This is a genomic window from Sulfitobacter sp. (assembly GCF_036960155.1).
Taxonomy (GTDB): Bacteria; Pseudomonadota; Alphaproteobacteria; order Rhodobacterales; family Rhodobacteraceae; genus Sulfitobacter.
In genome coordinates, this window is the sequence record NZ_JBALWB010000020.1 from 1 (window position 1) to 57,111 (window position 57,111).

The window sequence follows — 57,111 nt, forward strand, 5'->3', positions numbered from 1 at the left end:
GCGCGGTTGTCATCACGGTCGAGGCACTCGATTGGAATTGCCCGCAGCACATCCCTCAGCGGATGACGGTGGAGGAGCTGGAACCGCAGCTTGAACCCTTACGTGCAGAACTGTCCCGCCTGACTTCTGAGAACGAAAAGTTGAAATCGATGCTTGGTTAAAACGTCTGATCCTAGCGCCATTTTCAACCCACAAATTTACTTCATTTCTACAAAAATAAGGAAAAAGTCCAAATGTCCTATGCCATTAAATCAGCCCTCAGTGCGAGCCTGCTAGCGCTCACCATCACATCACCTATCTTGATGTCCTCTCCAGCTATCGCAGCAGATACTACCGATGCCGCGCAAACTTCATTTCGTTCAGAAGTCATAGACGGACTCAAGGTTGCTTATCGCGAGGCGGGTGATCCGTCCAAACCAACGATCCTATTGCTACATGGGTTCCCAACATCGTCGCATATGTTTCGAAATCTAATCCCAAAGTTGGCCGAAACTTATCATGTTATCGCCCCCGATTTCCCGGGCTACGGTGCATCTGACATGCCTGATGCCGCAAACTATGAGTACTCATTCTCCAATACGGCGGCGATTATTACCCAATTGCTGGACCAAAAGCAGGTCGATGACTACGCCGTCTACCTGATGGATTATGGCGCGCCCGTGGGATTTCGCATGTTTGCAGAACATCCAGAAAGGGTCTCTGGGTTCATCATCCAAAATGGAAACGCATATGAAGAAGGCCTAGGTGAATTCTGGGATCCACTCAAAGCTTACTGGGCCGATCCTTCTGTTGCAAATGGCGACCAACTGCGTGGTTTTTTGAAGATGGATGCGACCAAGTGGCAGTTCACGCACGGAACGCAAAACCCAGAAGCGATCAATCCTGACAACTTTTGGCATGTCCAATACCTGCTAGATCGCCCCGGGAACCAAGAAGTGCAGCTTGAGATGTTCTTGGATTATGGAACCAACATCGCTGAGTACCCGAAATGGCAGGCCTTGTTTCGTGAACATCAGACGCCAACGTTGCTGATGTGGGGCAAGAACGATCACATATTTCCGGCCGATGGTGCACATCCTTACAAGCGTGACCTAGAGAATTTAGAGTTTCATCTGCTCGACACTGGTCACTTCGCGCTTGAAGAGTATGGAAACGAGATTGCGGATCACATGATCGATTTTCTCGATCGTAACACTAAGTCCTAAGTGTCCAACGGGAAATGAAGCGGCGGATGTTGAACACGTGAAGCAACATCCGCTGAGACCCTGTCACAACTGAACGCCACCATTTGCCTCAAGCGTGATTTTTACCATTCTGAGCAATACCGATACCCAGCAAGGTAACCGACAATGTCAAAGAAACTCACATTATATTCTGCGTGGTATTGCCCCTTTGCTCAACGTACTTGGGCAACTTTGGAGCACTTGGAAATCCCGTACGAATACCGCGAAACAGACCCCTACAATAAATCCCCAGAATGGATGGATATCTCACGCGGAACTGGTCAGGTGCCAGTCCTTGAAATTTCAGCGCAGAAGGGTGCACCGCTTCGTATTCCTGATTCATTGCGATCAATGGAATATCTGGATGATTTCGTTAATGAGAACGTCGAGGGATACGCCAGTGGAGCGTCAAATCGCGCTGAGGCTCGCTATTGGTTGGATGTTCAGAAGTCGGACATCATACCCTACTTTTATCGGTTTTTGAAAGCCGACAGCTACGGTTCGGAGGCTGATCAAGCGAAAGAAAAGATGCTGATGGGGCTGCAATTATTTGCAGAATCCATGCCTTTAGAAAGGCCGTATTTCACAGGGAGTACGCCAAATGTTGTCGATTTTGCGCTGGCACCATTTGCACTGCGCATCGAGCTTCTTCTGAAGCACTACAAAGGTTTCACTTTGCCCACATCCGGCGAAACATGGGCGCGCTATGCGATTTGGTGGACGGCCATGAAAACCCATCCTGCGTTCCTAAACACGATGCCGGAACCCGAAACATACGAGGAGCGCCTGATCGAATTTTACCTGCCGTATAGCCAAAGCGGAGGTCAGGAAGACGTCACAAATCTGGCCTAATCATCTGAAATTATTCTATCAAATTGGAGTACATACTATGGATACCGTCGCAATATTTGGCGTTCAATTCATCCTGAGCGTGATCGTTTTCGCCCTAATTTTTAAATGGCACGTAACGCCGTGGCTATCTGGAAAACCAAAAAAAATTGCTTTGGGGATTTTGATCCTTCCACATGCCTTTCGTCACATCGGTTTAACCTTTTTGACCCCAGCGGTGGTTAGCGAGGCTATGCCAAGCGCCTTTGCAACTGCCGCAGGTTATGGCGATTTCATTAGCGGCCTTCTCGCTATTGTGGCGCTGCTTGCTTTGCAAAAGAACTGGACGTCAGCCATCGGAATAGTTTGGGTTTTCAATATTGTTGGATCAGTGGACCTTTTGAATGCGTTGCGCCAGGTCGAAGCCGTGCCGCACTTTGGTGCCGCTTGGTACATCCCAACTTTCCCTGTGCCATTGCTGATCGTTACGCATGTGATGGTTTTTGTCCGACTCGTTAAACGCAATCAGACTAACCTTCATGCACCTCAATCCCATCCATCTACATCGCCTTGTTAGGTCGAGGCCGTATTATAGATCACTGGCATCTTACCCCGCCACATTTTCCAAGTGCTGTCGCTTTCGCTCAGTTGGGCCATGAAGTGGGCGACATTAATGCGGCTCGTCGAACCGGCGTCGAATATGGCACTTCGCGTCGGTGATGTGTTAATGTCATATTCTGTAACTTTTACTTCGTCGGTTAAGCTGTCAGGGCGGACGGCAGTCCATTCGATCATTGGATCAGTCTGGCCAATATTTTTACGCAAATAATCCGCTGCTTTTTCGTTGTCCACGTGCGGAGGAAGCAACAAGCGAATAAGAACCATCACGCATTTCTGGCTAAACGATATCCGCTCATCCAGATCGCGATTGCTGTTGCCAGTCGTGTTCATAAGTACAAATTTGACGGGCTCTGCTGGCTCATTTACCCGAATTGCATCGCATAAACGGCGGGTAGCATCGGTGACCAGCCTGCGTGGCCCGCCAAACATCCCTCTGAGGGTCAGGTTATGCCCTAAACATGAGATCACTGCGCTGCACCCGTGAGTGTGCTTGATCATCTCGGCATCACTGAGATCCAGAATACTCGCCTTTATCACAGACAAATTGGCATGGTTTTTGATGGTCTCAGGAAGGCTATCAAGTGATCGAACAATGATCTTTACGCTTTGGCCGCGTGCTAATAATTCTTCTACAAGCAGACGCCCTGTTGCTCCGCTCGCTCCGATAATAAGGGTTGTCATATTGGTTCCTATTTATTTGGGTTGTCTGCGGTTTAGCGTAGCGATTGAATTATGCGAATTGACCAATTCTTGTAGTTTGATATGCATATATGCATGGATTGGCGTTCGGTAAAATTTGACTGGAACAAAGCGCGGGCCTTTTTGGTCACGGCCGAGGAAGGCTCGCTGTCAGCCGCTGCGCGTGCTTTGGGCATGGCGCAACCGACACTAGGCCGTCAAGTTGACGGACTCGAGCAAGAACTAGGGGTCGTTTTGTTTGAGCGTGTCGGTCGCGGTTTAACCCTCACGCCAAGCGGCCTTGAATTGTTGGATCATGTCCGTGCTATGGGAGAGGCCGCAGGCCGTGTCTCTTTGACAGCGCTTGGTCAGTCGCAAGCCTTAGAGGGATCGATCTGCATCTCGGCTAGCGAAACTTACGCGGCTGTGTTGTTACCCCCGATCATTGCAAAATTACGCATCATGGAGCCGGGCATTCAGGTCGAGATTGTCGTTGCAAACCATGCAAGCGATCTACGTCGCCGTGAGGCCGACATCGCGATCCGTAACTTCCGGCCCACTGAGCCTGATCTGATCGCTAAAAAGATCGGTGATGCTGGTGCGGTCCTATATGCAACGCCTGACTACATCGCGAAGATCGGTAATCCAACGAAACCCGAGGATCTGTGTTATGCGGATTTCGTGAACATAGATCATGGTGGAATGATGCTTAAAGGGCTCAACACGCTAGGGCTTGGTCTGACGGAAGCAAACTTCCCACTGTTGACCGAAAGCTATCTGGTGATGTGGGAACTTGTGCGCCAAGGCGCTGCCATCGGTGTTTTGGATGCTCATATCGGCGACGAGGACCCGTCTGTCCGCCGGGTTCTCCCGAACCTTGAACCGCTCACCTTTCCGATCTGGTTGGTCGCGCACCGGGAACTCGTAACAAGCCGTCGCATACGAATGGTATATGACTTCATGGCGCAGGAATTACGCCGAGGTTAAATTCAGGACGCGGTATTGAACGGCGGGAGTAAGCCTGTGAGCCATCTATCGGTCATGGTAGATTTTTATCTGCGTCCTCTGCATGAAACTGATAGTTGTCATTCTTTCAAAGTCGGCAGATTAGGACCACGACCTCCCAGCACCATGAAATTGAGGTGACCTTCGTCTCAGTCCGAAGCATCAAGATTAATACGTGCCATGTCGATGATGCTAAGAACGCGTTCAGCATCATCCAGTTCGTTCGAAAGCAATAAGGCAAGCTTCGCGAGAAACAGCTCAGACTTTTCCGCACCGACAATATCAAGGGTTTCTGCAAGGGCATCATACACACGTTCTACATCAGTCGGTATCATAGTTTTTTCCTGCAAGTGCATGTTTCAATCCAAGCTTGATAGCGGCAGGCGTAGCCTTGAACCAGCGAGCAGCGATGTGCAGATCGGGACGAATGAGGTAAGCGCTTAAGGCTCCTGCACACAGCAGGTTCCCAACGTCTGACCCGACTTCGACAACAATAATTTTGACGCCGGGAATGTCTATTCTTTGCGCAAGGGCATCCCCGAAGATGATGAACGAAAAACCGTCCCCCAATAAGTCTGACAGGTATCCGTCGCCCATACGCGCTTCTGGCAATGCGACACCCGCGGGCGGCCCGCCAGTAAACATCGTATCGTCTGCACTAATGACGGGACTGTCGGCATAGGTGTAGGGTGTCATCTGTCGCGGATTGGCGAGTTGTCCGGCAAACGGATGGCTTAGCGCGAGGTTCAAGGCCGCATCGCGCATCAGTGCCCAACCGCGTGTGGGCGGCGTCATAAAGCGTGCGGATTTTGTGGCGTTGGCAAAGACATCCAGCGTGGCACCGCGCCGCTCTGGCGTGTAACTATCAAGCAGCGCAGGACTTGCTTTGCCTTGCATCACCCAAGCCAGCTTCCACGCGATATTATGTGCATCGGCCAAGCCATTGTTCAATCCGCGCACGCCGAAAATGGGCACGATATGGGCGCTATCACCGACAAAGAAAACCTGCCCGTCGCGGTAGTCATCTAGGGCAAGGGTGTTGGCGGAATAGGTGCTCCACCACTCCAACTCCCAATCTCCTTCATACCCGATCTCGTTTAAAACAGCGCTGACAGAGGCACGCACAGTGCTCTCTTTCATGGCATCCGTTTCGTCATCTGTGTCGGCCAATTGATAGTCGATCCGCCAGATATTATCTGGTTGTTTGTGGATCAGAATTGTCGCGCCGCGCCTGCAATCTGGATCAAACAATGCACGGCGGATTGTTGGGTAGTCATGTGGCATTTGCACGTCTGCAATCACATAGCGCCCCTCGTAGTTATCGCCCTTAAGGCGCAGGCCGCGCATCTTGCGCATTTGGCTCCGTGCGCCATCCGCGGCCAACACGTAATCGGCCTCAATCGAATAGACACCATGCGGATCCTCCACTTCAAGCTGCACGCCGTTTGGAGTATCTTCAACGCCGATGACCTTGCTCTGCCAACGCGTCTCGATCAGGGGTTCCTTTTCAACGGCATTCCACAAAAACTGCTCAATATATTGCTGTTGCAGGTTATACATCGGGCGGTATTTTTCTTGATCACTATCGGGCATTTTGAATTCAAGGATCTGCTTTCCCCGGTAAAAGCTGCGCCCTGTTGTCCATCCTAACGACTTCTCCAAAAACGGAGCGACCGCGCCAATGCGTTCAAAAATGTTCAGGCTTGAGCGGGCCACGCAAATTGCACGGCTGCCGTCATTGAAGGTAGATTTTGTATCGAAGACAACCGAGGCTACTCCTTCGCGCGCAAGGCCAAGGGCCGCCGTCATGCCAATTGGGCCAGCGCCCACAATAGCAACGGAAGCGGGCTCTGATAGGCTGTCGCGACCCAAAGGTGCATCAAAGTGCGGGTAAGTAAAATAAAGAGATTCTGTCTCGTTGCGTCCCTTAGGCCTCATGGCATCCTCCAAGTATTCCCTGCAAGATAAGAGGCTAGGTGTGTAACGTCTGTCCCCTTTTGTGGGGGACATGGTATGACACTGGCATGATAGCCAGCACAGATCACATCAATCATTGCCTTGCGCATCTAGGGACAGACGCCTTTGCGCAAGTGTTTTGCGATTTTGTTGAAACACTTGGCGTAGACCAGATCATGGTGTTTTCCATCGGCGAAAACCAAGCATCCTGCCTGTTGTCGCGCCATTTCAGTCAAACCGCTTTGGCGGGAAAACTGGCAGCGCTGTATCTGGATGGATTGTACAAACACGACCCACTTTTGCCTGAGCTGTTGGCGACCCATTCGGGCAAGGTAACGTTGCGCCGTCTCAGTGAGATATCTGCGGAAATGGATATTGATTACCGCCAGAAGTTTTTTTGTGCGCCTGGCCTTTTAGACAAAACGACCTTGCTGTGTGTCTGTGGCGACTTGAGGCTATTTGTGAGCCTTTATCAAACAGGAGCCCCCACAGCACAGCCCGATTCAGCTTTGGCCATTTTGGCGGGACGCCTTGCTTTGCTACATTTTGAACGCCAAGCTCAATCTGACACGCCTGCCGTTTTGGATGTTCTAAGTCATCGAGAACGTACAGTTTGTTTGGGCATTTTGGCAGGCCAGAAGGCTGAGCTGATCGCCGCTGAGATCGGGGTCGCGCCATCTACTGTCGTGACCTACCGCAAACGTGCCTACAGCAAACTGGGCATAAGTTCGCGGGCCAGCTTGTTTGCGATTTGCCGCACCTAGCAGATTTCATTGAAAATCACAGCGAACGGCAGCTTCGAGTCCACAGTGTTAGATATTGCAGAGCGTCTAGACGGCGACAAAGTGCGTATTTTCGCTGCAGGTGCGCATTAACAGTCGTTTTTCTCCGTAGTCGCATTTTAGATTGAATGATTAGAGAGCAATGCGTGCGAAAGCACTAATTTTGTTGATCAGAGCCTTATGGCTCATCTGGGACAGGTCCGGGAGGCAACTTGTTTGCTATTGCGTCATGCGCTGCGGCGCTGACAGCTTTTCGTTGTTCGTCTGTCAAATTCTCGTCCCCCGCAATCTCCACCTTCACGTTGCGCTCCGCCATCCGGATGCCATTTGCATTGAACACGTCTCGCACTCCTTGGTAGGCATCGCGGCGCACGACCCATTGCTCGCCCGGGCGTGTCATGAATTTAACACCTACCACCATGTTGAATTCTTCCATGCGGCGCACGCCTTGCGATTTTAACGTCTCCAAAATGCTATCGCCATATTCGGGGTTCTCTTTTAGCTGTGCTCCAACCTGCTTAATCAACTTCTTTACAAGCTTTAGGTCAGTGTCGAAGGGTACACGGAACTCGAGTTTCATGATCACCCAGTCACGCGAATAATTCGTCATGGATTTCAATTCGCCAAAGGGCAACGTATGGACCGCGCCGCGGTGGTGGCGGATTTGCAGGGATCTGATCGAGATCCTCTCGACGGTGCCGCGGAGCTGGTCAATCTCGACGTATTCACCAACTCGGAAGGCATCATCGATCAAAAAGAAGATACCCGATACAACGTCTTTGACCAATGACTGCGCCCCAAATCCGATTGCGATCCCCAAGACGCTGGCACCCGCAAGGATCGGCGCGATGTTCACGCCCATTGAGGACAGTATCGACATCGCTACCATCATCAGCAGTGTAACCATGAGAACAACACGCAAGAGCGGCAAGAGTGTCGCCATTCGCGCCTCAGGTCCGGGGGCAGATCCGTCGGTAGGGGGGCTGTAGGCATTTAGCCTGCGATCTATGGCGGTACGTGCCCATGTCCAAAGCAAATCAGCAATCAACAGCGCGGCCGCACTATCGAGCAAGACTGAAAAGACGCGTTGTGTAACTGTGGGATTCTCGGTGCGTTCGAATATCCCGAGGTTCCAGATCAACGACAGGATAAAGCCAACCGTGATGATCAACGCAAATCGCACGACCCGTTGTGCAATAGGGCGGTAGGTCTCATAGGGATCGCTGACCTCGATCTCTTCTTCATTTTCTTCTTCTTCTACGGTGTCGTCTTCGGATGGCTCGACAACAGGCGCAGGCGGAAGTTTCGCCATATAATCTGCAATTGCATTATCAAATGTGTGACTAACCCAAGACCGCAGCAGTTTCAGGGATACGATCAGGAAGCCAAGACACAACGTGCTCCACATGATCAGGCGAAGGTCCAGTGTCCACATCCCCAGCAGCAGTACGATCAAAAGGCTCACAAAGCTGCGCCATTTGCGGGCTTGCTTGGATCCAGCGGTAGGGCTGATACGACCAGCGAGGTAGAAACCGATGTGAAGGCTAACCAGTGCAGCGAGTGTGACAATCACAGCCAGTATGATGGAAATGGCGAGGATGGTGTTTTCGCTCCCCAGAGGTCTAAAGACTTCGATAACACTTTGGAAAACATCGTTAATTGCAATGGCGAGGATCAATACGCCTGAGAAGCTAAGCGCCGTGCGTGAAATGAGACGAGCCATCCCCGTGCTGATGGGTACCAACCGAAGGCGCGGTACGTAAGGTGCCAGAAATAGCAGAAGGGTCGTGCTAACCACACGGATTGCAACGATTGCCATGAGCAGATTAAGGATCAACGCAAAGAGTATCGGTGGCCAATCAAACGCCGAAAACGCCCCAATGCTGCCAATCGCGAAGGCAAGTAACCCAGACAATGCAAGACCGGCACGTGTGATCGCTGCGGTGATGCGTTTGGTATGGGTTTTGAACTCAGTAATCTCGAGGCGTCGGCGCATTGGGTTCGAGTACTGCCGGAAAAGCCATTCCAAGCCTGCCCCGAGGAACAAGAAAATCAAAACAAACGTCAGGCTTTGGACGCGGCGGTCATCGGTGACTTGCTCTTTCCATCGCCCTTGCATCATCTCAGGGGCTTGCCCCAAACCCTCCCACGTACGGATAAGTGCGCCAATCCGATCTTTGGTTTGCAAGACCAATGCATCAAGCTGGTCGCGCATTCCCAGTGTCTCAGGGACGTCAGCATTCTCGGCTTCAACAGCTTGTTGGTTGAGCCATTCTTGAATGCGTTCATCTGCCAGAAGGCGGGTGAATTCGTGTAGATCATTGGTAGAGGGAGCTGCAACCAAGGTATCTGTCTGTGCTGATGCGGGCTGCGAAAGCATGAGGGTGAAAACGCAGAATAGGGCGATAGCGGCATTGCGCACGGCGATCACGCTGGAACCTCGGATGGTGTAGCGGTTTCCGTTGGTCTGGCGTCCTCGAATGTATAGTCGGCGGGATAAATAGCCTGTACTTCTACCTTGCCACCAGCGGGGGTGAGTTGACACGCAAGCCTTGCGCCTTCGGGGGCTCCGACCTTGTATAAAGTGCGTTGTTCAAGCTCTGAGGCGAGTGGCAGCGGGAATTCTGACCGGATCACACGGACCGCGCAGGTGCCGCATCTGCCGCGCCCCGCACAAAGGTTGGCATGCAATTGATCGTTGTGTTGGAAACCACTCAACATGCTGAGTGCCGAGGTCGAGATCATTTCTTGGCCGCCATTACGCACAAGGATCACCTCTTGTGTTTTTTGTAGGATTAGTCGGATGAACCGTGCCACCAATGTGAAGACAACCAAAATGATCGAGCCATAAATAATTGCCCTGGTTACTTGTTTGATTTGCGCGAAGGGCACGACAACGTCTTCTGGTATTGCAGGGTTACTGGCCAAGTTTGCACCAGCTTGCCCCGCAATCAGCATTTCGCGTCCTGCTTCAGCGTATCCAAGAAGTGCAAAGACAGGAACAATGACCGCCAGAAGGTAGAGCCAATTCAGCAATCGCCCCGCGTTCTCTTTTGACCGCAGCCACGTAAACAGGCCGGCACTGCCATGCACCCAAACCACTGAAAGCATCACAACCTGCATGAGGCCAAGAGCCGGCGCCTGAAGCCAAAACAAGCGGATCGTGTCAGCGTATCCGAAATCTACGCCTGCATCTGCCAACATTGAGATTCCAATTGCATGCGTTGCCAAGAGCGGCACAACAATCATACCAGTCAGCATTTGAACGATGTCTTGCGTATTTGTCCGCAAGGTTGGGCGGACATAGAGAGCCCAAAGCCCCAGAACGAAATGGCTGATCAGGGATGCCGATAATAAGAACCCAGTTATTGGACCTGACCAAAAACCTGAGAGGTAGGGGCGTGCGCGGTCCATAGTCTCAATTGTGATCAAGCCGAGACTGAGGTTGATGAGGTGGCTGGTCACAAAGGCCAATAGAAAGAGCCCTGACCAAATGCGGATGGAGCGCAGGACAATGGGAGCTGTCCTTCTGAAGGATGGATTGGTCATTGCACTGTTCCTTGTCCGCGGTACCAAGTTGAATAGGTGTGTTTTAAACCGCTATTCGTGTCAGCCAACATATTAATTACCTGTCTGTTGTCACCTTGGCGCGTTCTGATGGAGGTTTGCAATATGAAGGGCGTCGAGGATTAACTATTTGCCCCTTACAGTGACAATCAAGTGGTTGCGGATTCTAAATCGTTAAGCTCAGTCTATGTGGAACAAGGTAGGGTCACGCTGCACTGTCACCTTGCTGGTCCAAAGTGCGTAATTTAACTGATCGCTTCCATGAGTTTTCAGAACGGTCTGGGGTAAAAACAGGGTGTTACTGATGGAATTCCACATTTCCGTTCAGACTTGGCCAAAACGGTTGGGTTTGTTGCGGCAAATACACAGAATGAAACACGTCCAAAGAGGCGGGACTACTTGAACCAGTAATCCCAACCGTCTTGGTAATAATTCACCAATTTGTGGGTCTTGATCGAATTGGGCTCTACGTCTGTCCGGTCGACATCCGCCGCAAAAACCTGTGCGCTTTCCCAGACATTTTCTGTCATGAACTTTAGCTGTAGGGGAAACTTTATGCTTCGATCAATTCGTCCCTGTGGCAGAACCAAGCCGAACCCCCAATCGCCAAAACTGGGGACATAAACATGGTAGGGTATGACAATTAAGGGGGTTTGGAAATCCGACGGGTTTCGGGTCATCTCTAACGTTTCGACAACTGACCAGAACGCATCGCGCGCAAAAAGCGGCGAACCGGATTGCGTGACCAAAGCCCCATATGGGCTAAGCCGCTCCATCAGAAATGCGTAGAATTCGGATGAATACAGCTTTGATAGCGCAATCGATTTAGGGTCGGGTAGATCGATAATAATGGCGTCGTAAACTGCTGTATCCGCTTCGATGAACCGCCAAGCATCTTCAGCGATGATTTCAACACGTGGATCATTCAATGATCCCGAATTCAAAACTTTGAGCTGCGGGTGTTCGCGGAAAAGTTCGGTAATCCGTGGGTCTAGATCCACCAAAGTTATCTTTTCTACATCGGTGTGCTTCAAGACTTCCCGCGCTGCCATTCCATCGCCGCCGCCCAAAATCAAAATATTGCGTGCGCGTGGAATTATGCTCATCGCAGGATGCACAAGGGTTTCATGATAGCGATGTTCGTCCAACGTATCGAACTGAATGGAATGATCTAAAAACAGCCGCGTACGATCCCTGAACTGGGTCACATTTATTTTCTGGTAAGGCGTTGTTTCATTGAGAATAACGTCGTCTTCAAACATTGCTGCATCAACGACGGATACCATACGTTCGGTTGTCGCCAATCCCAACAATGAGGCGGCAAAGGCGGCTGCCCAAACTACCCGCAGGACAAGGTCAATCTTGTCTCTAAAAATCCAAATCGAAAGGCCAGCAACGGCAAGGTTTAGGCACCCAAATGCAAGCCCCGCAGACATCAAGCCAAGATGGGGGATGATCAGCAATGGGAATGCTAAAGAAGCAACTAAGGCCCCGACATAATCAACACTCAGCACATTTTCAAAACGGAACTCAGCAGCACCAATTTCCTTTAGGAGCCGTGCAATAAGCGGAATTTCCATGCCGGAAAGAACGCCAATTGTCCCTAAAATACCATAAAGAAGGATGCCGATATCGCCCATAAACGCGTAAACGAAATAGAGCAGGGGGGCTAACATGCCCCCGATCACGCCAATGCCGACCTGAACCCAGACAAACCCGCGCGTTGCATCGCCAACAAACCGTGAAAGCCACGCGCCAACGCCCATGCTGGATAAAAACACGCCAATAACAAAGCTGAACTGCCGAACTGAATCGCCCAGAAGATAGCTTGATAATGTTGCTGCGATCAGCTCGTAAATTAGGCTAGAGACCGCGACCAGAAACGTGGCAATCAAAAGCCAGATTGCCTTTGTATCCCCCTCAGGGAGGCGCGTCATGACAGGATGACAGCGGCGATAATTATTGAGAGTGAAACGAACACTGAAGCGATCAAAATTGCGAGCGCAATGTTTTGATCATGCTCAATCTCTTTGATGATTGGAAACGGTGCAAAAGTGCGAATAACCCACCAGCACGCCGCAAGAATGATTACACCAAGAAAGGAATACACCAAGGTTGAGACGATCTCAGCCAATGAAATTGCAGAAAAAATATCCATCTAGTCGTTGTTCCTTTTCACTTAATACGCCCACCGGAAAAACCACCGGGGCCACCTATACGCACAGACCGATCCAGATCACGGCTGTCCGCCCAAACCCCATTGTATGACAGGTAGTAAAAGCCGCCCAACAGCGCCACACAAATCAAGACAAAGGACACTCGTACAATCATGTTTTAATCATCCGTCCAGTCAGACCCCCACCACCGTCGTTTTTGGTGAATGTACACTCTGGCGTGCTGAAAGCCGCTGAACAAAAAGAATGCAAGCGCCAAAAGCCCCATCCATAATGGCGCGGCTACGCCTTGCGACACCGAGACCTTAATATTTGATACGGGTGATCCGGTGCGCGACCATGTCTCGGCCCCATCAAGAGAAAGTTCAAGCGTGTATTCACCTGCAATTTTCGGGGTGAAACGCACAATACCTTTGCCGTTTCCCTCAGACCATGCGCCCTCGCTGTCACGGCCGTGATAACGCTCAACCGTTCGTCCTGTTTCAAAGACAGGGACGCCTTCTGGGTCCGTTACATACATCCCAAGATAGGCCCAGCTGTTGTTCACATCTGCCGATACGTTGATCATGGCCAGACGGTCAATTTCGGTAATTTCAAACGGGATTTCTAGAGGGAGCGCCGCGACATTTTGAGTTGCCGATATCAGTGTTTTCCCACCAGATTCCTCGCCTAAAACGAACATCAAGATGACCGCCACACAGCAAAACCCAGTACTGATCCATTTCAGGAAATTTTCATGTCGCCCCGCATGATACGGCAATAATGCATGCATTCCGATCGGGCCTGAAAGATCGTCTATACCGAATGATCTGCACGTTTCGGCAAACGGCAAATAGACCGTTTTTGCAACTTCTTCTTCGCCGCCATATTGTTCAAAGCCAAGCATGGCGGAACCAGACATCGCAGTGATGGTTGTGCTGCGGCGTCCCATTTCGGGCTGCCAGTTAAACTCCCCTTCCACAAAGGTGATTTCAGAGGTGCTTGTGTCAAAATATGTGTACTGGGCACCTTCACTTATGACCGTTGGCGGAGTTTCCGCTGTCTCGACGCTTTGCTCACTCATCCAGGCGGGCCGTGTTGAGTGGCGCAAACGGCGCGTAAACGTAAAATGACCTTCCTCAACAGACAGATAGGCATATCCGTGTGTCGGCGAAAACAGCTGATGGTCCGTCCAATGCCTAACCCGACCAGCGTACCGTTCTTCCATCCCTAATGTACCTATAACGGTAAAAGAGACACCTTCGATGTTGCCCTGCATCCCAATCTTAAATGGGCTGTCGGGGCGTACAAGATCACCAAACTCTTTCAGAACTTTATAATTATGCTGCGCATCCAGTTCAGCGCCGCAATAGCCGCACACATGGACCTGCACACGCCCACCGCCCAGAACATCAAGACCTGCGCCACAGGAGGTACAATTGATTGAATTGATGGATGAGGCAGCGGTCATTTTTGGACATCCACCGTGAGTTCAAAAGGATCAAGCCATGCACCAAAATACCAATCAGGAGCACCTTCAGAGAACTCGCCAGAAAGCAAAAGACCATGCTTGCCAGCACAATTAACATATTGGTGAACTGATCCCACAATCAGGATTTCAGGGAATACACCCCGCACCGCGATACAGGTTGCTGTGCCAGTCTCAGTAACTCGGTAGCTGCGATAATTTGCGATGACGTGCTCACCCAACTTGGGTGGTTTAACATTCTCGGGATGATCCGCCTTACGAAGCGCCCGTTGCAAAACAACATCGCCCTCATCAACCGAAATCCAAGTGTCACCTTCTGATCCTTGCACCCAAAATTCATCCCACCATCCACGACCGTAATCAAACCGTGCATGACCCAGGATTCGATATTCAACGCCCTTAGCGCGAATGGACTGTCCTAACTTGAAAAGCGCTGGGGCATCATGCATTTCACCGCTGGATCCAGCGTTTTGAACATGCGGGCCGTCAATGATCAAAGTCGTCTTGCACGACGGACATGTGGCCATCTTTGCCGCAAGGAAACTCACGGGCAGGCTGTCACCACAATTAGGGCAGTTGTTTGTTTCCATTGAAGTACTTTGTATGATGCGCCTGATGGTGTCCAAAAAGCCCGAGGGTTAATTGTTTTGACCATCATCATGCATAAGGTGCGAATTTATCATAGAAGGCAACGCCCTGAGGATGGGGCGAACGACCCTTGGCGGAAATTCTTTCTAGAAGCTGTAAAAGGCGATATTTGACCCATTCAAGTGGTATGCAGCAGGCCGAAAGCCGCGCATTCACAGGATGCGAGGCTTAGTATTAGGTATTCCAACTCGCATTAGGCACGCCGTCTGTCCTAGCTCTTGAAATGGCGAGACCAGATTTCCGTTCTTTTTGCGTCGCGTACCTCATATTCGAGTATGGCTTGAGAAAGATCGCCGACCTCATTCGTTTCTTTGTCAGCACCTATCTCCGTTAGCCGCATCGTATACCACGCCGTGATCCCGCCTTCTGGCGCATCCGAAAACCTCGGAAATACTGGCTCTGGCATCTCGCTTGCCATCCAGAGATTAGGCAGGCTCGGTTCAAGAGCTAGCGCACGGGCGAGGCCAATAACATCGACGACACCACTCGCCACGGCGTCTTCCGCTTGGGCTCGTGTTTTGAAACCGCCTGTCAGCATCAAGGGCTTGGAGGTTTTGGTTCTTGCGCGCTTAGCAAATTCGATAAAATATGGCCCGCGTCCAGCACCATCTGATGCAGCTTTCGCACCCGGAAAATATGTTCCACCGCTGATGTCGATTAGGTCTACGGATGAGGCGTCCAAAGCCGCGACAACCTCAAGGGCGTCATCCTCAGCTAGTCCGCCAATCAGCTGATCTGAGGAGTTGAGCTTCACTGCAATAGGAAAGTCAGGGCCAACGGCCTCTCGCGTTGCCTCAATGGACTGTAGCAAAAGTTTCATACGGTTGGCGATTGTTCCGCCATAATCATCACTGCGCTTGTTGAAGAGCGGCGACAGAAATTGACTTAGGAGAAATCCATGTGCCGCATGGATCTGCACACCGCCAAACCCTGCTTTCTTGGCCAGCTTTGCTGTTTTGGCAAAATCTGTGGGGGTTTGGTGGATTTCATCTAGGGACATCGCTTCACACCGTAGGTCTCGCAAATCAAGCGCGCTTGGCCCCTTTGGGTCGCTGATTGGCGCGTATGCAAGTGCGCCCGCATGTCCAAGTTGGAGCCATAATTGCGCCCCGTTTTTACGGCCGAGTTCTGCAAGCGCCTGAAATTTCGACAAATCGGAGTTCCCGTTCAGCACAAGATTTCCTGGTTTTTCGGCGTAACGGGGTGAGGGTTGCACCTCGCCAATAATTGACAAAGCAACCCCACCGTCGGCCCACCGCTGGTAGAGATGATTTTGTTGAGCCGTCGGGTGGCCTGTGCCGTCGCCTAGTGAGTCGGACATTGCAGATTTGGCGATACGGTTTTTCAGAATCACGCCGCAGGGCAACTCCAGTGTTTCAAATAGAACCTCATGTTGTTGCATCCGAACCGTCCCATCCAAATTTTGCTGCTCCCAATACATCTATGAAAACCAATGCCACGGCAACTCTTGGCCAGTTTCAGCCTTAAACAGGCACGATGTATCTACGGCACTGAGACACTGCTTGCCACTTAGCTTCACCTTTTTTGGGTGCGATCAGCGATCATAAGGTTGTGCATATGGCAAGGTCACGGTAGCGCCTTGGAGATGGCGTAAGACTTCAGGTGAATAACAGCGCGTTGATGCTGATTCTGACAGCGCCAGACGCCACGCTGGTGTTCATAAGATGCAAACCCTACCAAAGAGGGGGAATAACGATGGTGTTACATGGAAAACTGCTAACCAATATCTGTTCATCAATTCTCTGAGACGAAAGTACGCTGAAAATCCCTAAATCATCAAAGGATGCATCCATGACAAACCCAGACAAAAATGCGCCAAAGGTTCACTATATTTGTCAGACATATGTGCAGAAGAAAGCTGGGCCAGGTGTGCAAGCTGGTTTGGAAATCGGTAAGCAATTCCAATATACCAGCGCCTCGGAAGCACAAAACCGTGCTGAACGCGAAGCTGCATCTGACGAATGCGCTGGCGCTGACGCTTACATGATTACCGAGGACCCCAGTTCTGGTGAGGTCAGCGCTCCAGAATTCCTTGTCAGGCTTGGAGACGTCCCTGAATTTGATGAATTTTGAACTGAATTCAATTTATCGAAATGCAGGGCCATGCGCCCAGACAGTCATTGAGTGACGTGTGCCACTTTTGACGGGGGTCACTTGATGAAGTGCAAAGCTGGGGAATACAGTGACAGACCCCTGCATTCGGCTGGCGACCATGACATGCGACCCCGGCATGACTTCCAAATTGCCACCTTCATATGCGCCAGCTTCGCTCAACTGTAGGACCAGTGTGAGTTTGCGTTTTGCGGCCAATGGGCCATCCCCAATATCAGAGTGCCACGCGAAATGGCCTGCTGAAGAGGCCTTGTAACTTGCAACCTGCGGGCTTTCTGCAAACTCGCGTAGATCGAAATCGAACTGGTTGAGATTGGATCTTCGAACGAGCTCGATCAGCCGCTCCATCACCCAACCCATGCCCGCAAGGTCATCCATCCAAACCAGTTCGGAGTTACGAAGGTTGTGGTCGCGGTTCTGACCCACAAGAAATGCATCTCGGCTTGGCACAGCAGTGATTGCCGCGGTAATACGTCCACATTCCCCAGCGGTAAATGCACCGGGTATTGCATCAATTGCGATCATGTGGACTGCGCCAAAACTCTACGCACAAAGAGGTTCTAGATGTGCTTGAGATTGTGCCAAAACCATCTTCTTGATTTTCGTCGATGACGTTCTAGGGTTGTAACGCACCTGAGCAATCTCTTTGCCCATTTCCCTTAAATAAGCATCCACATCAAGATTGTGAGGTTTTGTCCCCCAATCTTCACCGATGACAAAAATATCCGCGTTCACTGCTTTGCAGCCTGAAACATATTCCAGCGCGTGATAGGGGCGGACAATGTCGACACAGCTAAGGGCTTGCAACATTTCCACACGCTGCTCCAATGGAACAACAGGGACGTTTGGTTTGTAAAGGTTAACAACCTCATCGGACGCAACACCAACAGCGAGAATATCCCCTAGGGACTTGCAATGGTTCAACAATGCAAGATGCCCGACATGAAGGAGGTCGAAAGTGCCAACTGTATAGACGATCATTTTTCACTTAGTCCTTTTACATGCACATGAACGGTGCTAGCTGATCGTGGAATGAAACCACGACCGCACAATATTTATTCATTAGTTTCAATTATTTAAATAGATTTACCTCCAAACTTTTAAAAGTCTGGAGTTGGTTTGTGTTCTGAAATCACAGGTTTCAAAATCACGCAGAATGGGGAGTAAAGTTCGCCAGTCTGACATCGACTAAGCGTCTGTTTAACTAACTCAAAGGACTGTCCATGACAACCGAAAACGCCGCGACGCCAACAAGGTCCATTCTGTCATATATTAAGGACCTCCCCAATATCTGTTCGCTTGCAGGGTTGGGATGCACAGTATTGGCGATCTATTTTCTGATCATTGGTATCTATCCCGCGGCGATGATCGGGATGGTCTGGGCGGTTGGGTTCGACTGGGCTGATGGGCTCATTGCCAGAAGAATGAAGGGCCGAACTGGTGATGACAGTAAATTTGGTGGTCAGCTTGATCTGCTTATCGACATTGTAAGCTACGGTGTTACGCCCGCAATTTTGATCCTGAGCTACGCTGACTTTAACCCAGCCTTCCTGCCAATAGCATTCATAATGCTGGTGTTTGGCGCGATCCGCCTAAGTTATTTCAGCACGTTTGGTCTGTCAGGGGGTGCGAAATACACGGGGCTTGCCATCGATAATAATAGTCTCATTCTCGTTTTTGTATTTATGTTTGCGGATTACTTTGATCGTCCCATGTTTGCTATCGTTTTGGCTGCATGTGGTCTTGGTCTGGCAATCTTAAACGTCTCTCAGATTAAGACGCCAAAGCTGTCTGGTAATCCGATCAATGTTGTCATTCTTGCACTCTATACGCTTGCCGTTACGGCCATTTATGGATGGGCACTATTGTAAGCGTAACGTGAAATGAATGACCAGATTTTGGCCTAATTATGAATGTCAGGTCTACTGACTTGCAGAGAAAACAATGAAATCCCCCCGTTCCGGAAGGTTAGCTTTCGTGGGGGGGGCTGCGCCAACTGACTAAATACCCCGAATAAATGAAACAAAAAAACCGTAGGGACTGCACAAGTCGAACTCGCTTGAAGTGTTTGAGATCAAAGAGGTCGCTCAAGCTTTCTGTCAAGCGCACCCAGTAGCGTGGGTTGAAGGGTTGTTTTGTCCCGCGTCTCGGTTGTTGATCAGCAACAGCCGCACTGATGCACATCCGGTTTGTCCGCACAGCGGGCATTTAACCGTCCAAGTCGTCTTACATGAGCCGTGCAGTTGTATTGAATGGTGGCAACGGACCCAGTCTGCCGAAGTTCAGTCTTGCAGCGAGCTGCTGCTTTTCGATATCATCCGTTATTATGGAAAACACCGACGCAATATTATCTTTACTGCCAACCCGCCTGAAGGACGCACGCCGTGCCAAGGGGTTATCGCTTGATGCTGTGGCTAAACTATCTGGTGTGTCGCGCAGTATGGTCAGTCAGATCGAACGCGGGGAATCGTCGCCCACGATTTCGACGCTGTGGAATCTGACCAAGGCGCTTCAGGTGGATTTTGCGGGGCTACTTGAGGATGATCAGGAAAGCCGTGTTGAAGTTTTGCGCAGTGGTGATGTCCCAGCGATAGATAATCACGGCACAGGGTGTTCGATCCGCATCCTGTCACCGCCCGAGCAAGCCGGACGGCATGAAGTCTATGATCTTCGGTTTAACCAAGATGGTGTGTTGGATAGCCTGCCACATGCGCAAGGCGCCCGTGAGCACCTGACCGTGATTGAAGGACGTCTAACTGTCACAAGCGGTGATGCTATTGAACAATTATTTGAGGGCGACACGGCACGTTATGCGGCGGATGTTCCACATAAGATCCATTCTGATGGCTCAGCTCGCGCCTTTTTAGTGGTGCATGGGGCTTAGGGTCATCCGACTTCACGGATTTTTGTCCGTCTTGACGTAATTCCTGTATTGCGGAAAAATATCCGTTATGCGATCCTCTTGGAAACGGAGGACGCTATGACAACTGCATTTTTGAATCACATGACCGAAACGCTGGCACAGATAGATGCTGAGCAGATGACAAAGCACGAGCGCTTGATCTCGTCCCCACAAGCTGGGCGGATCACGGCAAATGGTAAGTCTGTGATCAACCTGTGTGCCAATAATTATCTTGGGTTGGCTGATCACCCTGATCTAATTGAAGCCGCGAAAGGTGCAATGGATACCAAAGGCTTTGGCATGGCGTCGGTCCGGTTTATTTGCGGTACCCAAGACCTGCATCGCGAGTTGGAAACACGGTTGGCAGGTTTCTTGGGTAAGGACGATTCCATCCTATTCGCAGCCTGTTTTGACGCCAACGGCGGGTTGTTTGAGCCCCTGCTGGGGCCAGCGGACGCGATCATTTCTGACGCGTTGAACCACGCGTCGATCATCGACGGCATCCGCTTGTGTAAGGCGAAACGCTATCGCTATGCCAATTCCGACATGGCGGATCTTGAGGCGCAATTGCTGGCCGCAAAGGCGGATGGTGCTCGGTTCATTATGATTGCCACTGACGGCGTGTTCAGCATGGATGGGTACCTTGCCAACCTTCCGGAGATCACCAAGCTGGCAGAAGCCTACGGTGCGCTTGTAATGGTGGATGATTGTCACTCGACGGGCTTCATGGGGCCAAAGGGCGAAGGTACACCTGCGCATTTTGGCGTCGATGTGGACATCATGACAGGTACGCTTGGCAAGGCGCTGGGCGGGGCAATCGGCGGATACATTGCTGGCCCTCAGCCCGTGATTGATCTGCTGCGCCAGCGCGCGCGGCCCTATCTGTTCTCAAATTCATTGCCACCCTCCATTGTTGCGGCAGGAATTGAAGCTATTCGACTGGTCGAAGAGGGCGGTACCCTGCGTGCAAAACTATTTGAAAATGCAGCCCACTGGCGGGCAGGGCTAACGCGTTTGGGGTTCGATTTGCTGCCTGGCGAGCACCCTATCATTCCCGTCATGTTGGGCGAAGCGCATTTGGCACAAGACATGGCAGCGCGCCTGTTTGATGAAAGCGTCTATGTCAGCGGTTTCTTCTTTCCTGTTGTACCCCGTGGCCAAGCCCGCATTCGCACGCAGATGAACGCATCGCTAACAAAGGATGATTTGGATCGCGCATTGGCTGCATTCGAGATCGCAGGAAAAGCCGTTGGAGTGTTAAAATGAGCAATGAGATGAAAGCGCTGGTCAAGGCACACGCCCGCGAAGGTCTGTGGTTGCAAACCGCTCCTGTGCCTGACGTTGGACCAGATGATGTGCTGATCCGTATCCACAAGACTGGCATTTGTGGCACAGATATTCACATCTGGAACTGGGACGAATGGGCCCAGAAGACTGTCCCCGTGCCTTTGATCACAGGTCACGAATTTGCAGGTGAAATCGTTGAGCTTGGGCGTAACGTAGACGGGCTGAAATTGGGCCAAAGATGCAGCGGTGAAGGTCATCTTATAGGTAAACAGTCTCGCCAAAGCCGGGCGGGGAAATTCCACCTGGACCCTGAAACACGCGGCATCGGAGTGAACGAAGATGGCGCGTTTGCCGAGTATCTGCGCTTGCCAGCGTTTAACGTGGTGCCTTTGCCGGACGATATTAGCGATGACATTGGCGCGATCCTCGATCCTTTGGGCAACGCCGTTCACACGGCCCTGTCGTTTGATCTGGTGGGTGAGGATGTGTTGATCACAGGTGCTGGTCCGATCGGCATTATGGCTGCTGCTGTTGCGCGACACGCGGGAGCGCGCAATGTGGTGATTACGGATATCAACCAAGATCGTCTCGATCTAGCGGCTAAAGTCGCGGACGTGACGCCCGTGAACGTAACCAAAACTGATCTGGCCGACGTTCAGGTCCAGTTGAAGATAAGGCAAGGTTTTGATGTTGGCTTGGAAATGTCGGGCAATCAAATCGCACTCGATCAAATGGTCGAGGCAATGGTGATGGGCGGGCGTATCGCGCTGCTTGGTATCCCACCAGGCAAAAGCCCTGTTGATTGGAGCCGGATTGTCTTTAAGGCCATCACTTTGAAAGGTATCTATGGACGCGAGATATTTGAGACGTGGTACAAGATGATCGCCATGCTACAGAACGGATTGGACGTATCGGGTGTTATTACACACCGCTTTGCGGTCAAGAATTTCTCGGACGGTTTCGCGGTAATGAAATCAGGGCAATCAGGAAAAGTCGTGCTGGATTGGCAGCACGCTTAAACTTGTTTCTGCTACTATGCTAGTTTGGTTGCATGAGGCGACGCACCCAATAAGAAACATTGAAGCTGATTTGAAAAACGACAGCTAGGCCTGCACTGCGAGACTCTATGGATAATGCAGTGAATTTCTGCGTTTCCGTCCCTTGTTCCAAGATGGGTGACGCGTTCGAGCAATAGATATGTTTGGCGCCTATATGACTTATCCTCCGATCTGTCATACCCTCTCAAAGTGATACCCGGACGTTGTCGAGGCGGGATATCACGAGCGGTGCAGAAACCGCTGATCGCAGTTTTCGTTCACGGGTATGGGAACACGATCCAATACTCCGCTAGTTTGGGCACAGCATGTAGACCGTCGGCATGCGTTGTCGAACAATCAAATCAGGTGTTTGGTGCAACGCAAGAATAGCTTACTGGTCCTGCGTCTTGATCCCGATGAACCGTTCTCTCGGTGAATGCTGGCATTCACCTGCCAGCAACGATTTTGGTCGCGTCACAACCTGACGCATGGCCTCCTCATCGGCTGCAGTAGTTTAACCACGCTTGACGTACGGCTTCACATCAATAGGCGGGACTAGCTAAACGTCTTGACCAAGTTTGATCAGCTCACCTGCCCAATGGTGGGCGCGTGCCTAAGGCTTCAATTCCAACAAGACAAGGCTACCGAAGAGGGCGGGAGCCCCAACCCTTCCGTATAGTGAATATCCGCGCATTTGAAAAAGAGATGCATCAGGCTGCTGAGTATTCGCCCATGCAGCAGATGTCAGCCTTGAGCCCAAAGTTCCAAAAACCTGCGATGCGGTGAATAGTTACTTCGGGGGAACGTTCCAAATTGTTCACCCGACATGTGGGGATGTCATTCCAACTTTTCGTCAAATATCTTTCGTGCTGTACGAAAACATTCCAATCCCTGAGGTACGCCGCAGTAAATGGCGATCACATGAATGATGGCTCTGATCTCTTCTTTTGAAACACCATTGTTGATCGCTCCGCGACAGTGCAACTCCCACTCAGTCATCTTTCCCAAAGCACCGATCATCGACAGGTTCATCATAGACCTTGTTTTGGCATCAATTACATCATCACCCCACCCGAAACCCCAACACCACGCGGTCATAGCTTCTTGAAATGGCCGAGTGAATTCGTCGGCAGAGGCAAGTACACCTTCAACATACTTAGGTCCCAGCGTGGCCTTGCGTTGCCCTAACCCCTTTAAGAATAGGTCTTCATCAAAGGTATCCATGGGTTTTCCTTTCAATAGATTTGTTGGGTTTAGGAAGGCGGTAAGCCTTCGACAATCGCAATATTTGCAGTGCAAGCCTCAGTGCGGTGCCGCCGTGCGTCTTGATATTCGGGTGAATTGTAGCATGCGATAGCCTGTGCTTTGCTGTCGAATTCGATCACGATGTGGCGTTGCCATGCCTCCCCCTCAAGGGACTCGGCCTCTCCACCACGCGCTAGAAATCGCGCGCCGTATTTCTTAAATGCCGCAGGTGCCAGCTGTTGATAGCCAATGTATGTATTCGGGTCGGTCACCGTCACGAATGCGATCCAATATCCTTTAGGCATCTGTTGCGTCTTTCTTTTCTTCATCGCTCAAGACGCGTTGGGCAACTTGCGATGCATCGGCAATATGCGCGTTAACGGCGTTGCGCGCCGCATCAGGATTCTTGCTTAGGATTGCATCATGGATAGCTGTCATATGATCGATGCCAGCTCGTTCACGATCCTTGGCAGACAAGGTTAAGGCCCGCAGCCTGCTGATCCGACCATTGAGCCGTTGCACGATGTCCCAAGCGATGGTGTGACCCGCTTGCAGAAAAATGGCTTCGTAAAATTGAGTGCTTGCCTGCAATAGATCGGTCCAGGCGGTGTCATCCATTGTAGCCTTAAGCGTGCGCAATGCAGTGCTTAGTTGATCTGCAAACTCTGCATCATCCTTATCAGCACATGCCACCGCTGCTGCGCCTTCAAGCTGCCTGCGGATGTCATAAATTTGCTTGGCTTGGTTCCAGTTGAACGTTGCAACAATGGGTCCACGGTTGGGAATGATCTCAACCAAACCTTCGGCCTCAAGGAATCGGATTGTCTCACGGACCACAGTGCGACTTACACCCAACTGATCGCAAAGAGGGCGTTCCACAAGTCTCTCTCCGGGCACGAAATGCCCTTCGATGATCGCGTTTCGCATCCGGTCTTGCACGATATCGCGCAGTGTTTGCGGAGCCTTGTCAATTTTTTTCAGGACGGATTTTGCTGATACCATGTGGTTTTTCTTATCAGGGAGCGACCTTGGCAACAAGGGCTATTGACTGATGGTATAATGGTATACCATAGTTCGGTACGACTCATCTACAAAGGAAAACCCAGTGCCTGCCGAAATCAGAAAAACCCTACTTTATGTTGAAAACACACTGATCGAAGGCGGTAAGGCCGCGCAAACCCCTCTCAAGATGATTGCAGCCATTGCTGTGATCCGAAATCCTTGGGCGGGCCAAGGGTTTGTTGATGATTTGGGTCCGGCCATTCGGGATTGTGCGCCTGATTTGGGCGCTTTGCTAACCGAGATGGTGCTAGAGGCAGCAGGGGGCGGCGAAAAGGTTGAAGGATACGGCAAAGCGGCGATCGTGGGCCTCAATGGGGAAGTAGAGCACGCCTCTGCGCTCATCCATACGCTTCATTTTGGCAATCACTATCGCAATGCTGTCGGCGCAAAATCTTACCTGTCTTTTTGCAACACGCGTGGTCCGGCAAATGCGCCGTTGATGATCCCTTTGATGGATAAGAATGATGGCGGCAGGCGGTCGCACTATCTGACGATCCAAACTGCGGTGGCGGATGCGCCAGCAGCAGACGAGATTGTGATTGCATTGGGCGCATCTATCGGTGGCCGCCCCCATCATAGGATTGGCGACCGCTACCAAGACCTCAAGGAGCTAGGCCATGACGCTGACAACCCTGCGGCTGTCTAGCTCGACCCAAACGGTTGGCTACTGCGATCATGGTCAAGGCGAGCCGTTGGTGTTGATCCACGGTGTCGGGATGCAATCTGCGGCATGGGGTCCTCAGATTGCTGCGTTGGAAGGGGCATATCGCATCATAGCTCTTGATATGCCGGGCCACGGGGCCAGTGATCCTTTGCCTAAGGGCAGTGAACTGCCCGAATTTGTTACGTGGTGCCATGACGTTGTTCAGACGCTAGAGCTTGGCCCTGTGAACATAGCGGGACACTCCATGGGCGCGCTTATCGCCCTTGGATTTTCCGTAGGTTTTCCGGAGCTGACACGGCGCGTTGCGCTGCTAAACGGGGTGTATCGCCGGGATGATGTGTCTGCGCGCGCCGTGCAAGCGCGGGCGGTTGAGATCGGAGCAGGCAAGATAGATCTGGAGACGCCCTTGGCGCGCTGGTTTGGAAATACACCTGAAGAAATCACGGCACGCGCGCAAGTTGCTGCGTGGTTGAGCGAGATTGATCCATCAGGATATGCGACCGCCTACAGCGCGTTTGCACATGGTGACGCGACCTATGCGGATCAACTACCCCAGATTACATGCCCGTTTTTGGCGCTGACGGGGGATGGCGACCCTAACTCCACTCCCGCCATGTCAGCCGCCATGGCAGCGTTGGCCCAACAAGGGCAGGCAATCACCGTCAAAGGGCATCGCCACATGGTCAACCTCACTGCGGCATCTGAGGTGAACGCGCATCTTCTTACCTGGCTTAAACAACAGACATCACAGGAAGCATTGCTATGACACCGCTCGATCCACGCGCGTTGCGCACTGCATTTGGCACCTTTATGACTGGCGTGACCGTTGTGACGACCCATGGTGAAGACGGCGCACCTCTTGGATTTACGGCCAACTCATTTTCCTCTGTGTCTCTGGACCCGCCGATGGTTTTGGTCTGTCTCGCCAATTCTTCGCAAAACTATGATGCTTTGGTGAATTCTAGCGGGTTTGCCGTGAACATATTGGCCGAGACACAAATCGGGATTTCCAACAATTTTGCGCGCCCAGTTGTGAACCGCTTTGCCACTGTGGAATGGCACAAGGGGCCCTTTGGATCGCCGATCTTGGATGGGACATCCGCTTGGTTCGATTGTCAGATGCACAAGGTCGTTGAGGCTGGTGATCATGTGATCCTCATTGGGCAGGTTGAGGCTTTCGACAGTAACAGCGCGCCAGGTCTTGGCTATGCACGAGGAGCATACGTGACGCCGTCGACCACATCAGATGGTCTGGTTCAAAAAACCAATCTAGTCGTATCGGCATTGATAGAAAAAGACGGCCATGTCTTGTTGGTAGATGACGGCAAAGGCGGTTTGGCTTTGCCAGAACAGGTGGTTCATGGAGAAGGTGCCTCTGCTGCGGTTAAAACGCTTCTCGCGGCGACTGGCCTGAATGCAGAAGCGGGCTTTGTTTATTCGGTATTTGAAGACGTGGGCCGCAAACGCCAGCACATTTCCTTCCTGTGCCAAACAGCGGGAGGGGAGCCGAAGAATGGCGTCTTTGTGCCGCTAACCGGGGCTGCGCTGGATGATGTCACTGACCCGGCAATTCTAACGATGCTGGAACGGTTCGCGGCTGAATCCGCGATAGGAAGCTATGGCATTTACTACGGCGACCAAAAAAGCGGCGAAATTCGCCCTATTACTTAATTCGCCAATCACTTAACGGAGTTGATCACATGCGCTTTTCGCTGTTTGTCCATATGGAACGCACCTCACCTGATCAGGATCAAAGGCAGCTTTATAACGACTTCATTGCGTTGTCTAAAATTGCGGATGAAGGCGGCATGTACGCGGTCTGGACCGGGGAGCATCACGGTATGGACTTTACCATCGCCCCGAACCCGTTTCTCAATCTGATTGATCTGGCGCGTCACACCAAAAACGTGCGTCTTGGAACAGGCACGATTATCGCACCTTTCTGGCACCCGATCCGCCTCGCTGGTGAGGCCGCAATGACCGACTTGATCGTTGAGGGACGCCTTGATCTGGGGATTGCCCGGGGTGCCTATAGTTACGAATACGAACGTATGGTGCCGGGCATGGATGCATGGGACGCGGGGCAAAGACTGCGGGAATTGGTGCCAGCCGTTCAAGGGCTGTGGAAAGGCGATTATGCGCAGGAAGGTACTTATCATTCCTTTCCGGCAACAACCTCTTCACCGAAGCCTGTTCAAAAAGAAGGCCCACCCATCTGGATTGCTGCGCGTGATCCCAATAGCCACGAATTTGCGGTGTCTAACGGGTGCCATGTGCAGGTGACACCGCTTTGGCAAGGGGACACAGAGATCACGAGCCTGATGGACACATTCAATGCAGCTTGTGCCAAATTCCCAGATGAACCGCGCCCAGAGATCATGTTGCTGAACCATACCTATATTGCTTCTGACGCAGGCGATGCGGAGTTGGCAGCAGAGGAAATCAACCGTTTTTATTGCTACTTTGGCGCATGGTTCAAAAACGAACGCCCCGTTTCCCAAGGTTTGATCGAGCGGCTTACAGATGAAGAGATTTCAAATCATCCCTTCTATTCCGCTGAGGCCATGATGCGTGACAATGTCATCGCGACGGCAGATGATGCAATTACTCGGCTTAAAACCTACGAGGACATGGGCTACGACGAATACGCATTCTGGATCGACAGCGGCATGAGCTTTGAGCGCAAGAAGGCCTCGCTGGAACGGTTCATCAAAGACGTTATGCCAGCGTTTTCCTAAAGGATAGATTATGCAGCACTTTCAGCACTATATCGATGGCGTGTTCTCAGATGGATCCGCACAGTTCGAAAGCCGTGATCCCGCGACAGGGCAGGTTTGGGCGATGATGCCCGAGGCGCGCACCAATGATGTGAACGCTGCTGTGGAAGCAGCCCACGCGGCCTTCTTTGCACCAGAGTGGTCGTTAATGACTGCTACAGCGCGCGGAAAGTTATTGTACCGCTTGGCTGATTTGATTGCCGAGAACGCGCAGACATTGGCCGCTTTGGAAACACGCGATACTGGCAAGATCATCCGCGAAACCTCAGCTCAGATTGCCTATGTGGCCGAATATTACAGATATTACGCTGGTTTGGTTGATAAGATCGAAGGCGCGCATTTGCCCATCGACAAGCCCGATATGGAGGTATGGCTGCGCCGCGAACCTCTGGGCGTTGTGGCCGCGATTGTGCCTTGGAATTCGCAGCTTTTCTTGGCCGCAGTTAAGATCGGGCCAGCGCTTGCGGCAGGGTGCACTGTCGTGCTGAAAGCATCCGAAGACGGACCCGCACCCATGCTAGAATTTGCCCGTGTCTTTGATCAAGCAGGCTTCCCACCGGGAGTGTTGAACGTGATCACAGGTTTTGGTGCTGAGTGCGGTGCCGTTTTGACCCGCCATCCCAAAGTAAACCATGTGGCCTTTACGGGTGGGCCTGAAACGGCACGTCATATTGTACGTAATTCGGCTGAAAACCTGGCCTCCACCTCACTGGAGCTTGGTGGTAAATCTCCATTTATCGTCTTCGAGGATGTCGACATCGAGAGTGCGGTGAATGCGCAGGTTTCAGCGATCTTTGCAGCCACCGGACAAAGCTGTGTTGCCGGATCACGGTTGATCATATCAAACAAGATCAAGGATGTATTTCTTGCCCGCCTAAAGGAAAAAGCAGAGGCCGTTGTTATCGGTGCACCGGATGACATGGCAACCGAGATTGGGCCCCTTTGTACGGTTGGGCAACTCGATACGGCACTTGACCTTGTGGCGCGATCAAAAGGGGCAGGGGCAATCGTGATCACCGGAGGGCAACAACTGGACCGTGATGGAACCTATTTCCCGCCTACAATCATTGACTGTTCGCACGCGCCTGACGCACCTTGTCTTACACACGAATTCTTCGGTCCGGTCCTCTCAGTCCTCGGGTTTGACACCGAAGAAGAGGCGCTGAACCTCGCCAATGACACCGCCTTTGGTTTGGCATCTGGCGTCTTTACCAAAGACCTCACACGCGCCCACCGCATGATCCGTGGCATTCGCGCAGGCATTGTTTGGGTGAACACATACCGTGTCGTCAGCCCGATTGCGCCATTCGGCGGCCACGGCCTTAGCGGTCACGGGCGTGAAGGGGGGATGCAAGCAGCATTGGACTACACAAAGACAAAGGCAGTCTGGCTTCGCACCAGCGACGAACCGATCCCCGACCCATTTGTGATGCGTTAGGCCTCGGCGCATTTTCTAGAGAGGCGTCCAGATGCGGAGCACATTTTCAATGCACCGAAGGTTGGCTTTGGACAGGGGGCTCAATCGATTGAAGGGACACATGAATTGAAACGCTTAGGGGGAGCTTCATCTCCCAATGTCTTTCGATGTTGTTCGTTGTGCTGTCTTGCGACGGCAAACAGACAAAACTATCTGCGTTAATATTACTAGGATTGGGAGCGCCGCTAACGGCGACGCTCCGGTCTTTGATTTAGGATGCAGATTTGATCAATTCAACAACTTCTTCCGTTGTCCAAACGGCATTTGCCATAAACCGGAAATTGGTCAAAGCGGCAAGATAGCCATCTCCTTCAGGCAAAATCGCAGCCGCTGTTGCATCTTTGATCACAGCCACCTCAAAACCTTGCTCAAGTAACTCACGCATGTGAGATTCAGTGCAAAGATTGGCTGACATGCCGGACAGGATCACCTGATCCACGCCACGTTTGCGCAACTGCAAAGACAAATCATTGGTGTCATTCCCGTAAACTTTATGGGGGGACGTCACGATGGTTTTGCCATCATTGATGTACTTTTTGTACTCTGGCATCCAGTCTGCACCAGAATTTTCAAAACCCTCAAGATCAAGCGCGCCAGGGCGGTCGAACATACCGATTTTGTGCATCAGCTTTTCCAACGCACCCTCAAATTTCCAACCGTGGTCAGTAGGATAGTAATAGTGCGGTGAGACCGCAACTGTGATGTCTGCGGCCTTGGCAGCTATGAATAGCGCCTCGATATTGGCGACGGTGTTGTGTTCTGTCACGGATGGCCCAACGACGCCCCATGTCACGCCATCTGGGCTTAAGAAATCAACTTGTGGATCCGTTACGACCAATGCAGCCCGAGACAAATCAAGCACCATGTTGGAAGGTGGCAGCGCAGGTTCTGCAGGGTCTGCATAGGGATTTGCGGTTTGAGCTGAAGCTGGGCCAGCAGCCAAAACGGTCGCTGCAGCGGTTGCCGTGATAGCCATGCCACCCCGCAGCGCTTCGCGTCGGGACAGGTGGTTGTGGTCCGGATCATTACAGTTACACATTGTCTTATCTCCTAGATAGGGTTGGGTCATGCAGATATATTGCCACTACCCATGTGCCTTTTCGTCCTGTTAATGTCCTATTTCACTACTTGACGTATCCGTTCATCCGAAAGCAGTGCATATTCGCCCAATGTCTTATGAACACATCTTCAATGAACTTGAAATAACGACTGATCCATTCGCCCTGTGCGAATTGCGCGGTGAATGCAATCTGGGCCTCGGACGTGAACCGACGGCCACCTTGCATTACTTTTTATCGGGAAAAGGTGAAATAACGTTGCGGGGCCGAAGTCCGGTTCAGGTCGCACGCGGATCAATTGTTCTCATTCCAGCAATGCAAAGCCATGTTCTGCGAAGTTTTGGTGACAACTCTGATCCACTCCCAACCTGCCGGCCGGCAGAGCTTGACCTCGCTCGGATGATCAAATCCTCCGACAAAGCGCCCGACGGTCAACTGACGGCCCTTTGTACCCATGTGACCATCGGCTTGCGTGGTGCAAAAGACATCGTGGATTTGGTGCGCGAGCCGATGGTGGAATGTGTCTCACCCGGCAGTCGGATGGAGCAGCCATTATCTCGTCTCATAGATGAAGTGTCCCATCCCGGTCTCGGCAGCCGCGCCATGATCCGAGCAATTTTACTTGAATGTATGATCGATATGTTGCGGTCACGGCTTGCGGCCCAAGATCAGGCGCTGGCGTGGATGGCTGCCCTAAAAGACCCCAGCGTGTGGAAAGCCCTGCGCGTAATGTTAGATGAACCCGGACAAGGGCATTCAGTTGAGAGCCTCGCTGATGCAGTTGGCATGAGCAGATCTGCTTTTGCAAAGCGATTTTCCGACGCCTACGGCAGCGGCCCTATGGAGTTGCTGCGCGATTTACGGATGCGGATGGCAGGTACACTTTTGAAAGAAACGGATTTACCAGTAAAACGTGTGGCTGAGATGGTTGGATTTTCCAGCCGCAGCGCCTTTTCCCGCATGTTCGAGGCCAAGATCGGACAATCACCACGTAGCTTTAGGGCATCTTGTCACTTAGTTGAATAACAGACATTTAGAGCCGCAATGGTTGACCAATCTTGATTGGTTGTTCAGTTTTGAGTTATGATAAATTCACCGTTAAGGAATTTGAAGCTACTTGGCTAAAGTACAATAGAGAAGTTGCTGGTAGTATCGATTGGTTGGCCAGCGAATGGGTCGTCGGTGCTTCAATCGATTGGACACATAGACGGCCAAAGAAGCTGAAAAGTTGGGTATCGGTCCTCTAGAATCCCTCCTGAATGAATGTTTTAAAGGATTTGTCACAGTCGCTTTTGGACAAGCCGCCCAAAGCAGTTCCTTCGCGCAGGCGCTTAATTGCATATACTCTCCTGACGAATTTGAAAAAGACTTCAATAGGCGTTTGGCTCAATTAAATTCAAGCGAAACCTAAGGAACACTTTGGGGGCGAAGTGGAGGTTGGCAGTGTTGAGCTCCTACAAGGGAATTGTATTCGTGTTATTGATTTTCGTAAATTAACCCGACTACTCACACCACCAAAATCGTTGTTCTCGGTTATCCAAATATCAACTCCCCTAAATTATCCTACGCTCACGTAACGGTATTATTAAGCGGGATGAGGGTCTGGTATGGTGCCTCTTGGGTGCAAGAAATGTCTATAGCAACAGCGCAATTTATACATATTGGACAATTTGCTGATTTGGATCCCGACGAAACAAATTACTCCAGTGAAAACCCAACTCCAATCCTCCAGTCTTTTAGCCAGAATGACATAACAACGACAGAAGTGACCCAAAACGACGCGAATAATGACGGTCAGCTTCAAGAAAATGACAATGGCCAAACGGCCGACACATTTACATACGATGTGGGTAACGGACCAATAACAAGTGGCTTGGATAATGTAGCGCGGTACAGCGCAAATTATGTTGATGAGAACGGCACCTCCCAATCAACTACTGTCAGTGTCTATCAGACAGAAAATGGAGATGTTTTCGTTAAGTTTCCGAACGATCTCCAAATCAGTAGTATGGAGATTACGGGAAAAGTAGCGGACGGGTATTCCAGTATCACCCAAGGGACAAGTTCATCGAGCCGTGTTGTTTGTTTTGCACTTGGGACTTACATCCAAACGCCCGATGGTCATCGCAAGATAGAAACGCTTCGTGTGGGCGATCTTGTTGTTACTCTCGACCATGGGGAACGTCCAATTCGCTGGATTCACCGAGCAAAGCAGCCCCTAAACATAGTTGAACGTGATGCTAAACCTGTTCTCATAGAACAGGGGGCTCTTGGGGCGGATAGACCAAACCGAGATTTGGTTGTTTCTCCGCAGCACCGCATTTTGTTAGGGGGAAGCGGACAATTGGAAAATACTTTTCCTGAAGAGGTTTTAGCGCCAGCCAAAGCGTTAACAACGCTTCAGGGTATCCGCCATATGAATGGAAAGCGTGACATTACTTGGGTACATTTCGCGTTTGATAAGCATGAAGCGGTCTATGCGAACGGTTGTGTCGCAGAGTCGCTGTTGTTTGGCCCTATGGTCTTAAACGGACTTTCTGACACTCAAAGGCTGGTGCTTTTAGATATGTACGGACCAATTACACATCAAAATGAGCCGCTGAACGGCCCAGAGATCCGACGATGCGCCTCAATAAAGGAAATACGGCAACAGCTTCACATCAAATCGAAGATGCGATCTTTGCGGCACATCGCTCCAATTGGCTCATTTCAATAAGGTTCCTCAGTTCGATCAAATTCTTCACAATAGCTTCTAATGCTAAATATCCGACATCTTAGGACGTTGGTAAAGGGCGCCATGCCAATTGGTGGTGACAGGTAGGTTCCCACAAATAGGATCATCAAGCCTAACTCCAATAACGTATTTCCAAGAACATTTCGAGAATGCTAAGCAGGGTGTGCTGCGAAAAAAAATTGCGCTGGCGAGGTTCCCATGGAGCGCATAAGAGCCACAGCGATCAGGCCGTCCTTAGAAATACAGTGATTTTGGGCTCATGCCGTCAATAGCGTTAAATTCACAAGATTTTGACCAATCGCTTAATCTGTTTTTTGGATCAAAGGGGCTGTGCAAGGTTTGAAGAATTAAGCTGGATCATGTTCGCATTAATCCGCCGATTTCCTCTGATACGGGAATGTGATTTCAGGATCGACAAGTTTGCAGTTTACCCTAAGCGTAATTTACACACACGCATTGGAGTGCCCAAATGAAATCTGTTATCCTCGCCGCCACGCTCGCGCTTAGTCCATTTGTGGCTCAAGCCGATGGGCATGCAACGATGTCATTTTTCATCACTTCCACGGGCCCTGGTGACGGTGCCAACCTTGGTGGATTGGAAGGGGCAGACGCGCATTGTGCTGCTTTAGCAGATGCTGCAGGAGTTACAGGTAAAACATGGGCGGCTTATCTGTCTGCTGATGGCGTTCACGCCCGTGACCGCATCGGGGAAGGACCATGGGTCAATTATAATGGCGTTACTGTCGCTACCAATCTCGACAACCTTCACGATGCAGCTGCCAACGCATTGAGCAAAGAAAACTCGGTCTCTGAGACTGGCGAACAGATCAATGGCCGTGGCGATGCGCCCAACATGCATGACATCTTGACGGGATCTAATGCTGCGGGAATGTCCACTGGTGCGAGCTGTTCGAATTGGACATCTAATGCGGATGGGTCCGCAACCGTTGGTCACCATGACCGCACGGGCGGTGGCGCTGATCCAACTTCGTGGGTTGCTTCACACGGATCTCGTGGCTGTTCACAAGAGAACCTTCAAGGCACTGGTGGTAACGGCCTATTCTACTGCTTCGCTAAGTAAATAGGCAAAGCACTTTGGGTGCCGATAGCTGAGAGTGCTTTGCACGGCTTCACGCAGTCGAGGACCGCTCAATGGGTGCTTTGTAGCGGGGTGGTATTTAGTCTCAAATGAATGCGATGCGGCACTATCCAATAGCCCCGCTTGATCGCAATAGGGACGAGATGCCGGATAGGAGAAAATGATATGATCAAGCGCTTGAAAACCCGACGAGCCCTCCTTGTAAGTGGTGTTGCACTGGTTGCGTCCAGCGCATCTGGACTGCTGACGCCAGCAGAAGCGCAAGGGTGTGCTCCGACACCGACAATGCGTGGCGGGTCCAACAATTATCTGCCTGGCGCCCCGATCGTCGATCGAATAGGGGGCGGCGGGTTCCGGATGACAGGCACTGTTCGGCGTGCTGGTGATGGTGCGTTACTTGCTCATCAGCGCATCCAAGTATGGGCGCACACAACTGAAGGACATGAGCGCGACCCACAAAGCCATGGCGCCACGCTTACGGACGCGAATGGCGTGTTTCAGCTAGATATGCCCCAAATTGTTCCTGCGTTCGGTCAGGCCCATGGTCACCTCGCATATGACGGTGATGATTTTGAAACCGTCTTTCTCCGCCCTGTGATGCAAAACGCGAATGATACGAGTCTTAATGTGGACTTTGTCCTGCAACCAGCTTGACCAAAATGCACCAAGAAGATGTACGTTGGGGCAAGAAGGCGGTTGTTTGGGCTGTCCTTGTGTTAGTCATTTCTGTGCCGATTATTGCAGCGGCGAGAAGTCCATTGCTGGCGTGGCGTGATCCAATTTACATCTTGGCCGGATTTGCAGGGATTGTCGGGATGGCGCTGTTGCTTGTTCAGCCGTTGCTGATTGCTGGATACATGCCGGGCCTTCCAAAGACCCGTGGACGGCGCGTTCATCACTGGATTGGAGGTAGTGTCGTACTGGCAGTCACTATCCATGTTGCGGCCCTTTGGGTGACAAGCCCACCAGACGTGGTGGATGCTTTGCTTTTTGTATCGCCGACGCCGTTTTCAATTTGGGGCGTTATTGCGATGTGGGCGGTCTTTATCTCGGCGGTTTTGGCTTTGTTGCGGCGGCGGTTACACGTGCGCCCGCTTGTGTGGCGGCGAACACATGGCCTGCTTGCGGTAACGATCATGGGAGGAAGCGTCATTCATGCGTTGCTGATCGAAGGGACAATGGAACCAGTATCAAAAGCTATACTGTGTATTTCGCTTCTTGTAGTGACTTTGATGGTCGTTGTTAATGTGCCGGATTGGATAGTGCGACGGCGATGAGAGACCCAAAAAGGGTTGGCCCTGCTAAGAGTACATTCTGCCGTTAGGGTAGAAAGATTGATCGAAGCATAGATATTTGCCCAATTTATCCGCAGAATTGTCAGTTCCGGGCCCACTTTCAATACGAGCCGTAATGTTGGGTCAGGTCGTCGAAATCAGATGACTGAAGCGGGAGCTGACGCAGGTCAAGAGAAACACACAGTCTTATTAAGTCGACCGCGTCTTTTGCGCTGCTCGTCACCTGCGCAAAATCTGCACATCATCGAAGGCTTATCTGCACTTGATATCGCGAAAAAGCGGTATGGAAACAAAACGCGATACATTACTTTGGATTGGCCTGGCGGTTGCATCAGCCCTTTTGGCCATCGAACCTATTGGGTGGTTGGTCACAAGTTGGCGAGACCCGTCTTATCAATCCTACGGAGCGGTTTATTGCATCGCGATTTTGGGGTTGGTGGGTTTTTCCTTAAATAGCTCTCTTCCTAACGGTTCATCCACTGCAGCGCGTGTCTTTATTTTGTTTCTGGTCGCGGCAGCCATCCGCCTTGCGGGCCAATTGTTGGCGATCAACGTCTTAAGTGCGCTGGCCTTGTCTTTAGATGTGTTTGCACTTGTGACGATCCTTCAATTGGACAGACGTAAGCTTGCTTTGTCGCCGACGTGGATGGCGATCTTCTTTGTGTTCGCATTGCCGTTGGGTCCAATATTGCAACGTGTCGCGGGCTTTCCTTTGCAGATGGTTTCCGCAGATTTGGCTTGCCAGATGATGTCTCCAATATTTTCCGATCTGATCTGTGAGGGGGTGCGGCTGCGCATCAATGGCGTGGATGTAATGGTTGATTTGCCGTGCTCTGGCGCTTCGGGGTTGCTGCTGCTGGTCAGTCTTTGGGTTTTCTTGAATATCCTTTTTCGGCCTAGCCTTTTGCCTGCGCTGATAGGCGGTGCGATCATCGTTGGGCTTAGCATTGTTGGCAATGCGCTGCGGATCAGCCTTTTGGCGGGGGGCTTGGGTCTGGGCATTGATACGATGGAGCCTACGCTTCACAACGTGATTGGGCTACTTGCGTTGATGGTTTCGGCGGTACCAATCTTTGCGTTCTACCGCCCAAAAGCGAAACCGCTGCGCGTATCCAAATCGCGCCCTCTGACGCTTCCTAAGGCGCTGCATTTACCTGTGATCATCGCCGCGTTGCTTGCTGCATTTGCAATTGTGAATGCCCCAAAACGGCCAATTGATCTGTCTGCGCCCGTCGCGGCAGCCAGTCTCCCGATGCAGTTGCTCGGAAATCGTGCTGTGCCCATCGCGCTAAGCACAACCGAGCAACGATATTTCACGGCTTACGGTGGCACCGCCCAGAAGGTTCAATATGGACCGATGGGGTTGAATGTCGTGCGTACAACTTCGCCATTGCGCCACCTTCATTCCCCAGAAACCTGCTTGTTGGGAATGGGTTACAGCGTGAAATTTATGGGTACACGTTATGACCCTCTCCCAAGCTCGATTTATGAAGCAACTGGACCTGATGGACAGGTTTGGATCGTCGCGGTGAGCTTTGTCTCAGATGATGGCCAGCAAACACCCAGCGTTGGTGAAGCGGTTTGGAGTTGGCTCAACGGCTCTTCGCGAAGCTGGCAGTCCATTCAGCGGATCACGCCAAAATCCCTATCCAATAATGACCGCATATCATTTGAAAATGCCGCTTTGGCAGCACTTGACCTATAACCAAAAACGAGGACCATCATGCGACTTTTAATACTCTTAATCCTCCTCTTTTCTTTCAGCAGCGCGATGTTTGCATGGGCCGATGACTTCGAAGATGTCGCTGGGCGGTTGGTCGCCAACATAGCGGGAACATCCTATGAGCTGCCGATGCTGGACAGCAAAATTAGTATCAACATCGAAGGAGACATGGCCACAGTCGAGATTACCCAAAGTTTCATCAATGAGGCGCATTTACCAATTGAGGCGGAGTATTTGTTCCCTCTCAATCAACTTGCTGGAGTTTACAGCATGGACATGCAGATCGGTGAGGAAGTTATAACTGCTCAGATCCGCGAAAGAGCGATTGCCGAGGTTGAGTTCAAGCAAGCTTCGCAAGATGGCAAAGCCGCGGCTCTTTTGACCCAACATCGGCCCAACATGTTCACCCAACGCATCGCCAATTTGATGCCCGGTCTGCCCATCGAGGTGACCCTACGCTATGTACAAATGGTGCCAAAGATTGATGGGCAGCATGAGCTGGTCATTCCTCTGATTGTTGGCCCTCGCTACGAGAGTCAAGCGATACAGCTACCGCAAACATATGATGAGGAACCGGTGACACAGGCAAACAGTTGGACAGTCAGTGATGTGCCAGCATATCCGAAAGTAGCAGGCCTTGAGTTACCTGATAACTTCACGTCCGAGCGCGTTTCACTTGAACTAAAACTAACCAGTGGTGTGTCGGTTTCTGACTTTGGCAGCGCCACCCATCAGCTGTCCGTACAATCGGACGACACTGGGCTAACTGCCAAGTTTGCTGACGGCAAAGTTCTTGATAACCGCGACTTGGTTATCCGTTTCTCACTGGGTGGGGAGACATTGGAGGCAGCAAGCCTGTCCCACAAAGATGAACGCGGAGGCTTCGTGGCGATGATGATTGAGCCACCAGCGGTGCCGGATAATGAAACGGTTACGCCACGCGAAATGGTGTTTGTATTGGACACATCTGGCTCCATGGGCGGCGAGCCAATGCAGGCAAGCAAAAAGTTCATGGATGCCGCCTTAAAGAACCTGCGGCCCAATGATTTCTTTCGGATTATACCCTTCGCCAATCACACCCAAAACTATGCAAAAGGGTCCACGCAAGCGAGTGCGTACAACATTCGCAAGGCGCGGGCCTACGTCAATCGGCTGAGCGCAGGTGGCGGTACCGAAATTGATAGCGCCATTCGAACGGCCTTCAGTACTGCCCAGCCCGCGGACACAATGCGCATTGTTGTCTTTCTGAGTGATGGCTACATCGGCGATGAGGCGCGTGTTCTGCGCACTATTCGTCAGCAGATAGGAAAAGCACGCATCTATGCCTTTGGTGTCGGCAATTCGGTCAACCGCTACCTGCTGGATGCGATGTCTGATGAAGGTCGCGGATATGCACGTTATGTGAGTGTGGATGAGGACCCAAGCGAGGTTGCCGAAATGCTGGCAGCTAATCTGAAATCGCCGTTATTGACGGATATTGCCATCGATTGGGGGGGCCTTGAGGCTTATGGCGTGACCCCTGCGCGTATCCCCGATTTGTTTGCTGGCAATAGCTTGCGCATCTACGCCCGATATAACGGTTCAGGTGATGCCAAAGTGACATTAAAAGGTCTGGTCAATGGCCGGATCGCCGAGATGCCAGTGTCATTGGCCTTAACGGATTCTGCTGAAGAGGCCGCGCTGCCACTGATTTGGGCCCGCAATCGCATTGCAGAGCTAACTCGGGAAATCGCGGTAGGTACAAAACCGGATGAAGCGGATCGTGAGATCACCAAACTGGGCCTCGAGTTCTCACTGCAAACGCAAAACACCTCGTTTATCGCGGTATCGAAGACACCTGTGAATGCCACTGGACAACAGGCAAACGCCGCAAGTGTGCCACTACCCATGGCATCAGGCCTGTCGAAAAATGCGTTTGCACAACCATTTGCTGGGTCTTCCTCACCAGAACCCGAAGCCATCATTGGTTTTTTGATGCTGGCCGCAATGACCTTACTTGGCTTTCGACGGAGGGTAGGGTGAATGCAACGTTCGCTGGACAAACTTGATCCAAGTTGCAACACAAACAACATGACACTCCGCATCCTAATAGTCGATGACGACCCACACATTCGTGATGTTGTGCGGATTGCAGCCGAGGCTGCGGGGTATGAGACGATTGAGGCCTCGAATGGGCAGACCGCCGTTACCCATATCGGTCGGGAAGCCATTGATCTTGTGGTGCTTGATATCGGCATGCCTCAGATGGACGGGTTTGATTGTTGTAAACAAATCCGGGCTACATCCAATGTTCCGGTGTTGTTTTTGACCGCGCAGGATGACGAGGTAGACCGGGTATTAGGATTTCAATTGGGCGCGGATGATTTCGTCTCCAAGCCCTTTAGCCCGCGTGAATTGGTGTTGCGGATCAAGGCCATTCTGGCACGGGGTAAACCTGAGCAAAACATGGCATTGCGGCATGGTACCCTAGAGATGGATCGCGCTGGGCACAGTTGCAAAATTGAAGGGTGTGAACTGGCCCTGACCGCAACTGAATTCGCCGTACTATCGAGCCTAATGCGCCATCCCAATCAGGTACATGATCGCAATCAGTTAATCGCCCAAGTTTATGGAGCCAATTCCACCTTGTCGGGTCGAACTATGGACAGTCATGTGCGCAACATCCGCCACAAAGCTGCCGAGCTGGGGTGCGAGGATATTATCGTAACTGTCCATGGCGTTGGTATCAAACTTGGGGCGTGCAGCCGGTGAGCACGGTTCGGAAAAAGTGGCGCCCGTCGATTGCCATGGTGATAACAATTGTCTGCACGGCATTGGTCTCTGTGCCGCTATTGGCGCTGTTAGGCGTGCGGTTAACGTCAAACCAATTCGTGCGGGAAACAGAACTTTCGTTGACCCAGCAAGGCGCGATTTATGCGCAAATGTATGCAGTGGCATTTGCTGAGTTGGACGGACCTGTGATTGGGACCGCCCTAAACCAAGCACAAAAAGAGCACTGGACCGCTAGCCTTCACCCGGCCAAAGCCCAGCTGAACGTGAGGCGAGATAAGATTGCGCCGACACGTTCTGAGGGTGAGCTTAGCAATGTCCCGCTTGATCCTCGATATAAACAGATCGTCGACCCAATACTCAACATTGCGCGGCGCGCTCAAAAGACCACGTTGTCCGGTGTTGTCTTACTTGATCACAGTGGGCGGGATCTGAGCATCGATGGTGCGCCGTCCTATGCAGATTTACCCGAAGTTAATGCCGCGCTAAATGGTGACGTAGGTGCCATGCTTCGGGCGCGCACTGGCGATTTTGATCCACATCCATTTTCGTCTTTTAGCAGAGATACCGGATTTCGGGTTTTCCTAACTTACCCTGTTATTGTTGATGAACGTGTTGTCGGTGCAATTTATCTGTCTCGAACGCCACTTAATCTTGGGAAATTCCTGTTCCAAGAACGATTTGCCTTTTTGACCATGCTGATCTCTACGATCATTGGGGCAACGATCATCGGTTTGTTGCTCTTGCGTCTGATATCGCGTCCGATCCACGCGCTACGTGATACCTCCCGCGCCATTGCAGCAGAGAAAAATCCGCATGCAAAACCGCTGGCACATTATGGCCTGCGTGAGCTGGCAGATCTGGGCGAGAGCGTCTCGACAATGGCAGTGACGTTGTCCCAACGTACACAAGAGATTTCGACATATACGGATCATGTGACACATGAATTGAAGTCGCCTGTCACCGCCGTTATCGGGGCGGCAGAACTGCTGCAAGATGATGGATTGAACCCAAAAGATCGCGCAAAACTGTTGGCGAATGTTGAGGCTGAAGCGCTCAGGATGAACCGTCTTTTAGGCCGTTTGAGGGAAATAACGCAGATGCGTTCAAGTCAAGTTGGCGAACCTGGCATGCTTGCAGAAATGGTTCCGAGAATTAATGGCTTACAGGTTATTTTGAACGCTGCCCCGGATGCCAAGTTACCAATTTCGATTGAGCATGGGCGAATGATTTTACATCACATGGCGCAAAATTCTTATGCGCACGGAGCACGAGAACTACAGATTACATACGCTGAACAGGTCTTGCGGGTGTCTGATGATGGCGAAGGTATCTCGATCAATAATATTAGACGTGTGATGGAGCCGTTTTTCACAACACGTCGGGACAACGGTGGTACGGGAATGGGGCTCTCAATTGCTGTGGCTGTTTTGGATGGCTACGGTGCAACAATTGAATGTTTACCAAGTGAGAGTGGAGCAGTTTTCGAAATTTGCTTTGATGGAATGTCTGAAAACTAAATTGCCATTAACCGACATACACCTTTCCTGACAAAGCTCGTTACAAGAATGTCTCATTGTATCTAGGTGGGATCGAATGGTTGCGTTGGAACGTGTGATGCAAGAGATTGCAGGTAATTGTTGAAGGAGATTGCGACATGATCATCTATGGATTGAATACCTGCGCGATTTGCCAAAAGGCCCGCAAAGCGCTGGAAGCGGATGGCAAGGACGTTAGTTTTCGCGATGTCCGAGCAGAACCCTTGAGCGAAGCTGAATTGGCAGAGCTGATTGTCGAATTCGGGGACCGGTTGGTGGATCGAAGCTCGAATGATTACCGGGGGTTAAATGACTGGTTGAAGAATTCGGAAGCAGAAGCACAGATTAGCGCCCGCCCCAAAGTGATGGCGCGGCCGGTTATACGCCATCAGGATATGTTTTATTTAGGCTGGGACGAAACAGTGCAAAACGCTTTGCTTGAGGGCTGAGCTTTTCCAAACGTTATAACTGTCTGGTTGGTTGGTTGAGGCGTGGATGAAATGCAGCGGGGCAGGGACAGCGACATTCGTTGATTTGCCACGCAGCGCCAGATCACCGAATAAATATCACGTTTGGACTTCTCTGTGCGATAAAGGTGTGCGCCAGAATTCGACAGCTCTATCGAACTCAGCCGCGTGGAAGGCGGAGGCTTCTGGCCCTTGAGGGTCACCATGAAAGCGCCCGACGCGCTTTGCGCATTCGAAAAATCCCGGCGCCGGCAATCCGCCTCTTGCTTTGCTGATCACTAGCGCTGCGATAAGCGGGTGTGCCGCGTCGGCATCTTCTTTTATCAGGTGTTCTAGGCCCATTGTAAGCTGGAAAATTGTATTTGGTGGCGAGAGTTCAAGGGCCTTCGCAAGTGCCTGATAGGTAATGGGTTGCGCGGTTCCTGCACTGTTACAAAGATACTTCCTTATGCGGTGTGTTAACATTCTTCGGTACCTTTTGCGGGGTTCTTGGAAGGTTGTAGGGGGCAGGGCTTCGCTGATTTATTGCTCTGCAATACCAAGGAGGGCGACGCCTTCGGTGTCAAGCAAGATGGGACCGATGTGCAGGGCAGCAGCGGGCATCGGTTCAAACTGAACCAATGCCCAGAGTAAACCCAAGCGAGGGAGGCTCAACAATGCCAGCTCATTCATTGGTGTGAAAGAGGCCCCATTTCAATTGCTTGTCTTGGGCCACTTGCCAGAGCACCAGAATCGTCAGAGCGAACAACATCATCTCGGCCAGCGGCCCAGCATACCAAATACCGATTTCACCAAACCTGAGAGGCGACAAGAATGTAAGCGGGATCGCAAAGGCGTAGGTCTTGATTAGTCCCAAGATGGCGGCCTTTGCTGCGGATCCAATGGCTTGGAAGTAGGCCGCAATCATCATCAATGGACCCATCAGGAAGAATGAGCAGGTCATGACGGGCAAGATGCGTGCGACCTCTGAAATGACCGTTGGGTCATCAACAAACGTGCTTGCGATTTGGCTAGGAAAGCTCATCACAGTGATCTGCACCACTGTACAATAGACGAAAGCGGCCCAAATAGAGACCCGCAGACTGGTGTCCGACCTTTGCCATAGGGCCGCGCCATAGTTGTTTCCTGTTATTGTTTGCATGGCAAACGAGAGCCCAAGAAGCGGTAAGAATGCAAAGGTTATGACACGCGTAATAATTCCATACGCGGACACTGTGCTGGAATACCCTGGGCTGCCGACCCATTGCAATGCTGTGATGATTGCTGCCGATCCCAGTGCCAAACCGATGAAGTTTAGGCTTTGAGGTGCGCCCAAAATAAGGATACGCCCCCAATACTGCCGTACAGAAAAGTATAGAAGTGTGGATGGCCGTAAGGATGTGTCACCAAAAAACCGAAACGCTAAGATGATCCCAAAAGCCAAAGTTTGTGCGGCCGCCGTACCATATGCCGACCCCGCCACGCCCATGTCGAGCACCGCAATGAACACAAAGTTAAACGCGATATTTGCAATGGACACCAATAGGCTCATCGCAGCCATAAAGCCCACACGCCCTTCATTGCGCAGCGCGTCAGAGTTGACCGACAATACGAACAAGACTGGTGAAAAGAACACGGTGATCTGAAGATAGGTCAATCCCATTTGCGCTAGTTCTTCAGATCCGCCAGCAGCCAGCAAGGTCATCGGTTGGCCTAGGAAAAGGAACAGCAAGATTAGGCCCCCACCCAAGACGAGAGCCAATCCATGTGCCCCCGCAAAAACGGTTTGGGCATTTTTCAAGTCCCTAGCACCCAGATACCGGGCCAGAAGGCTAGACATACCGTTTGATACAAGTGTCGAAAGCGCCACGATCAGCATGTAGATCGGGAACATTAGGGTGACAGCAGCCAATGCCCGGGGGCCAACATAGATGCCCAAAAAAAGTGCATCAGCAACAGATAGAAGACCATTCATCCCCATCACAAAAATGATCGGCAACGCGGTGTTTAAATAAATGGTGCCAAGCGGCCCATCAGTAAACGTATTTGTGGAGTCGTCAGACATACCTATATCCCTCAAGCGAAATCGCGCATTTTTTGAGATGGGGCCCGCATTACCATCCGCGCGATATGCGGAAAGACGTAGATAAAGACATTAAGTCGTAGAGATTCACCAAGACAAATGTCAGCGGGAAGGCAGGCGTCTACAGCCTGAACTTTGGGTAGCCCGAATTTATTTTCACGTCAAGCATTCCGGGGTGTGTTCAATTTGGCAACTCCGACTAAGATCATGTCTTAGAGTTACAATGTGAGAGGGCCAGCCTCTAGTTCTCGAAGAGGAAGTGCGAACACGTTCTTCGGGATTCCCAAAAAACGTGTTCGATGTTTGTCGTTCTCTTAGTTCAGTCGTTATAGCTTTCCATTGGCGGGCAACTGCACACAAGGTTTCTGTCGCCAAATACATTGTCCACGCGGTTAACGGGTGGCCAGTACTTATCCACGCGAAATGCTCCGGGGGGGAAACATCCGGTTTCACGAGTATAAGGCCGATCCCAATCACCCACGAGATCCTCCATTGTGTGAGGCGCGTTTTTGAGCGGGTTGTTATCTGCGTCAATCTCGTTGGCTTCGACCTGTGCTATCTCTGCACGAATGGCGAGCATGGCGTCACAGAACCGATCCAACTCTGCCTTGGTCTCGGACTCGGTGGGTTCGATCATCAACGTACCTGCCACAGGCCAACTCATTGTTGGCGCGTGGAAGCCGCAATCGATCAAGCGTTTTGCGATGTCATCAACGGTGATATGCGCGCTGTCGTCAAAGGGGCGGGTGTCGATGATGCACTCATGCGCAACACGGCCAGACGGCCCTTTGTACAGAACATCAAACGCACCCTCGAGCCGCTTGGCGATGTAGTTGGCATTCAGGATGGCGACACGCGTTGCTTGTGTTAGGCCATCGCCACCCATCATCAGGCAGTAAGCCCATGAGATTGGCAGCAAGGAGGGCGAGCCAAACGGTGCGGCAGAAACAGCACCTTCCCCAGATGTGGGATCACCGGGTAGATGGGGGATCAGGTGATCTTTGACACCGATGGGGCCCATGCCGGGGCCACCACCGCCGTGGGGGATGCAGAAGGTTTTATGCAAGTTCAGGTGGCTGACATCCCCTCCAAGGTCACCGGGACGAGACAGACCAACCATGGCGTTCATGTTGGCGCCATCAATATAGACCTGACCGCCGTGATCATGAACGATCTGGCAAACGTCGATCACGGTTTCCTCAAACACACCGTGGGTCGAGGGATATGTGATCATGCAAGCCGCAAGGTTATCCGCGTGTTCCGTAACTTTTGCGCAGAAATCAACGAGGTCAATATCGCCGTTTTCGGCAGACTTCACAGGTACAACTTTCCAGCCGACCATTTGGGCGGACGCTGGATTTGTGCCATGAGCAGACATCGGGATCAGGCAAATGTTGCGATGCCCTTGGCCATTGGCACGGTGGTAACCCGCGATGGTCAATAGCCCCGCATATTCGCCCTGCGCCCCGGAATTTGGCTGCATCGAGATGGCGTCATATCCCGTTACATCACACAGCTTGGCAGAAAGATCATCGATCATTTCCATGTAGCCAGCCGCCTGATCACGGGGAATATAGGGGTGTAAAAGCGAAAACTCATCCCATGTTACCGGCATCATTTCAGCGGCCGAATTCAGCTTCATCGTGCAGGACCCAAGGGGGATCATCGCGCGATCCAGCGCAAGGTCGCGGTCAGCGAGGCGGCGCATATAGCGCATCATTTCGGTTTCAGCGCGGTTCATGTGGAACACTGGATGTGTCAGGTATTCCGACGTGCGCAGCAGGGCATCCGGCAATTGATATTCTGCGGTTCTGTCAGGAAGGCGGTCGTAAATGCCAAAGGCGCGCCAGACCTGCACAAGCGTTTCAGGATCGGTCCGTTCGTCCAAAGTAATGCCTACTTTGGTATCACCAACACGGCGCAGGTTGATACCTTCGTCAACGGCGGATTTCATGATGGCCTTTTGCATCGGTCCTACGTCTATGGTGATGGTGTCAAAGAAGGTTTTAGTCTCTACGTTAAAACCTGCCTCTTCCAAGCCGCGCACCAACCGAACTGTCTTGCGGTGAATACGTTGCGCAATTGCGCGCAGGCCTTCGGGGCCGTGAAACACCGCATAGAATCCTGCCATAACAGCCAGCAAAGCCTGCGCTGTACAAACGTTAGAGTTCGCTTTTTCGCGACGGATATGCTGTTCGCGGGTTTGTAGGGCCAGACGGTAAGCGCGGTTGCCTCGGCTGTCGATGGACACACCAACGATGCGACCCGGCATGGAGCGTGCATAGTTTTGTTTCGTGGCCATGTAGGCCGCGTGTGGTCCGCCATAGCCAACTGGCACACCAAATCGCTGCGTGCTGCCGACGGCAATATCAGCGCCCATCGCACCCGGTTCTTTGAGCAAGGTCAGTGACAATGGATCAGCGGCGATAATGCCAACAGCTTTGGCCTCGTGGAGGGCGGCAATCTCGGGCGTGAAATCGCGCAGGGTGCCAAAGGTTCCCGGATACTGGAAGATTGCGCCAAAAACAGCCGCTGCATCAAGGTCATCAGGAGAACCCACAATGATCTCAATCCCCAATGGTGTTGCCCGCGTTTTCATCACTGCAATGTTCTGGGGGTGACAATTTTCGTCAACGAAGAAGCCTTTGACTTTCGATTTAGAGACACGTTGCGCCATTGTCATGGCTTCTGCACATGCGGTTGCTTCATCCAGCAAAGACGCATTGGCAATCTCTAGCCCTGTAAGATCCGACACCATCGTCTGAAAATTCAAAAGTGCTTCAAGTCGCCCTTGTGAAATTTCGGGCTGATAGGGCGTATAAGCCGTGTACCACGCGGGGTTTTCAAGGATATTGCGCTGGATGGCTGGCGGCGTAACCGTGCCATGGTACCCTTGCCCGATCAGGGATGTGAGGACCTTGTTTTTGGAGGCGATGACCTTCATGTGGCGCAACACTTCGCGCTCTGACATGGGTTTGCCAAAATCAAGGGCCTCTGCCTGCCTGATCTGGGCAGGCAGAGTATCATCGATCAACGCATTGAGATCCTTTGCCCCAACAACCTTTAGCATGTCAGTCATCTCGGCCGGTGATGGCCCGATATGGCGGCGATTGGCAAAATCGTATGGCAGGTAGTCTGTTGGGGTGTAGGTCATGGCAGTCTCCGGAATTTAGCTAATGAAGTCGTTGTAGGCGGCTTCGTCCATATACGCGTCGATCTGCGAAAGATCGGAGGCTTTGATCTTAAAGAACCAGCCCTCTCCGGTAGGGTCCTCATTGGCAAGCGCGGGATTATCGGCCAGTGCGTCATTGACGGCAACAACTTCGCCATCAATCGGCGTCAGAATGTCAGACGCAGCCTTCACGCTTTCGATCACAACAATTTCGTCGTCTTTGGAAACTATTGTGCCGACGTCTGGCAGTTCAACAAAGACGATGTCGCCCAGTTGCGTTGTTGCGTGCGCGGTAATGCCCACTACGATTGTGTCGCCTTCGGTGCGAAGCCATTCATGCTCTTTGGTGAATTTCATGTGTTCTCTCCGTTGATGTAAGTGTTTTTATCGTCTGAAATTAGCGGGGGTGAAGGGAAGCGAAGTCACAGTGACCCGCAGCCGTTTCCCGCGTAGTTCCCCGTAGAGGGTTGTACCGATGGTTGCGTTACTGACCGGCACGTAACCCATCGCGATCGGGCCGCCGACCGTTGGACCAAACCCACCTGATGTTACGTGCCCGATCGGGGTCTCATCCTCGAGGTCGGCAAACAACTGTACGCCTTCGCGCATCGGCGCACGGCCTTCCGGCATCAAGCCGACGCGCTTGGTTAATGCTCCGCCAGTCAATTCGTTCAAAATTACGTCTGCGCCGGGAAAGCCGCCTGCGCGCGCACCGTTCGCGCGGCGAACTTTCTGGATTGCCCAGTTTAACGTGGCTTGAGTTGGCGTTGTGTTTGTGTCGATGTCATGCCCGTAGAGGCATAGACCACCCTCAAGCCGTAAGCTGTCGCGCGCGCCTAGGCCAATGGGTTCAACATCTGGATGGTCCAAAAGGGCCTCTGCAAGAGTTGTCGCTTGGGATGCGGGAACCGAAATCTCGTACCCGTCTTCACCAGTATAACCAGACCGCGACACCCAGCATTCCGCGCCAGCGAGGGATAGCGTGGCCACATCCATAAACCGCATTGATGCCGCACGAGGATCAAGTGCGGCCAAAACGGTTTCGGCAGCGGGGCCTTGCAAGGCCAGCAAAGCGCGATCTGTGATTTCAGTGATGTCCACACCTTTAAGGTTGGCGCGCATATGCGCAATATCCGCTCCCTTACAGGCTGCGTTCACGACGACAAAAACGTGATCGCCGCGGTTTGCCAACATCAAGTCATCGGTGATCCCACCCGCATCATTGGTGAAAAATCCATACCGTTGACGACCTTGCCCAAGGCCAAGAATATCAACAGGGATTAATGCCTCTAACGCCAGCGCAACGGTTGCGTAGTCAGTGCCCTTGAGGATCACTTGTCCCATGTGGCTGACATCAAACAGTCCGGCCTTTTCACGCGTATGCGTGTGTTCCTTCATCACGCCCATCGGGTATTGCACGGGCATTGAGTAGCCCGCAAAGGCCACCATTTTGGCACCAAGAGCAACATGCAAGTCATGCAACGGCGTTTGTAAAAGATCAGACATAGGACAGCCTCTTTGTTCGCTGGCCGTCTCGATACAAAAATATCGTACGGCACCACATTTACGCTAAGGCGGATGCCCTAACGCGTGATGCCCCCTCTGTCCTTGCGCCTGAGATTGCTATCCCTTCGGCGGGCACCCGTTCGGCACCACTCTCCAGAGTTGTCGTATGACTGTCGGTCCTTTGGCCTGAGAGTTTCCGAGGCGGTTGCTCCTTCGGCACCAGATAACTGGTTCTCCCGACAGTAATGCTCTTATCTATATTCTACATTCAGATGATTTCAAGCAAGAGTTTTGCTGTGCTCTCTCGGGTTATCCTAATGGAACACTTGTTGCGGCTTCGATTGGTCATTTAATCTTTTGATTTAGCTTATCTATTTTCACTGCGAAAGAAGGTTATGCGTTTTGCACCAACGTCCTCTTTGGGGACGTTGCGCTGTTGTATCACCCATTTATTCTATGTCAGGTCTAGGCCTGCATGTTAGTTTTTTGACTGATGTTGCAATATGCCTAGGCGTGGCTCGGTCAGTGATGTCACTGCGATACGCCCATCGGGAAGTGTTATCGCGCCAGTCGTTAAGGCGTAATTTCCTGTTGGATCCTGAAGGGTTTCTAGAACACGGCCCTCGGCATCCATACGTAGGATGTACCCGTAGCGAGTTGGCGCTGGTTTCATCGCCTCCGGCAACCGCATGATAACACGCCTCAGGAATGGACGATTAGACAGCTTGTCCATAATCGCATTACGTGGACTGACAAGGCCAACCCAGAATGTGCCATCAGGCCCATTATTTATGTTGTCTGGAAATCCTGGCAAGTTGTCCAAAATAACCTGTCCGGGGCTGCCATCCAGGGGAAAGCGCCAGACGCGATACGCACCTGTTTCAACCACGAACGCCGCATCGCTTGCCTCATTTATTGCAACTCCGTTGGCAAAATTTAACCCATCGACAAAAACTGTAGTCTTGTCCGAGACAGGATCATATTTCAAAATACGACCGTTGGCAGAGTGTTCGACAAGGTCCAAAACCGAAGCGGCTAACGTCCCACCAGACTCTTGGGCACCAAACCGGGTTGAGGCATCGGAAAAATAGATGGTTCCATCCGCCGTGATATCGACATCATCGGCGTAGAGGATTGCGCTCCCATCTTCGGACTTATCGGTGAGCAATGTGACCTGACCTTTAGGGTCAATGGCCAACAGCCCGCGATGGGCATCCGCCACGTAAAGCGTTCCGTCAGTCGCAAATTCAAGTCCAAGAGGGCGGCCCTGCGTTTGTGCGAACGATGTAACATCGCCGTCTTTCCCGATGCGTAAAATTTCCCCATCGTGGGTTGCGACATAAATTTTCTCATCTGGCCCGACGTCGGCATCTTCGGGGCCAACTCGGCCGTCCAAATCGATCATACCAAGTGCAGCAAGGCGATGGTTCTCAGTGAAATCCCCGACATAACCTGCGTTTTCGGTCACTTCCCAAGAGACGGGGCGCACTGAAACGGGCCATAAGGCTAGGTAAACTACTAAGCAGGCAATCACTGTTCCTAAAAACCAAAGGATGTTTCTCACTTCCACGCCTCCAAATACTCAATTGCCTCCAAACGGTTGGAGTACACCACAGGGTGGCCGATTTGTAGCATTAGAGCAAGCGGTTAGCCTTTCGATGTGCTGCGTTAAAGGACCAGTGGGTCAGTTAGGATGCTGGCCGGCAATGCAGGTTTTCTGGTCTAACGAACGTTGACCACTTGTTACAAAAAAAAGAAAAAGGCGCTGGTATCTGTCCCACATTGAAATTGATCTCGCACAGTACAGCCATTAAGCCCAAAAACAGGGTTTTGCGGGGTGCCTAAATCGCCCAAGAGACCCGCATGATACCCAAAGCAAATAATCGCGCCACTGACGCGGATTTGGGATGCAATCACCATATCACCGCCCCCAAGTCTTTGCGTAAAGATAGGGGGCGGTGGTTGATGTTTTTGGCGGTCTAATTTTTTCCCCACGGACGCTAGCCCTAATGGGTATCCGTGGGCACCATTCACCCTTCATGACCAAAGATGTACTGCTTGATGCTTATCGTATTGGGCGAAGTTAAACAAATGAACCTAATTATTTTTCCAGTCGCAAAGTTGCAAGATCAGTGCCGACGACGATGTTACCGGTGAACCCGCCTGCGGTGGCGGCGTCGACATAGTCTGCCTCCGTCAGTGCCGCTGGAAGAGGATATGGCCCTTGCCGTTTGGTGCCGAGTGGCGGAATGAGATGGGTCAACATGAGATGTTCTGCGCCTGTCCGTTCAGCCATTGCACCTAAATCCGTTGCCGTGCTCTGGCGGAAGAAGATTGGTGGCGGGAATCCGGTGGTGCCCTGAGGGCCCATAACGGAATGGATGGTAGAGTGGACAATCATATCAGCACCTTGGGCTACAGGACGCTGGTTTTTGAGGTTTTTGCAGGGGATGATCCATATCTCGACCAAGACGCAGTCTTTGGCGTACGCGAGGACTTGGTGATGTTCTATAAAGACATGCCAGCAGGCAGTTTCCCAAGGGATATGCGCTGTCAGGTCAAGTGGATGGACCGTATCTTCAAGTTGATTTTGACCTAACGCTTGTCCGCGAATAGGCGTTACCCAAGCTCTACGTCATCAAGCTGACCAGCCAAAAATGCTCCGGTTTCGCGATAATGATTGCGCAACAAATCGGATGCCTCGTTGGCATTGCCCACAATGGCGGCTTCCATGATGCTATGATGCTATGATGCTATGATGTTCGCTGGTCACGTCACGCCGCTTATAGTTCATCGCGCTCCCCGCGAGATACCGATACCGAATATTCAAATTGTATAACTGTGAGCAGAATTTCAACAGGATCGGCGCGTCACAACATCCCAGCAATGTCATGTGAAAGGATTTGTGCAGATCTTCAAAAGCGGCGTCGCCTGATTTTTGTGCGCGCACCATGCGGTGATGGCTCAGCACAACAATTTCTTCCCATTCTGGTGTTCGGTTCTCGATACTCTGACGAAACGCAGTGTCTTCTAATTCGCATCGCAACATGAGGATCTCTTCGAAGTTTTTCCGGCTTGTAGGAGAGGCCCGAAACCCCCGTTGATCGATCCGTTCAACCAGATTGTCAGAAGTGAGTAAACTCAGGGCTTCCCGGATAGGGGAGGCGCCCGTGTCTAAAAGTTTTCGCAATCCCTCAATCTTAAGTTTCTCACCGGGTTTGATATCGCCGGCAACGATCATCTTTCTGAGCGCAAGATACGTTTTTTGGGTGGTTGAAGTATCAGTGTTCTTTGCGGATTGGTTCAGTTTGGTGAGGTCAAAATTCATCCCCTATTAATATCGATTTTTTGAATCATTTCAACTCATGCAATCGAGATTCTGATGATTGCCAGATGACTTGTTTGAAAAGGTTCGCGAAATTCAACGTAGAGATGAATTGGTTTATAATCACCCATTAAAGGGGTAAGGAGGCGATTTTTGGGCCTCTCTTTAACGGCCCTTGATGCGGATGGAAAACTGTCGTTTGGCGCCGCTTGGGGGTTTGGGGAAAGGCGCGGCTTTCTGGACGACGCGCAATGCAGCCTTGTCTAAAGCGGCAGAGCCTGAACTGCGCGCAACCGAAACACGTGAAAGGCTACCGCCTGAAGAGATGGAAAACGCTATGGTTACCGTGCCACGTGAATTGACTCGTGGTTTTCGGACACGGCTGATGCGGCGCATAACTTGACCTGGGTAGTTGCTTGCAGCCGCGTTACCGCTTTTTGCGCTGGTTTGTTTTGTGGCACCTTGCGATATTGCATCAGCTTTTTGCGATGTGCCGTTGTTTGCCCCTCTTGTATTGTTACGCTTTGCGTTACCGCGCGGTGATTTGGTTTGTTTTTGAGTGGGCGTTGCTTTTGTGACACTTGGTTTTGGACGGCTAGCTGCAACCTTTGCCGCTTGATCCGGGTCTCGCCTTTTTGGTCTCATTGATTGAGAGGGGGCTATCGTATTTGGCGTTTGGGAAGCAACTGTTTGCGTTGGGTTTGTAGGCGCAAGAGCTGCTGGTTTGACCGGTGGCGTTGAGACAGCCGCATGTGAACTGGGTGCGACCACCACGTTAGGCTGTTCCGTAAGGAGTGGCGTGGGTGGGGGTGCAGCTTGCGCTTTTATTGGAGGAGGGGCTGCCGCAGTTTCTGCTGGCTTGGTTTGTTGCGCTTTTTGGGTTGGGCTTGTAGGTGTTTTGATCATAGATTTGGGCGGCTCGGTTACATCAACGTGTTTCTGCGTCACCGTTGTGTCTTCAACAGGTTTGGGCGTAAGGGTTCCGACCGCCATATCCTCAAATGAAGTCCCCATTTTGGCTTCTGCTGTAGCACCAGCGCCCTCAATCTCGATAACCATATTCGGTGAGGCCATTTTCATGCCCCCGACCAGTATTCCAGTAGCCAAGAGGAATGAGAACAGTTTTGCGGTGGGTGAGCTGGCGATCATTTTAGAGCCCGTTCCGTTACAAGCATGACTTTTTGCGCACCACTGGCCCTCAGTTCACGGGTCAATGTGACGAGTAGATGTGCGGGCAGGGCGCGGTCTGGAACAAGCCGGACAACAGCCTTTTCGTCCTCGGTTAAATTGGAAATAAACGCTGCAGCATCCGGCTGATCGGTTCCGCGATAGGCGATGCGACCGTCAGCATGTACTACCAGCGCATCGGGCGGTGCGCGTCCTTCAAGATCTTGCGTTTTCACAAGTGTCAGAGCGGGATCAAGGGGCTGTGCCAAAGTGCCTGCCACCATAAAGAAGACCAGCATCAAAAAGACGATATTGATCAATGTAATCGTCGGCTCTCGGTGGGGTTTTGTTGGGGCTAGCTTGCGCATATTTTAGGTTCCCAACACTGTGACATGCAATTTTGGTAACCCACGCAGTGCAACCAGCAGATCAGTCAATCGCTGTGCATTCACAGCGTTCCCAAGGCTGATCAGCAAAACGGTGCCTTGGTCAACTTTGACCAGAGATGAGGCGACCAAGTCAGTCAGCGTGAGGTCTTCACCATTTAGCCGCAGTGAGTCTGGTTCTAGTTGTAAAAACAGGGGAGGTGAATCCGAAGGGAGTATCGCGCCAGAACCCGCAGCTGACAATTCCACCTCGGAAAATTTCGAGAAAGTGGAGGTTAGCATAAAGAACAACAGCAATAGAAAGATGACATCAATAAGCGATGTCATTGATAGTTTCCGCCGCCGTCTGCGCGCTTTAGCCATTGGCAGCAACCATCTCAGGATGTGCGGTTTGGGGTAAATCAACAGGTTGTAGAATGGTCATAATGGCCTTGTCCGCTATGACACGTTCAGCCTCCATCCGGCTTTCAAGCCAGCTGAGGATGAGGGCAGTAGGCATTGCAACAACAAGGCCAACAGCGGTCGTCAGCAACGCCACCCAGATTCCACCTGCAAGGATAGAAGGATCGACTTGGGCACCCGCGTCCTGAAGGGATTGGAATGCTTCGATCATTCCTAAAACGGTCCCGAATAACCCCAAAAGCGGAGCAAGTTGGGCTACAGAGTCTAGAAACCGAAAGCCGCGTTCGAGTTTGGAAAATCGCGTTTCAGCATCCGCCTGAAGGCGTTCGAGCATTTGTGGGGCTGCTGACAATGCCATACCAATAACGGGTGCGAGGTAGCTGGTCGATTGACCCAGCGCAATGTGGGCTTGTGGGCGGTTGCCCATGTCCCATTCGTTCACAGCCTTGGACAATGCGCGGTGACGCCCGACACCCGCGTGCCAGAATTGCCAAATTTTGTAGAGCGTCACTGCAAGGGTCAATACCGCAACGCACATAAGAACAACAACAACGGGGCCGCCAACGTCTGCGATTTGACGAAGGGGTTCAGCCCAATTTAAAAGGATGTGTATCACCCGATTATCTCAACATCCGTGCGCGAAGATGGAAGGAGACTGCTACTGCAAATCCCGGCCTCCAAATTCGCACCATCACAAGTGTTTGCGCCATTGAATAATACACGTCCAAGCTGCCTACACTCCATCTGGGGAAGGACAAATTGGCGAACGCGGGGGCGCGCAGGTGGAAGCGTTCCGAAGTCAAACAATGTCAGGCGATTGACCTGACCATTTTTGTCGAACAAGACCGTTTCATAGATTGCTTTATCTATCCTCTGGTCCAACCCGTTGATGATGAGGAAGGATAATGTGCAAGAGGATTCAGTTGTTTGTACAGCATTCAGTTCAACCGAAATTTTGCCAATTAAATCGGCCTCTTGCGCGGAAACCGAGGATGTCAGCATGGCCAGAAATGACACAAAAAGACCAATCCGTTTCATGGGCTTGTCTCCAAAATGGGTGTGAGAAAGGCTGGCTGACATACGGGCTCTGAAGAGCGATGTCCGGCTTGCGACTGTTTTACTGTTGATGCATCTATCGAATAGAGTTTTCAAGGCTCCCGGAGATGGGTTTTCGGTGTGCATTATGGTTTGGTGAAGAGTGGAGATTGAAAGTGTTAATTATTACAGTATCTTGGGTCTCGATACCTGCTTTAAGATAAAACCAACTTTTTTTGTCGATTATGTGACCGTGCCTCATAAAACTTCAGGAAGCACCCAGTATTCCTACGCTGACAGAGGCGTTGAGACTGCATATAACTGATTCTGCATGCGCTTACGTCACCCGTTTCATATGCAATGGAGTCCGCCAATACGCCCGTAACCGTGTCAGTAAGCGCAACGTCTGGGTCGATAGGAACGGCTCAGCAATCAAGGGGTGATATGGGGTGTGATGCTATGTTGGGAAAACTTGGTATTCTGACGGCTCCATCAATTGTGATGGGCAGGTTGGTCTCCTCGACTCCATTTACATACAGCTTCTACGATCCGGGATTGGAGCTGCCAATTGAAATGGCTGGTCTGGCTGTGCCAAGGAAGTGTTTGGCCACAAAATAACTGTGAAAGCGAACGTTATAAGGAATGAGTACTGCTCGCAGTATAAATAAGAGAGACTGGGACTGAGCGATGTCAGTAGATAAGACCCGCGCTGCAGGCGCAACACGGGTCGTATTTTATCTTAGTTCAGGGAAGCAACGCCAAGAGGCACGCTGAATTTCGTGCACCAAATGTAAACTTCGTTGAAGTCGTCAACGTTTACGGATGCCGGTACGATATAGACCTGCACACCTTTGATGTTTTGTAACTCACCCAGATCGCTGAGTGTCGAGAATTTACCATCTGAGCCAAAACCAACATGGGGATCTGGCGCACCATCGAGGGTGAAATCAGAATCGAGGATAACGACAGCACCACCGTCCGCGGTTTTGATGATTTTGACACCACCAGTTGTGATGTGATCGCTTGCGCCAGTGAATGTACCATGAGCGGAGGTTTCACCTGCAGAAACGGACAATGGTGCGAAGGTGATCAATGTGGCCCCAAGGATGCCAAGCGACTTTACGACGAAGTTTTTCATGTAATTTTCTTTCATGCAGAGTGAGTGGCAGGAGCGCCGTGAACGTTTCGATGGAGCATCATCTAGCATTCGGAACCGGATAGTTCCAAACACAATTTTGTGATTGGAAACTAAGTGGTTCCGAATTGACTGCAGGAGTGATACGCCCAGCCTATGGGTAGACCTCGCGGATTTGATACGGATGTTGCGCTTGCCAAAGCGATGGATGTGTTCTGGGAGCACGGCTACGCTGACGCAACATTACCCGATTTACTGACCGGTATGAATTTGACCAGGGGCAGCCTGTATAAGGCATTTACAGATAAGAAGACGTTGTTTCTGCGTGTTCTGAGTACATATGACGAGCAAGAAGTCAGCGCTGCTGTCGTACTGCTGAGTGACCAAAGTCAGAATGGGTGGATACGGATTTTTAAGGTGTTCGACTCTATAGCGGAGGCTGTTCGGTCTGGTGATCAACGCGGCTGCCTTTTGTGCTCGGCAATTGCAGGGCCCGCTGCATATGATCAAGATATCAATGCCTTCGCTACAAAATCGTTGGATCGCATGCTTGTCGCATTTGAAACTGCATTGGAAACGTTGGTGCCAGTGGGGAGGTCAAAGCCATTGGCCAACTTGTTGGTAACGCAATATGTTGGGGTGCGGGTTATGGCGCGGGTAAACGGTTCGATCTCAAATATTGAACAAAGTACGGCCGCATTGAA

Annotated in this window: 58 protein-coding genes and 1 riboswitch (1 of these 59 only partly in view); of the genes, 27 read left to right on the forward strand and 31 right to left on the reverse strand. The window is 51.5% G+C overall.

Going from position 1 to position 57,111, the window contains the following annotated elements; genetic code table 11:
* Positions 1-233: 233 nt before the first annotated feature.
* From V7775_RS22825 to V7775_RS22835, 3 genes are all read left to right on the forward strand, one after another.
* Positions 234-1,205: an alpha/beta fold hydrolase gene (locus V7775_RS22825; RefSeq protein WP_335754246.1), complete on the forward strand. Its 972-nt coding sequence runs from the start codon at positions 234-236 to the stop codon at positions 1,203-1,205.
* A gap of 144 nt (positions 1,206-1,349) precedes the next feature.
* A complete protein-coding gene (locus tag V7775_RS22830) occupies positions 1,350-2,075 on the forward strand; it encodes a glutathione S-transferase family protein (RefSeq protein ID WP_335754247.1) in 726 nt (241 codons plus the stop codon).
* A 79-nt stretch (positions 2,076-2,154) separates the two neighbouring features.
* Positions 2,155-2,628, forward strand: coding sequence for a hypothetical protein (locus tag V7775_RS22835; protein ID WP_335754248.1), 474 nt, complete (start codon positions 2,155-2,157; stop codon positions 2,626-2,628).
* On the opposite strand, the gene V7775_RS22840 is transcribed toward V7775_RS22835, so the two are convergent.
* Positions 2,625-3,353 (reverse strand): NAD(P)-dependent oxidoreductase, encoded by a 729-nt coding sequence (locus V7775_RS22840; RefSeq protein ID WP_335754249.1) that lies wholly within the window; start codon positions 3,351-3,353, stop codon positions 2,625-2,627. The genes V7775_RS22835 and V7775_RS22840 overlap by 4 nt on opposite strands.
* Before the next feature lie 81 nt (positions 3,354-3,434).
* On the opposite strand from V7775_RS22840, the gene V7775_RS22845 reads away from it, so the two are divergent.
* Positions 3,435-4,337 carry a LysR family transcriptional regulator gene (locus V7775_RS22845; protein WP_335754250.1) on the forward strand — a complete coding sequence of 301 codons (903 nt, stop codon included), beginning with the start codon at positions 3,435-3,437 and terminating at the stop codon, positions 4,335-4,337.
* A 167-nt stretch (positions 4,338-4,504) separates the two neighbouring features.
* On the opposite strand, the gene V7775_RS22850 is transcribed toward V7775_RS22845, so the two are convergent.
* Positions 4,505-4,690, reverse strand: coding sequence for a hypothetical protein (locus V7775_RS22850; protein WP_335754251.1), 186 nt, complete (start codon positions 4,688-4,690; stop codon positions 4,505-4,507).
* Positions 4,677-6,293 carry an FAD-dependent monooxygenase gene (locus V7775_RS22855; RefSeq protein WP_335754252.1) on the reverse strand — a complete coding sequence of 539 codons (1,617 nt, stop codon included), beginning with the start codon at positions 6,291-6,293 and terminating at the stop codon, positions 4,677-4,679. The genes V7775_RS22850 and V7775_RS22855 overlap by 14 nt, the downstream gene beginning before the upstream one ends.
* Before the next feature lie 86 nt (positions 6,294-6,379).
* Here V7775_RS22855 and V7775_RS22860 point away from each other — a divergent pair, with 86 nt between their 5' ends.
* Positions 6,380-7,075 carry a helix-turn-helix transcriptional regulator gene (locus V7775_RS22860; protein ID WP_335754253.1) on the forward strand — a complete coding sequence of 232 codons (696 nt, stop codon included), beginning with the start codon at positions 6,380-6,382 and terminating at the stop codon, positions 7,073-7,075.
* Between the two features lie 196 nt (positions 7,076-7,271).
* On the opposite strand, the gene V7775_RS22865 is transcribed toward V7775_RS22860, so the two are convergent.
* From V7775_RS22865 to V7775_RS22900, 8 genes are all read right to left on the reverse strand, one after another.
* Positions 7,272-9,524, reverse strand: coding sequence for a mechanosensitive ion channel family protein (locus tag V7775_RS22865; RefSeq protein ID WP_335754254.1), 2,253 nt, complete (start codon positions 9,522-9,524; stop codon positions 7,272-7,274).
* Positions 9,521-10,642: a 2Fe-2S iron-sulfur cluster-binding protein gene (locus V7775_RS22870; protein WP_335754255.1), complete on the reverse strand. Its 1,122-nt coding sequence runs from the start codon at positions 10,640-10,642 to the stop codon at positions 9,521-9,523. The genes V7775_RS22865 and V7775_RS22870 overlap by 4 nt, the downstream gene beginning before the upstream one ends.
* Before the next feature lie 413 nt (positions 10,643-11,055).
* Positions 11,056-12,597, reverse strand: a complete 1,542-nt coding sequence (locus tag V7775_RS22875; RefSeq protein ID WP_335754256.1) for a polyamine aminopropyltransferase — start codon at positions 12,595-12,597, stop codon at positions 11,056-11,058.
* Positions 12,594-12,818: a DUF350 domain-containing protein gene (locus tag V7775_RS22880; RefSeq protein WP_335754257.1), complete on the reverse strand. Its 225-nt coding sequence runs from the start codon at positions 12,816-12,818 to the stop codon at positions 12,594-12,596. The genes V7775_RS22875 and V7775_RS22880 overlap by 4 nt, the downstream gene beginning before the upstream one ends.
* A gap of 17 nt (positions 12,819-12,835) precedes the next feature.
* The gene (locus V7775_RS22885) at positions 12,836-12,991 is read right to left on the reverse strand and encodes a hypothetical protein (RefSeq protein ID WP_335754258.1); all 156 of its coding nucleotides are present in this window, start codon (positions 12,989-12,991) and stop codon (positions 12,836-12,838) included.
* 3 nt (positions 12,992-12,994) lie between these two features.
* A complete protein-coding gene (locus V7775_RS22890) occupies positions 12,995-14,284 on the reverse strand; it encodes a DUF4178 domain-containing protein (RefSeq protein ID WP_335754259.1) in 1,290 nt (429 codons plus the stop codon).
* The gene (locus V7775_RS22895; RefSeq protein ID WP_335754260.1) at positions 14,281-14,892 is read right to left on the reverse strand and encodes a DUF4178 domain-containing protein; all 612 of its coding nucleotides are present in this window, start codon (positions 14,890-14,892) and stop codon (positions 14,281-14,283) included. The genes V7775_RS22890 and V7775_RS22895 overlap by 4 nt, the downstream gene beginning before the upstream one ends.
* Before the next feature lie 269 nt (positions 14,893-15,161).
* Positions 15,162-16,352 carry an NADH:flavin oxidoreductase/NADH oxidase family protein gene (locus V7775_RS22900; RefSeq protein WP_335754261.1) on the reverse strand — a complete coding sequence of 397 codons (1,191 nt, stop codon included), beginning with the start codon at positions 16,350-16,352 and terminating at the stop codon, positions 15,162-15,164.
* Positions 16,353-16,762: 410 nt separating this feature from the next.
* Here V7775_RS22900 and V7775_RS22905 point away from each other — a divergent pair, with 410 nt between their 5' ends.
* Positions 16,763-17,044, forward strand: coding sequence for a hypothetical protein (locus tag V7775_RS22905; RefSeq protein ID WP_335754262.1), 282 nt, complete (start codon positions 16,763-16,765; stop codon positions 17,042-17,044).
* A gap of 12 nt (positions 17,045-17,056) precedes the next feature.
* On the opposite strand, the gene V7775_RS22910 is transcribed toward V7775_RS22905, so the two are convergent.
* Both V7775_RS22910 and V7775_RS22915 read right to left on the reverse strand, forming a co-directional pair.
* Positions 17,057-17,608 carry a 2OG-Fe(II) oxygenase gene (locus V7775_RS22910; protein ID WP_335754263.1) on the reverse strand — a complete coding sequence of 184 codons (552 nt, stop codon included), beginning with the start codon at positions 17,606-17,608 and terminating at the stop codon, positions 17,057-17,059.
* Positions 17,609-17,626: 18 nt separating this feature from the next.
* Positions 17,627-18,064 (reverse strand): adenylyltransferase/cytidyltransferase family protein, encoded by a 438-nt coding sequence (locus V7775_RS22915; protein ID WP_335754264.1) that lies wholly within the window; start codon positions 18,062-18,064, stop codon positions 17,627-17,629.
* Between the two features lie 242 nt (positions 18,065-18,306).
* On the opposite strand from V7775_RS22915, the gene V7775_RS22920 reads away from it, so the two are divergent.
* From V7775_RS22920 to tdh, 4 genes are all read left to right on the forward strand, one after another.
* On the forward strand, positions 18,307-18,954 hold the full coding sequence (locus tag V7775_RS22920) for a CDP-alcohol phosphatidyltransferase family protein (RefSeq protein ID WP_335754265.1): 648 nt from the start codon (positions 18,307-18,309) through the stop codon (positions 18,952-18,954).
* Positions 18,955-19,406: 452 nt separating this feature from the next.
* Positions 19,407-19,967: a helix-turn-helix domain-containing protein gene (locus tag V7775_RS22925; protein ID WP_335754304.1), complete on the forward strand. Its 561-nt coding sequence runs from the start codon at positions 19,407-19,409 to the stop codon at positions 19,965-19,967.
* A gap of 96 nt (positions 19,968-20,063) precedes the next feature.
* Positions 20,064-21,251: a glycine C-acetyltransferase gene (locus tag V7775_RS22930; protein WP_335754266.1), complete on the forward strand. Its 1,188-nt coding sequence runs from the start codon at positions 20,064-20,066 to the stop codon at positions 21,249-21,251.
* The gene (gene tdh / locus V7775_RS22935; RefSeq protein WP_335754267.1) at positions 21,248-22,291 is read left to right on the forward strand and encodes an L-threonine 3-dehydrogenase; all 1,044 of its coding nucleotides are present in this window, start codon (positions 21,248-21,250) and stop codon (positions 22,289-22,291) included. The genes V7775_RS22930 and tdh overlap by 4 nt, the downstream gene beginning before the upstream one ends.
* A gap of 855 nt (positions 22,292-23,146) precedes the next feature.
* Here tdh and V7775_RS22940 read toward each other — a convergent pair.
* From V7775_RS22940 to V7775_RS22950, 3 genes are read right to left on the reverse strand one after another with little or no spacing between them, the layout of a single operon-like run.
* Positions 23,147-23,533, reverse strand: a complete 387-nt coding sequence (locus V7775_RS22940; RefSeq protein WP_335754268.1) for a carboxymuconolactone decarboxylase family protein — start codon at positions 23,531-23,533, stop codon at positions 23,147-23,149.
* A gap of 29 nt (positions 23,534-23,562) precedes the next feature.
* Positions 23,563-23,859, reverse strand: a complete 297-nt coding sequence (locus tag V7775_RS22945) for a DUF1330 domain-containing protein (RefSeq protein ID WP_335754269.1) — start codon at positions 23,857-23,859, stop codon at positions 23,563-23,565.
* A complete protein-coding gene (locus tag V7775_RS22950) occupies positions 23,852-24,556 on the reverse strand; it encodes a GntR family transcriptional regulator (protein WP_335754270.1) in 705 nt (234 codons plus the stop codon). Before V7775_RS22950 ends, V7775_RS22945 begins: the two co-directional genes overlap by 8 nt.
* Before the next feature lie 103 nt (positions 24,557-24,659).
* On the opposite strand from V7775_RS22950, the gene V7775_RS22955 reads away from it, so the two are divergent.
* Genes V7775_RS22955 through V7775_RS22975 form a run of 5 tightly spaced genes read left to right on the forward strand, consistent with a single transcriptional unit; the run spans position 24,660 to position 29,495 of the window.
* The gene (locus V7775_RS22955) at positions 24,660-25,262 is read left to right on the forward strand and encodes an amino acid synthesis family protein (protein WP_335754271.1); all 603 of its coding nucleotides are present in this window, start codon (positions 24,660-24,662) and stop codon (positions 25,260-25,262) included.
* Entirely contained in the window at positions 25,234-26,046 is an 813-nt protein-coding gene (locus tag V7775_RS22960; RefSeq protein ID WP_335754272.1) for an alpha/beta fold hydrolase, read from the forward strand. Before V7775_RS22955 ends, V7775_RS22960 begins: the two co-directional genes overlap by 29 nt.
* Positions 26,043-26,951 (forward strand): flavin reductase, encoded by a 909-nt coding sequence (locus V7775_RS22965; protein ID WP_335754273.1) that lies wholly within the window; start codon positions 26,043-26,045, stop codon positions 26,949-26,951. The genes V7775_RS22960 and V7775_RS22965 overlap by 4 nt, the downstream gene beginning before the upstream one ends.
* 29 nt (positions 26,952-26,980) lie before the next feature.
* Complete coding sequence (locus tag V7775_RS22970) at positions 26,981-28,018, forward strand: LLM class flavin-dependent oxidoreductase (protein WP_335754274.1); 1,038 nt, start codon at positions 26,981-26,983, stop codon at positions 28,016-28,018.
* 10 nt (positions 28,019-28,028) lie between these two features.
* Positions 28,029-29,495 carry an aldehyde dehydrogenase gene (locus V7775_RS22975; RefSeq protein WP_335754275.1) on the forward strand — a complete coding sequence of 489 codons (1,467 nt, stop codon included), beginning with the start codon at positions 28,029-28,031 and terminating at the stop codon, positions 29,493-29,495.
* Between the two features lie 250 nt (positions 29,496-29,745).
* On the opposite strand, the gene V7775_RS22980 is transcribed toward V7775_RS22975, so the two are convergent.
* Positions 29,746-30,573, reverse strand: coding sequence for a cysteine hydrolase (locus V7775_RS22980; protein WP_335754276.1), 828 nt, complete (start codon positions 30,571-30,573; stop codon positions 29,746-29,748).
* Between the two features lie 130 nt (positions 30,574-30,703).
* Between V7775_RS22980 and V7775_RS22985 the strand changes: the two genes are divergently transcribed.
* From V7775_RS22985 to V7775_RS23030, 10 genes are all read left to right on the forward strand, one after another.
* Entirely contained in the window at positions 30,704-31,618 is a 915-nt protein-coding gene (locus V7775_RS22985; RefSeq protein WP_335754277.1) for an AraC family transcriptional regulator, read from the forward strand.
* A 604-nt stretch (positions 31,619-32,222) separates the two neighbouring features.
* Positions 32,223-33,308, forward strand: a complete 1,086-nt coding sequence (locus V7775_RS22990; protein WP_335754278.1) for a Hint domain-containing protein — start codon at positions 32,223-32,225, stop codon at positions 33,306-33,308.
* A 487-nt stretch (positions 33,309-33,795) separates the two neighbouring features.
* Entirely contained in the window at positions 33,796-34,407 is a 612-nt protein-coding gene (locus V7775_RS22995) for a hypothetical protein (RefSeq protein ID WP_335754279.1), read from the forward strand.
* 183 nt (positions 34,408-34,590) lie between these two features.
* Positions 34,591-35,079 carry a twin-arginine translocation pathway signal gene (locus tag V7775_RS23000; RefSeq protein ID WP_335754280.1) on the forward strand — a complete coding sequence of 163 codons (489 nt, stop codon included), beginning with the start codon at positions 34,591-34,593 and terminating at the stop codon, positions 35,077-35,079.
* Between the two features lie 5 nt (positions 35,080-35,084).
* Positions 35,085-35,702, forward strand: a complete 618-nt coding sequence (locus V7775_RS23005) for a ferric reductase-like transmembrane domain-containing protein (protein ID WP_335754281.1) — start codon at positions 35,085-35,087, stop codon at positions 35,700-35,702.
* A gap of 301 nt (positions 35,703-36,003) precedes the next feature.
* Entirely contained in the window at positions 36,004-37,425 is a 1,422-nt protein-coding gene (gene xrtT / locus V7775_RS23010) for an exosortase T (protein WP_335754282.1), read from the forward strand.
* 18 nt (positions 37,426-37,443) lie between these two features.
* Positions 37,444-39,465 carry a VIT and vWA domain-containing protein gene (locus V7775_RS23015; protein WP_335754283.1) on the forward strand — a complete coding sequence of 674 codons (2,022 nt, stop codon included), beginning with the start codon at positions 37,444-37,446 and terminating at the stop codon, positions 39,463-39,465.
* Complete coding sequence (locus V7775_RS23020) at positions 39,466-40,194, forward strand: response regulator transcription factor (protein WP_335754284.1); 729 nt, start codon at positions 39,466-39,468, stop codon at positions 40,192-40,194. It abuts the gene before it with no gap.
* Between the two features lie 35 nt (positions 40,195-40,229).
* Positions 40,230-41,732, forward strand: a complete 1,503-nt coding sequence (locus V7775_RS23025; protein ID WP_335754285.1) for an ATP-binding protein — start codon at positions 40,230-40,232, stop codon at positions 41,730-41,732.
* A 137-nt stretch (positions 41,733-41,869) separates the two neighbouring features.
* Entirely contained in the window at positions 41,870-42,199 is a 330-nt protein-coding gene (locus V7775_RS23030) for an arsenate reductase family protein (RefSeq protein ID WP_335754286.1), read from the forward strand.
* 540 nt (positions 42,200-42,739) lie between these two features.
* On the opposite strand, the gene V7775_RS23035 is transcribed toward V7775_RS23030, so the two are convergent.
* The 7 genes from V7775_RS23035 to V7775_RS23065 all read right to left on the reverse strand — a co-directional run bounded on the left by V7775_RS23035 (position 42,740) and on the right by V7775_RS23065 (position 51,358).
* Positions 42,740-42,874 carry a hypothetical protein gene (locus V7775_RS23035; RefSeq protein ID WP_335754287.1) on the reverse strand — a complete coding sequence of 45 codons (135 nt, stop codon included), beginning with the start codon at positions 42,872-42,874 and terminating at the stop codon, positions 42,740-42,742.
* A 7-nt stretch (positions 42,875-42,881) separates the two neighbouring features.
* Positions 42,882-44,261 carry an MATE family efflux transporter gene (locus V7775_RS23040; protein WP_335754288.1) on the reverse strand — a complete coding sequence of 460 codons (1,380 nt, stop codon included), beginning with the start codon at positions 44,259-44,261 and terminating at the stop codon, positions 42,882-42,884.
* Between the two features lie 337 nt (positions 44,262-44,598).
* Positions 44,599-47,433 (reverse strand): aminomethyl-transferring glycine dehydrogenase, encoded by a 2,835-nt coding sequence (gcvP, locus tag V7775_RS23045; protein WP_335754289.1) that lies wholly within the window; start codon positions 47,431-47,433, stop codon positions 44,599-44,601.
* A 15-nt stretch (positions 47,434-47,448) separates the two neighbouring features.
* Complete coding sequence (gene gcvH, locus V7775_RS23050; RefSeq protein ID WP_335754290.1) at positions 47,449-47,808, reverse strand: glycine cleavage system protein GcvH; 360 nt, start codon at positions 47,806-47,808, stop codon at positions 47,449-47,451.
* Positions 47,809-47,835: 27 nt separating this feature from the next.
* On the reverse strand, positions 47,836-48,957 hold the full coding sequence (gene gcvT, locus V7775_RS23055) for a glycine cleavage system aminomethyltransferase GcvT (RefSeq protein WP_335754291.1): 1,122 nt from the start codon (positions 48,955-48,957) through the stop codon (positions 47,836-47,838).
* A 164-nt stretch (positions 48,958-49,121) separates the two neighbouring features.
* A riboswitch (glycine riboswitch) is annotated at positions 49,122-49,206 on the reverse strand.
* A gap of 229 nt (positions 49,207-49,435) precedes the next feature.
* Entirely contained in the window at positions 49,436-50,521 is a 1,086-nt protein-coding gene (locus V7775_RS23060) for an SMP-30/gluconolactonase/LRE family protein (RefSeq protein WP_335754292.1), read from the reverse strand.
* Between the two features lie 537 nt (positions 50,522-51,058).
* Entirely contained in the window at positions 51,059-51,358 is a 300-nt protein-coding gene (locus V7775_RS23065) for a hypothetical protein (protein ID WP_335754293.1), read from the reverse strand.
* Between V7775_RS23065 and V7775_RS23070 the strand changes: the two genes are divergently transcribed.
* Positions 51,347-51,556 carry a hypothetical protein gene (locus V7775_RS23070; protein WP_335754294.1) on the forward strand — a complete coding sequence of 70 codons (210 nt, stop codon included), beginning with the start codon at positions 51,347-51,349 and terminating at the stop codon, positions 51,554-51,556. The two genes, V7775_RS23065 and V7775_RS23070, sit on opposite strands and share 12 nt — an antisense overlap.
* A gap of 138 nt (positions 51,557-51,694) precedes the next feature.
* Here V7775_RS23070 and V7775_RS23075 read toward each other — a convergent pair whose 3' ends face one another.
* The 7 genes from V7775_RS23075 to V7775_RS23105 all read right to left on the reverse strand — a co-directional run bounded on the left by V7775_RS23075 (position 51,695) and on the right by V7775_RS23105 (position 56,410).
* Entirely contained in the window at positions 51,695-52,285 is a 591-nt protein-coding gene (locus V7775_RS23075; RefSeq protein WP_335754295.1) for a GntR family transcriptional regulator, read from the reverse strand.
* A 162-nt stretch (positions 52,286-52,447) separates the two neighbouring features.
* Positions 52,448-53,431, reverse strand: coding sequence for a cell envelope integrity protein TolA (locus V7775_RS23080; RefSeq protein ID WP_335754296.1), 984 nt, complete (start codon positions 53,429-53,431; stop codon positions 52,448-52,450).
* Complete coding sequence (locus V7775_RS23085; protein WP_335754297.1) at positions 53,428-53,817, reverse strand: ExbD/TolR family protein; 390 nt, start codon at positions 53,815-53,817, stop codon at positions 53,428-53,430. Before V7775_RS23085 ends, V7775_RS23080 begins: the two co-directional genes overlap by 4 nt.
* Before the next feature lie 3 nt (positions 53,818-53,820).
* A complete protein-coding gene (locus V7775_RS23090; RefSeq protein ID WP_335754298.1) occupies positions 53,821-54,198 on the reverse strand; it encodes a biopolymer transporter ExbD in 378 nt (125 codons plus the stop codon).
* The gene (locus V7775_RS23095) at positions 54,191-54,850 is read right to left on the reverse strand and encodes a MotA/TolQ/ExbB proton channel family protein (protein ID WP_335754305.1); all 660 of its coding nucleotides are present in this window, start codon (positions 54,848-54,850) and stop codon (positions 54,191-54,193) included. Before V7775_RS23095 ends, V7775_RS23090 begins: the two co-directional genes overlap by 8 nt.
* Positions 54,850-55,275 carry a hypothetical protein gene (locus tag V7775_RS23100; protein WP_335754299.1) on the reverse strand — a complete coding sequence of 142 codons (426 nt, stop codon included), beginning with the start codon at positions 55,273-55,275 and terminating at the stop codon, positions 54,850-54,852. The genes V7775_RS23095 and V7775_RS23100 overlap by 1 nt, the downstream gene beginning before the upstream one ends.
* 736 nt (positions 55,276-56,011) lie before the next feature.
* Positions 56,012-56,410, reverse strand: a complete 399-nt coding sequence (locus V7775_RS23105) for a DM13 domain-containing protein (protein WP_335754300.1) — start codon at positions 56,408-56,410, stop codon at positions 56,012-56,014.
* Between the two features lie 153 nt (positions 56,411-56,563).
* Here V7775_RS23105 and V7775_RS23110 point away from each other — a divergent pair, with 153 nt between their 5' ends.
* A protein-coding gene (locus V7775_RS23110) for a TetR/AcrR family transcriptional regulator (RefSeq protein ID WP_335754301.1) crosses the window boundary here: on the forward strand, positions 56,564-57,111 show its 5' portion. It continues 34 nt past the right edge of the window; the window shows 548 of its 582 coding nt (coding positions 1-548); it begins with the start codon at positions 56,564-56,566; the stop codon falls past the right edge of the window.

Bases quoted from the DNA above. Each gene is read 5' to 3' on its own strand.
- V7775_RS22825 (WP_335754246.1), top strand. From the start codon at position 234: ATGTCCTATGCCATTAAATCAGCCCTCAGTGCGAGCCTGCTAGCGCTC.
- V7775_RS22830 (WP_335754247.1), top strand. From the start codon at position 1,350: ATGTCAAAGAAACTCACATTATATTCTGCGTGGTATTGCCCCTTTGCT.
- V7775_RS22840 (WP_335754249.1), bottom strand. From the start codon at position 3,353: ATGACAACCCTTATTATCGGAGCGAGCGGAGCAACAGGGCGTCTGCTT.
- V7775_RS22845 (WP_335754250.1), top strand. From the start codon at position 3,435: ATGCATATATGCATGGATTGGCGTTCGGTAAAATTTGACTGGAACAAA.
- V7775_RS22850 (WP_335754251.1), bottom strand. From the start codon at position 4,690: ATGATACCGACTGATGTAGAACGTGTGTATGATGCCCTTGCAGAAACC.
- V7775_RS22855 (WP_335754252.1), bottom strand. From the start codon at position 6,293: ATGAGGCCTAAGGGACGCAACGAGACAGAATCTCTTTATTTTACTTAC.
- V7775_RS22860 (WP_335754253.1), top strand. From the start codon at position 6,380: ATGATAGCCAGCACAGATCACATCAATCATTGCCTTGCGCATCTAGGG.
- V7775_RS22870 (WP_335754255.1), bottom strand. From the start codon at position 10,642: ATGACCAATCCATCCTTCAGAAGGACAGCTCCCATTGTCCTGCGCTCC.
- V7775_RS22875 (WP_335754256.1), bottom strand. From the start codon at position 12,597: ATGACGCGCCTCCCTGAGGGGGATACAAAGGCAATCTGGCTTTTGATT.
- V7775_RS22880 (WP_335754257.1), bottom strand. From the start codon at position 12,818: ATGGATATTTTTTCTGCAATTTCATTGGCTGAGATCGTCTCAACCTTG.
- V7775_RS22885 (WP_335754258.1), bottom strand. From the start codon at position 12,991: ATGATTGTACGAGTGTCCTTTGTCTTGATTTGTGTGGCGCTGTTGGGC.
- V7775_RS22890 (WP_335754259.1), bottom strand. From the start codon at position 14,284: ATGACCGCTGCCTCATCCATCAATTCAATCAATTGTACCTCCTGTGGC.
- V7775_RS22895 (WP_335754260.1), bottom strand. From the start codon at position 14,892: ATGGAAACAAACAACTGCCCTAATTGTGGTGACAGCCTGCCCGTGAGT.
- V7775_RS22900 (WP_335754261.1), bottom strand. From the start codon at position 16,352: ATGCAACAACATGAGGTTCTATTTGAAACACTGGAGTTGCCCTGCGGC.
- V7775_RS22905 (WP_335754262.1), top strand. From the start codon at position 16,763: ATGACAAACCCAGACAAAAATGCGCCAAAGGTTCACTATATTTGTCAG.
- V7775_RS22910 (WP_335754263.1), bottom strand. From the start codon at position 17,608: ATGATCGCAATTGATGCAATACCCGGTGCATTTACCGCTGGGGAATGT.
- V7775_RS22915 (WP_335754264.1), bottom strand. From the start codon at position 18,064: ATGATCGTCTATACAGTTGGCACTTTCGACCTCCTTCATGTCGGGCAT.
- V7775_RS22920 (WP_335754265.1), top strand. From the start codon at position 18,307: ATGACAACCGAAAACGCCGCGACGCCAACAAGGTCCATTCTGTCATAT.
- V7775_RS22930 (WP_335754266.1), top strand. From the start codon at position 20,064: ATGACAACTGCATTTTTGAATCACATGACCGAAACGCTGGCACAGATA.
- tdh (WP_335754267.1), top strand. From the start codon at position 21,248: ATGAGCAATGAGATGAAAGCGCTGGTCAAGGCACACGCCCGCGAAGGT.
- V7775_RS22940 (WP_335754268.1), bottom strand. From the start codon at position 23,533: ATGGATACCTTTGATGAAGACCTATTCTTAAAGGGGTTAGGGCAACGC.
- V7775_RS22945 (WP_335754269.1), bottom strand. From the start codon at position 23,859: ATGCCTAAAGGATATTGGATCGCATTCGTGACGGTGACCGACCCGAAT.
- V7775_RS22950 (WP_335754270.1), bottom strand. From the start codon at position 24,556: ATGGTATCAGCAAAATCCGTCCTGAAAAAAATTGACAAGGCTCCGCAA.
- V7775_RS22960 (WP_335754272.1), top strand. From the start codon at position 25,234: ATGACGCTGACAACCCTGCGGCTGTCTAGCTCGACCCAAACGGTTGGC.
- V7775_RS22965 (WP_335754273.1), top strand. From the start codon at position 26,043: ATGACACCGCTCGATCCACGCGCGTTGCGCACTGCATTTGGCACCTTT.
- V7775_RS22970 (WP_335754274.1), top strand. From the start codon at position 26,981: ATGCGCTTTTCGCTGTTTGTCCATATGGAACGCACCTCACCTGATCAG.
- V7775_RS22975 (WP_335754275.1), top strand. From the start codon at position 28,029: ATGCAGCACTTTCAGCACTATATCGATGGCGTGTTCTCAGATGGATCC.
- V7775_RS22980 (WP_335754276.1), bottom strand. From the start codon at position 30,573: ATGTGTAACTGTAATGATCCGGACCACAACCACCTGTCCCGACGCGAA.
- V7775_RS22985 (WP_335754277.1), top strand. From the start codon at position 30,704: ATGTCTTATGAACACATCTTCAATGAACTTGAAATAACGACTGATCCA.
- V7775_RS22990 (WP_335754278.1), top strand. From the start codon at position 32,223: ATGTCTATAGCAACAGCGCAATTTATACATATTGGACAATTTGCTGAT.
- V7775_RS22995 (WP_335754279.1), top strand. From the start codon at position 33,796: ATGAAATCTGTTATCCTCGCCGCCACGCTCGCGCTTAGTCCATTTGTG.
- V7775_RS23000 (WP_335754280.1), top strand. From the start codon at position 34,591: ATGATCAAGCGCTTGAAAACCCGACGAGCCCTCCTTGTAAGTGGTGTT.
- V7775_RS23005 (WP_335754281.1), top strand. From the start codon at position 35,085: ATGCACCAAGAAGATGTACGTTGGGGCAAGAAGGCGGTTGTTTGGGCT.
- xrtT (WP_335754282.1), top strand. From the start codon at position 36,004: ATGGAAACAAAACGCGATACATTACTTTGGATTGGCCTGGCGGTTGCA.
- V7775_RS23015 (WP_335754283.1), top strand. From the start codon at position 37,444: ATGCGACTTTTAATACTCTTAATCCTCCTCTTTTCTTTCAGCAGCGCG.
- V7775_RS23020 (WP_335754284.1), top strand. From the start codon at position 39,466: ATGCAACGTTCGCTGGACAAACTTGATCCAAGTTGCAACACAAACAAC.
- V7775_RS23025 (WP_335754285.1), top strand. From the start codon at position 40,230: ATGGTGATAACAATTGTCTGCACGGCATTGGTCTCTGTGCCGCTATTG.
- V7775_RS23030 (WP_335754286.1), top strand. From the start codon at position 41,870: ATGATCATCTATGGATTGAATACCTGCGCGATTTGCCAAAAGGCCCGC.
- V7775_RS23040 (WP_335754288.1), bottom strand. From the start codon at position 44,261: ATGTCTGACGACTCCACAAATACGTTTACTGATGGGCCGCTTGGCACC.
- gcvP (WP_335754289.1), bottom strand. From the start codon at position 47,433: ATGACCTACACCCCAACAGACTACCTGCCATACGATTTTGCCAATCGC.
- gcvH (WP_335754290.1), bottom strand. From the start codon at position 47,808: ATGAAATTCACCAAAGAGCATGAATGGCTTCGCACCGAAGGCGACACA.
- gcvT (WP_335754291.1), bottom strand. From the start codon at position 48,957: ATGTCTGATCTTTTACAAACGCCGTTGCATGACTTGCATGTTGCTCTT.
- V7775_RS23065 (WP_335754293.1), bottom strand. From the start codon at position 51,358: ATGATTGTCCACTCTACCATCCATTCCGTTATGGGCCCTCAGGGCACC.
- V7775_RS23075 (WP_335754295.1), bottom strand. From the start codon at position 52,285: ATGAATTTTGACCTCACCAAACTGAACCAATCCGCAAAGAACACTGAT.
- V7775_RS23080 (WP_335754296.1), bottom strand. From the start codon at position 53,431: ATGATCGCCAGCTCACCCACCGCAAAACTGTTCTCATTCCTCTTGGCT.
- V7775_RS23085 (WP_335754297.1), bottom strand. From the start codon at position 53,817: ATGCGCAAGCTAGCCCCAACAAAACCCCACCGAGAGCCGACGATTACA.
- V7775_RS23090 (WP_335754298.1), bottom strand. From the start codon at position 54,198: ATGGCTAAAGCGCGCAGACGGCGGCGGAAACTATCAATGACATCGCTT.
- V7775_RS23100 (WP_335754299.1), bottom strand. From the start codon at position 55,275: ATGAAACGGATTGGTCTTTTTGTGTCATTTCTGGCCATGCTGACATCC.
- V7775_RS23105 (WP_335754300.1), bottom strand. From the start codon at position 56,410: ATGAAAAACTTCGTCGTAAAGTCGCTTGGCATCCTTGGGGCCACATTG.